Origin of the sequence: Burkholderia sp. HMSC10F09, assembly GCF_001806955.1 — a bacterium.
GTDB lineage: Bacteria > Pseudomonadota > Gammaproteobacteria > Burkholderiales > Burkholderiaceae > Burkholderia > Burkholderia multivorans.
The window spans coordinates 1-51961 of sequence record NZ_KV786583.1 but is presented as its reverse complement, the minus strand read 5'-3'; the positions used below and the strand labels follow the sequence as shown (position 1 = coordinate 51961).

43 protein-coding genes and 1 pseudogene are annotated in these 51961 nt (G+C 68.4%); 29 read left to right on the top strand and 15 right to left on the bottom strand.

The window, feature by feature from the left end:
* The first annotated feature begins 363 nt into the window (after positions 1-363).
* Positions 364-1515, top strand: a complete 1152-nt coding sequence (locus tag HMPREF3115_RS06125; protein ID WP_006404434.1) for a branched-chain amino acid ABC transporter substrate-binding protein — start codon at positions 364-366, stop codon at positions 1513-1515.
* A 133-nt stretch (positions 1516-1648) separates the two neighbouring features.
* Complete coding sequence (locus HMPREF3115_RS06120) at positions 1649-2821, top strand: NAD(P)/FAD-dependent oxidoreductase (RefSeq protein WP_070553733.1); 1173 nt, start codon at positions 1649-1651, stop codon at positions 2819-2821.
* A gap of 152 nt (positions 2822-2973) precedes the next feature.
* Here the strand turns inward: HMPREF3115_RS06120 and HMPREF3115_RS06115 are convergent, their stop codons facing one another.
* Positions 2974-3771, bottom strand: coding sequence for a DinB family protein (locus HMPREF3115_RS06115; protein WP_070553731.1), 798 nt, complete (start codon positions 3769-3771; stop codon positions 2974-2976).
* Between the two features lie 374 nt (positions 3772-4145).
* Between HMPREF3115_RS06115 and acnB the strand changes: the two genes are divergently transcribed.
* From acnB to HMPREF3115_RS06100, 3 genes are all read left to right on the top strand, one after another.
* A complete protein-coding gene (gene acnB, locus HMPREF3115_RS06110) occupies positions 4146-6731 on the top strand; it encodes a bifunctional aconitate hydratase 2/2-methylisocitrate dehydratase (RefSeq protein WP_006397781.1) in 2586 nt (861 codons plus the stop codon).
* 411 nt (positions 6732-7142) lie between these two features.
* Positions 7143-8342 carry an aminotransferase-like domain-containing protein gene (locus HMPREF3115_RS06105; RefSeq protein WP_070553729.1) on the top strand — a complete coding sequence of 400 codons (1200 nt, stop codon included), beginning with the start codon at positions 7143-7145 and terminating at the stop codon, positions 8340-8342.
* A gap of 10 nt (positions 8343-8352) precedes the next feature.
* Positions 8353-8547 (top strand): hypothetical protein, encoded by a 195-nt coding sequence (locus HMPREF3115_RS06100; RefSeq protein WP_006411615.1) that lies wholly within the window; start codon positions 8353-8355, stop codon positions 8545-8547.
* 21 nt (positions 8548-8568) lie between these two features.
* Here HMPREF3115_RS06100 and gcvA read toward each other — a convergent pair whose 3' ends face one another.
* Positions 8569-9462 carry a transcriptional regulator GcvA gene (gene gcvA / locus HMPREF3115_RS06095; protein WP_070553727.1) on the bottom strand — a complete coding sequence of 298 codons (894 nt, stop codon included), beginning with the start codon at positions 9460-9462 and terminating at the stop codon, positions 8569-8571.
* 134 nt (positions 9463-9596) lie between these two features.
* Between gcvA and HMPREF3115_RS06090 the strand changes: the two genes are divergently transcribed.
* From HMPREF3115_RS06090 to HMPREF3115_RS06080, 3 genes are all read left to right on the top strand, one after another.
* On the top strand, positions 9597-10301 hold the full coding sequence (locus HMPREF3115_RS06090) for an SDR family oxidoreductase (protein WP_070553726.1): 705 nt from the start codon (positions 9597-9599) through the stop codon (positions 10299-10301).
* A gap of 271 nt (positions 10302-10572) precedes the next feature.
* A complete protein-coding gene (locus HMPREF3115_RS06085) occupies positions 10573-11616 on the top strand; it encodes an alpha/beta fold hydrolase (RefSeq protein ID WP_070553724.1) in 1044 nt (347 codons plus the stop codon).
* Entirely contained in the window at positions 11616-12155 is a 540-nt protein-coding gene (locus HMPREF3115_RS06080; protein ID WP_053297974.1) for a cytochrome P460 family protein, read from the top strand. The genes HMPREF3115_RS06085 and HMPREF3115_RS06080 overlap by 1 nt, the downstream gene beginning before the upstream one ends.
* Before the next feature lie 161 nt (positions 12156-12316).
* Here the strand turns inward: HMPREF3115_RS06080 and HMPREF3115_RS06075 are convergent, their stop codons facing one another.
* Together HMPREF3115_RS06075 and HMPREF3115_RS06070 are read right to left on the bottom strand one after the other, a co-directional pair.
* A complete protein-coding gene (locus HMPREF3115_RS06075) occupies positions 12317-12931 on the bottom strand; it encodes a LysE family translocator (RefSeq protein ID WP_006411064.1) in 615 nt (204 codons plus the stop codon).
* Positions 12932-12986: 55 nt separating this feature from the next.
* Positions 12987-13940 (bottom strand): LysR substrate-binding domain-containing protein, encoded by a 954-nt coding sequence (locus HMPREF3115_RS06070; protein ID WP_070553722.1) that lies wholly within the window; start codon positions 13938-13940, stop codon positions 12987-12989.
* 143 nt (positions 13941-14083) lie between these two features.
* Here HMPREF3115_RS06070 and HMPREF3115_RS06065 point away from each other — a divergent pair, with 143 nt between their 5' ends.
* The 3 genes from HMPREF3115_RS06065 to HMPREF3115_RS06055 all read left to right on the top strand — a co-directional run bounded on the left by HMPREF3115_RS06065 (position 14084) and on the right by HMPREF3115_RS06055 (position 17414).
* Entirely contained in the window at positions 14084-15253 is a 1170-nt protein-coding gene (locus tag HMPREF3115_RS06065; protein ID WP_006411065.1) for a M20 aminoacylase family protein, read from the top strand.
* 70 nt (positions 15254-15323) lie between these two features.
* Entirely contained in the window at positions 15324-16106 is a 783-nt protein-coding gene (locus HMPREF3115_RS06060) for an ABC transporter substrate-binding protein (protein ID WP_053297973.1), read from the top strand.
* Positions 16107-16223: 117 nt separating this feature from the next.
* On the top strand, positions 16224-17414 hold the full coding sequence (locus HMPREF3115_RS06055) for a porin (RefSeq protein WP_070553721.1): 1191 nt from the start codon (positions 16224-16226) through the stop codon (positions 17412-17414).
* 67 nt (positions 17415-17481) lie between these two features.
* On the opposite strand, the gene HMPREF3115_RS06050 is transcribed toward HMPREF3115_RS06055, so the two are convergent.
* Entirely contained in the window at positions 17482-18501 is a 1020-nt protein-coding gene (locus HMPREF3115_RS06050; RefSeq protein WP_070553719.1) for a zinc-dependent alcohol dehydrogenase family protein, read from the bottom strand.
* A gap of 125 nt (positions 18502-18626) precedes the next feature.
* On the opposite strand from HMPREF3115_RS06050, the gene HMPREF3115_RS06045 reads away from it, so the two are divergent.
* The 3 genes from HMPREF3115_RS06045 to HMPREF3115_RS06035 all read left to right on the top strand — a co-directional run bounded on the left by HMPREF3115_RS06045 (position 18627) and on the right by HMPREF3115_RS06035 (position 22074).
* Positions 18627-19598, top strand: coding sequence for a LysR family transcriptional regulator (locus HMPREF3115_RS06045; protein WP_006411050.1), 972 nt, complete (start codon positions 18627-18629; stop codon positions 19596-19598).
* Between the two features lie 55 nt (positions 19599-19653).
* The gene (locus HMPREF3115_RS06040; RefSeq protein ID WP_070553717.1) at positions 19654-20547 is read left to right on the top strand and encodes a DMT family transporter; all 894 of its coding nucleotides are present in this window, start codon (positions 19654-19656) and stop codon (positions 20545-20547) included.
* A gap of 216 nt (positions 20548-20763) precedes the next feature.
* Positions 20764-22074, top strand: coding sequence for an MFS transporter (locus tag HMPREF3115_RS06035; RefSeq protein ID WP_070553737.1), 1311 nt, complete (start codon positions 20764-20766; stop codon positions 22072-22074).
* A 139-nt stretch (positions 22075-22213) separates the two neighbouring features.
* Here the strand turns inward: HMPREF3115_RS06035 and HMPREF3115_RS06030 are convergent, their stop codons facing one another.
* Both HMPREF3115_RS06030 and HMPREF3115_RS06025 read right to left on the bottom strand, forming a co-directional pair.
* Positions 22214-24145 (bottom strand): filamentous hemagglutinin N-terminal domain-containing protein, encoded by a 1932-nt coding sequence (locus HMPREF3115_RS06030; RefSeq protein ID WP_070553715.1) that lies wholly within the window; start codon positions 24143-24145, stop codon positions 22214-22216.
* A gap of 146 nt (positions 24146-24291) precedes the next feature.
* Complete coding sequence (locus HMPREF3115_RS06025) at positions 24292-25992, bottom strand: ShlB/FhaC/HecB family hemolysin secretion/activation protein (RefSeq protein WP_070553713.1); 1701 nt, start codon at positions 25990-25992, stop codon at positions 24292-24294.
* 452 nt (positions 25993-26444) lie between these two features.
* Between HMPREF3115_RS06025 and HMPREF3115_RS06020 the strand changes: the two genes are divergently transcribed.
* The 4 genes from HMPREF3115_RS06020 to HMPREF3115_RS06005 are packed head-to-tail and all read left to right on the top strand — an operon-like array spanning position 26445 to position 31231.
* Positions 26445-28394 carry an arylsulfatase gene (locus HMPREF3115_RS06020; RefSeq protein WP_070553712.1) on the top strand — a complete coding sequence of 650 codons (1950 nt, stop codon included), beginning with the start codon at positions 26445-26447 and terminating at the stop codon, positions 28392-28394.
* 10 nt (positions 28395-28404) lie between these two features.
* Positions 28405-29448, top strand: coding sequence for a formylglycine-generating enzyme family protein (locus tag HMPREF3115_RS06015; protein WP_006404405.1), 1044 nt, complete (start codon positions 28405-28407; stop codon positions 29446-29448).
* On the top strand, positions 29445-30248 hold the full coding sequence (locus HMPREF3115_RS06010; protein WP_070553710.1) for a MetQ/NlpA family lipoprotein: 804 nt from the start codon (positions 29445-29447) through the stop codon (positions 30246-30248). The genes HMPREF3115_RS06015 and HMPREF3115_RS06010 overlap by 4 nt, the downstream gene beginning before the upstream one ends.
* Positions 30242-31231: a YkgJ family cysteine cluster protein gene (locus HMPREF3115_RS06005; protein WP_070553708.1), complete on the top strand. Its 990-nt coding sequence runs from the start codon at positions 30242-30244 to the stop codon at positions 31229-31231. Before HMPREF3115_RS06010 ends, HMPREF3115_RS06005 begins: the two co-directional genes overlap by 7 nt.
* 69 nt (positions 31232-31300) lie before the next feature.
* Here HMPREF3115_RS06005 and HMPREF3115_RS06000 read toward each other — a convergent pair whose 3' ends face one another.
* The gene (locus HMPREF3115_RS06000; protein ID WP_006397808.1) at positions 31301-32233 is read right to left on the bottom strand and encodes a LysR family transcriptional regulator; all 933 of its coding nucleotides are present in this window, start codon (positions 32231-32233) and stop codon (positions 31301-31303) included.
* 206 nt (positions 32234-32439) lie between these two features.
* On the opposite strand from HMPREF3115_RS06000, the gene HMPREF3115_RS05995 reads away from it, so the two are divergent.
* From HMPREF3115_RS05995 to pdeR, 4 genes are all read left to right on the top strand, one after another.
* Positions 32440-33213 (top strand): putative hydro-lyase, encoded by a 774-nt coding sequence (locus HMPREF3115_RS05995; RefSeq protein WP_035488206.1) that lies wholly within the window; start codon positions 32440-32442, stop codon positions 33211-33213.
* Between the two features lie 141 nt (positions 33214-33354).
* Complete coding sequence (locus tag HMPREF3115_RS05990; RefSeq protein WP_006404401.1) at positions 33355-34653, top strand: MFS transporter; 1299 nt, start codon at positions 33355-33357, stop codon at positions 34651-34653.
* A gap of 119 nt (positions 34654-34772) precedes the next feature.
* Positions 34773-38411 (top strand): hydantoinase B/oxoprolinase family protein, encoded by a 3639-nt coding sequence (locus HMPREF3115_RS05985; RefSeq protein WP_070553707.1) that lies wholly within the window; start codon positions 34773-34775, stop codon positions 38409-38411.
* Positions 38412-39000: 589 nt separating this feature from the next.
* On the top strand, positions 39001-41004 hold the full coding sequence (gene pdeR / locus HMPREF3115_RS05980; RefSeq protein ID WP_053297962.1) for a cyclic di-GMP phosphodiesterase: 2004 nt from the start codon (positions 39001-39003) through the stop codon (positions 41002-41004).
* A 42-nt stretch (positions 41005-41046) separates the two neighbouring features.
* Here the strand turns inward: pdeR and HMPREF3115_RS05975 are convergent, their stop codons facing one another.
* Positions 41047-41910 (bottom strand): crotonase/enoyl-CoA hydratase family protein, encoded by an 864-nt coding sequence (locus HMPREF3115_RS05975; protein ID WP_006397815.1) that lies wholly within the window; start codon positions 41908-41910, stop codon positions 41047-41049.
* Positions 41911-42544: 634 nt separating this feature from the next.
* On the opposite strand from HMPREF3115_RS05975, the gene HMPREF3115_RS05970 reads away from it, so the two are divergent.
* Complete coding sequence (locus tag HMPREF3115_RS05970; RefSeq protein WP_070553705.1) at positions 42545-42865, top strand: DUF1840 domain-containing protein; 321 nt, start codon at positions 42545-42547, stop codon at positions 42863-42865.
* Between the two features lie 104 nt (positions 42866-42969).
* On the opposite strand, the gene HMPREF3115_RS31500 is transcribed toward HMPREF3115_RS05970, so the two are convergent.
* The 3 genes from HMPREF3115_RS31500 to HMPREF3115_RS05960 form a co-directional block, all read right to left on the bottom strand.
* Positions 42970-43119: a hypothetical protein gene (locus tag HMPREF3115_RS31500; protein WP_006397819.1), complete on the bottom strand. Its 150-nt coding sequence runs from the start codon at positions 43117-43119 to the stop codon at positions 42970-42972.
* 44 nt (positions 43120-43163) lie between these two features.
* Positions 43164-43439, bottom strand: a complete 276-nt coding sequence (locus HMPREF3115_RS05965; protein WP_070553735.1) for a hypothetical protein — start codon at positions 43437-43439, stop codon at positions 43164-43166.
* Between the two features lie 105 nt (positions 43440-43544).
* Entirely contained in the window at positions 43545-43730 is a 186-nt protein-coding gene (locus tag HMPREF3115_RS05960) for a hypothetical protein (protein WP_006397821.1), read from the bottom strand.
* A 249-nt stretch (positions 43731-43979) separates the two neighbouring features.
* Between HMPREF3115_RS05960 and HMPREF3115_RS05955 the strand changes: the two genes are divergently transcribed.
* Together HMPREF3115_RS05955 and HMPREF3115_RS31495 are read left to right on the top strand one after the other, a co-directional pair.
* On the top strand, positions 43980-45905 hold the full coding sequence (locus tag HMPREF3115_RS05955) for a DUF3857 domain-containing transglutaminase family protein (RefSeq protein WP_070553703.1): 1926 nt from the start codon (positions 43980-43982) through the stop codon (positions 45903-45905).
* Positions 45906-45994: 89 nt separating this feature from the next.
* Positions 45995-46171 (top strand): hypothetical protein, encoded by a 177-nt coding sequence (locus HMPREF3115_RS31495; protein WP_006404391.1) that lies wholly within the window; start codon positions 45995-45997, stop codon positions 46169-46171.
* 125 nt (positions 46172-46296) lie between these two features.
* On the opposite strand, the gene HMPREF3115_RS05950 is transcribed toward HMPREF3115_RS31495, so the two are convergent.
* Positions 46297-47292: an AraC family transcriptional regulator gene (locus tag HMPREF3115_RS05950; RefSeq protein ID WP_035947575.1), complete on the bottom strand. Its 996-nt coding sequence runs from the start codon at positions 47290-47292 to the stop codon at positions 46297-46299.
* A 108-nt stretch (positions 47293-47400) separates the two neighbouring features.
* Here HMPREF3115_RS05950 and HMPREF3115_RS05945 point away from each other — a divergent pair, with 108 nt between their 5' ends.
* Entirely contained in the window at positions 47401-48600 is a 1200-nt protein-coding gene (locus HMPREF3115_RS05945; protein ID WP_035947573.1) for an MFS transporter, read from the top strand.
* Positions 48601-48785: 185 nt separating this feature from the next.
* Here the strand turns inward: HMPREF3115_RS05945 and HMPREF3115_RS05940 are convergent, their stop codons facing one another.
* On the bottom strand, positions 48786-49547 hold the full coding sequence (locus HMPREF3115_RS05940) for an isocitrate lyase/PEP mutase family protein (RefSeq protein ID WP_070553702.1): 762 nt from the start codon (positions 49545-49547) through the stop codon (positions 48786-48788).
* An 85-nt stretch (positions 49548-49632) separates the two neighbouring features.
* Positions 49633-50100: a MarR family winged helix-turn-helix transcriptional regulator gene (locus tag HMPREF3115_RS05935; RefSeq protein ID WP_070553700.1), complete on the bottom strand. Its 468-nt coding sequence runs from the start codon at positions 50098-50100 to the stop codon at positions 49633-49635.
* Between the two features lie 82 nt (positions 50101-50182).
* Here HMPREF3115_RS05935 and HMPREF3115_RS05930 point away from each other — a divergent pair, with 82 nt between their 5' ends.
* The 3 genes and pseudogenes from HMPREF3115_RS05930 to HMPREF3115_RS30715 form a co-directional block, all read left to right on the top strand.
* Positions 50183-50551, top strand: coding sequence for a YciI family protein (locus tag HMPREF3115_RS05930; RefSeq protein WP_006411044.1), 369 nt, complete (start codon positions 50183-50185; stop codon positions 50549-50551).
* 97 nt (positions 50552-50648) lie between these two features.
* On the top strand, positions 50649-51266 hold the full coding sequence (locus HMPREF3115_RS05925) for a glutathione S-transferase family protein (RefSeq protein WP_053297957.1): 618 nt from the start codon (positions 50649-50651) through the stop codon (positions 51264-51266).
* A 551-nt stretch (positions 51267-51817) separates the two neighbouring features.
* A pseudogene (locus HMPREF3115_RS30715) lies at positions 51818-51961 on the top strand (DUF2760 domain-containing protein); the annotation flags it as partial.

The following is a 51961-nucleotide window of genomic DNA, read 5'->3' as shown; positions in this document are numbered from 1 at the left end:
CGGCTCACGCTCGTGCGCGGCGACGCGGCGCGGCTCGATGCCGCGTTCGCATGACCGGCGCGATTCGGCACCGCTGCGCAGCCCGGCGCCGGCGCGCGGCAGGCGTTTCGTCGATTCGTCGGCAGTCAGCCGACGCGTGCCGCGCGGGCGGTCGCGCCATCGTGACTTGATGACGATTACGCACAACATAGTTCCGATATTTCGTTTGCCGCTCGGGTATTGGCTACCCACAATCCTTTCACCTCCCTCGCGGTGAAAGGTTCCCGGAGACCGGACCGCAGACCGCTCGGTCGACGCGCGGGAGGCGCGCCGACGCGCAGCCGCGCGTCGCATTTCGACGCTCAGAACAAGAGGACTGCCCCGATGACGTTCCGCCTCCGCCTACTTTCCGCCGCCGCGCTGACCGTTGCGAACCTCGCGCTCCCGACGGGCGCGGCCCATGCGCAGGAAGCGATCGTCAAGGTCGGCGTAGCCGTGCCGCTGACAGGCGGCGGCGCCGCATACGGGAAGGACATCGAGAACGGCGTGCGGATGGCCGTGGACGAAGCGAACGCGGCGCGCACGACGATCGGCGGCAAGCCGGTGAAGTTCGTCGTGACGTCGCAGGACGACCAGAGCGATCCGCGCATCGGCGTACAGGCCGCGCAGCAGCTGACGGACGGGCAGGTCGCGGTCGTGATCGGCCACTTCAATTCGGGCACGACGCTGCCCGCCTCGAAGATCTACGCGAAGGCCGGCATTCCGATGATCACGCCGTCGGCGACCAATCCGGACATCACGCGCGCGGGCCTTGGCACCGTCTATCGCGTGATCGCGACCGACACGCAGAACGCCGGCAACGCGGGTGCGTATGCGGCGAGCATCACGAAGGCCAAGCGCATCGCGATCATCGACGATCGCACCGCGTTCGGCCAGGGCGAGGCCGACGAGTTCGAGAAGGCCGTGAAGGCGAACGGCGGCACGATCGTCGCGCGCGAATTCACGAACGACAAGGCCGTCGACTTCAGCGCGCAGCTCACGAAGATCAAGAGCGTGAACGCCGATCTGGTGTTTTTCGGCGGATTGGACGCGCAGTCCGCCATGCTGGTGAAGCGGATGCGCCAGCTCGGCATTCGCGCGCAGTTCCTCGCGGGCGGCGGCGTGATGAACGCGAACTTCATCAAGCTCGCCGGCAGTGCGGCGGAAGGCGCGGCCGTGTGGGAGTACGGACAGCCGCTGTCGCGACTCGCGAAGGGCAAGCTGTTCGAGACGAAATTCAAGCAGAAGTACGGCGTCGACATGCTCGCGTATGCGCCGTTCGCGTACGACGCGACGTGGATCGCGATCAACGCGATGCAGAAGGCGAACTCGACGAAGCCGGCCGATTTCAATGCGGCGCTCAAGCGCACGCAGTACGACGGCATCACCGGCACGATCGCGTTCACCGAGACGGGCGACCTCAAGAATCCGAGCTCGACGCTGTACGAAGTGAAGAACGCCGCGTGGCAGCCCGTCACGACGAAATCGGCGGACTGAACGCGCCGCGCGCCGCTTTCGCGGCGCCGACGGACATGCTGAAATACCGTCGGCGACCGGACGCGGACGCGAGCTCAACCTCTTTCGGGCGCGGCCGGCCGGTCGCGCCTTTTACGTCAAACCGGAGTCAGTCGTGAGTTCTCAAATCGTCATCGTCGGCGGTGGCGTGATCGGCAGCTCGATCGCCTACTTTCTGCGCGCCACCGATCCGACGGTCGCCGTGACCGTCATCGAGCGCGATCCGTCGTACGCGAAGTCGTCGTCGGCACTGTCGGCCGCCTCGATCCGTCAGCAGTTTTCGACGCCGCTGTCGATCGAGATGTCGCTGTTCGGGATCGAGTTTCTGCGCACGCTCGGCGAGCGGCTCGAAGTGGACGGCAACCGGCCGTCGATCGATCTGCACGAAGGCGGCTACCTGTTTCTCGCGACGCCGGCCGGCGACGCGACGCTGCGCGAGAACCATGCGCTGCAGACGCGCCTCGGCGCCGATATCCGGCTGATGGACCGCGACGCGCTGCGCGCGAAGTTCCCCTGGCTGAACGTCGACGATCTCGTGTCGGGCGCGTACGGCGCCAGCGGCGAAGGCTGGTTCGACGGCTACGGGCTCGTCCAGGCGCTGCGCAAGAAGGCGCAGGCGCTCGGCGCGCGCTACGTCGCCTCCGACGTGACGGGCGTCGTGCGCGACGGCCGCAGGATCACGCACGTCGTCACGAACGACGGCGAGCGCTACGCATGCGACACGCTGGTCAATGCGGCCGGCGCGTGGACGCGTGCGCTGTCCGCGATGATGGGGATCGACATCCCCGTGTACGCGCGGCGCCGCAGCATCTTCAACGTATCGTCGCCGGCGAAGCTCGCCGACTGCCCGCTGCTGATCGATCCGACCGGCGTGTATTTCCGGCCGGAAGGGCGGACGTATATCTGCGGCACGTCGCCGAGCGCGGACAACGATCCGGACGATCTGCCGCTCGACGAGGTCGATCATGCGCTGTTCGACGACGTGATCTGGCCGACGCTGGCGCATCGCGTGCCCGGGTTCGAGGCGCTGCGCGTCGAGAACTGCTGGTCCGGCTACTACGAATACAACGTCTTCGATCACAACGCGATCATCGGCTATCACCCCGATCTGGACAATGTCGTGTTCGCGAACGGCTATAGCGGCCACGGCTTGCAGCAGGGCCCGGCGACCGGCCGCGGCGTCAGCGAACTGATTCTCGGCGGCCGCTATGCGACGCTCGACCTGTCGCCGCTCGGCTGGTCGCGCGTGCTCGAAAACCGGCCGATCGTCGAAAAGAACGTCGTGTAGTGCGGCGGGAACGCCCGGTGTGGCGGGCGGGATTCTCCTTGTTTCTACCCATTGGCCCGACTGTGTCGGGCTTTTTTTCTGTGGGTTCGCGGGCAGCGGGAGGGGCGGTTGGCGCGGCGCGGTCGCTGTGCAAACCTGCGACGTCTGTTTCGCTATTCGACGGCCGCTGGCGCGCAGCCGAGCTCGCACGCCAGCTCGTCGAGCTCAAGACAATGCGTGCGATCGTGATCGAGCGGTTCGCGTACGAGCTCTTCGAGCGTCATGCGACGCACGCCGTCGCGCAGCCCGCAGCGCGCGAGTTGTTCGGGCGCGAGTTGGCTCAGTGCGCCGCAAAGCCGCTTGCGCGAGCGCGCGAATGCCGCCTGCGCGTCGCGCAGATCCTGTTCGAGATAGTTGAGCCGTTCCGCGAGCGCCGTGCCGTCTACCGACTCGAGAACCGGTAACGCGGTCGTTCGGACCGCGTCGATTCTTCGCGCGAACACGACGTCCAGATCGCGAAGATGGCACACGTGCTCGACAAGAGAGAAGCCGGTGCCGTCCGGCCGCGTCGTCCATTGCGCGGCCGGGAACCGCGCGACGTATTCGGCGAGCGTGTCCGGCATGCGCGCGAGTGCGTCGACCACCTTGTCGAACGACAACGCGATCGGGCGCGGGCTGAACACCGCGCCGTACGTGAATAACGGCCCGCCGATCCGACCGCGCGCCTGGACGAGGTCGTGACCGTGACGCCGCATCACGTCGGCGACCATCGCGCCGCAGAATTGCCGCGCCGTCGTATCCGCTTCGATTTCGGGAAATTTCTGCGCGACCTCGTCGGCGATCGCCGCGATGGCCGCGACGCCGGCGCGGGACAGCGCTGCGAACTCGATATAACGCGTCGGCGAATCGATCAGTGCCTCCAGTTGCCTGCCGATGGGGGTAGCCCGAAAGCGGTCGAAGCGTGAGTGCATGGCGGTAAGGTATCGGTCAGTAACGTTTCAAAACGATGCGTTACAGTTCGAAAGCCGTCAACCGCGGGCGCGGTTCGCATCGGGCCGTTGCGGCGTTCGCGATAGCCGGTTGTCGTCGGACAGGCGCCGCCTGCGCGAAAGGTCGATTCACGTGCCGCAATACAGGCGCCCCCGCTCCGCCCCCATTCCCCCGAACCCCGCAACGACCCATTGCGCCCGGCGCCGTTTCCGCCGGCTTTCAACTCTTATATAAGACATAAGACATTTGACGCTCCCCGCCATTGCGATTAGAATCGGCGTCGATGCAGTGCCCGGAACAGCCTCGGAGCGCCTGAAAAGCCTTCCCCTGAAACGCAACATCAGCAGGTCCCCCCATGCTTGAAAACTTTCGTGCTCACGTGGCCGCCCGCGCCGCGCTCGGTATTCCCCCCCTGCCGCTGACGGCCCAGCAAACCGCCGAACTGGTGGAACTGCTGACGAACCCGCCGGCCGGCGAAGAGCAGACGCTGCTCGATCTGATCACCCATCGCGTGCCGGCAGGCGTCGACGAAGCGGCGCGCGTGAAGGCCGGCTTCCTCGCGGCCGTCGCGAAGGGCGAGACCGCTTGCCCGCTGATCTCGCGTGCGCGTGCGACCGAACTGCTCGGCACGATGCTCGGCGGCTACAACATTCAGCCGCTGATCGAGCTGCTGTCCGACGCCGAAGTCGGCGCGGTCGCCGCCGATGCCCTGAAGAAAACGCTGCTGATGTTCGACCAGTTCCACGACGTGAAGGAACTCGCCGACAAGGGCAACGCGAACGCGAAGGCCGTGATGCAGAGCTGGGCCGACGCCGAATGGTTCACGAGCCGTCCGGAAGTGCCGGAAAGCCTCACGGTCACCGTGTTCAAGGTGCCGGGCGAAACCAACACCGACGATCTGTCGCCGGCGCCGGATGCGACCACGCGCCCGGACATCCCGCTGCACGCGCTCGCGATGCTGAAGAACGCGCGCCCCGGCATCACGCCGGAAGAAGACGGCAAGCGCGGCCCGGTCAAGTTCATCGAATCGCTGAAGGAAAAGGGCCATCTCGTCGCGTACGTCGGCGACGTGGTCGGCACGGGCTCGTCGCGCAAGTCGGCCACCAATTCGGTGCTGTGGTTCACCGGCCAGGACATTCCGTACGTGCCGAACAAGCGCTTCGGCGGCGTGTGTCTCGGCGGCAAGATCGCGCCGATCTTCTACAACACGATGGAAGACGCCGGCGCGCTGCCGATCGAGCTCGACGTGTCGAAGATGGAAATGGGCGACGTCATCGAGCTGCGTCCGTACGAAGGCAAGGCGCTGAAGAACGGCGAAGTGATCGCCGAATTCCAGGTCAAGTCCGACGTGCTGTTCGATGAAGTGCGCGCAGGCGGCCGCATTCCGCTGATCATCGGCCGCGGGCTCACGGCGAAGGCGCGCGAAGCGCTCGGTCTGCCGCCGTCGACGCTGTTCCGTCTGCCGCATCAGCCGGCCGACAGCGGCAAGGGCTTCACGCTCGCGCAGAAGATGGTCGGCCGCGCATGCGGTCTGCCGGAAGGCAAGGGCGTGCGTCCGGGCACGTACTGCGAACCGAAGATGACCTCGGTCGGCTCGCAGGACACGACGGGCCCGATGACGCGCGACGAGCTGAAGGATCTCGCGTGCCTCGGCTTCTCGGCCGATCTCGTGATGCAGTCGTTCTGCCACACGGCCGCGTATCCGAAGCCGGTCGACGTGAAGACGCACCAGACGCTGCCGAACTTCATCAGCACGCGCGGCGGCATTTCGCTGCGTCCGGGCGACGGCGTGATCCACTCGTGGCTGAACCGCATGCTGCTGCCCGACACCGTCGGCACCGGCGGCGACTCGCACACGCGCTTCCCGATCGGCATCAGCTTCCCGGCAGGTTCGGGCCTCGTCGCGTTCGCGGCGGCCACCGGCACGATGCCGCTCGACATGCCGGAATCGGTGCTGGTCCGCTTCAAGGGCAAGATGCAGCCGGGCGTGACGCTGCGCGATCTGGTCAACGCGATTCCGCTGTACGCGATCAAGCAGGGCATGCTGACGGTCGCGAAGCAGGGCAAGAAGAACATCTTCTCGGGCCGCATTCTCGAGATCGAAGGCCTGCCGGATCTGAAGGTCGAACAGGCGTTCGAGCTGTCGGATGCGTCGGCCGAGCGTTCGGCGGCCGGCTGCACGGTGCGTCTGAACAAGGAACCGATCATCGAGTACCTGAACAGCAACATCACGCTGCTGAAGTGGATGATCGCGCAGGGCTATCAGGACGCGCGCAGCCTGCAGCGCCGGATCGCGGCGATGGAGCAATGGCTCGCCGATCCGAAGCTGCTCGAGCCGGACGCGGACGCAGAATACGCTGCCGTGATCGAGATCGACCTCGCGGACATCCACGAGCCGATCGTCGCCTGCCCGAACGATCCGGACGACGTGAAGACGCTGTCCGACGTCGCCGGCGCGAAGATCGACGAAGTGTTCATCGGTTCGTGCATGACCAACATCGGCCACTTCCGTGCGGCATCGAAGCTGCTCGAAGGCAAGCGCGACATTCCGGTCAAGCTGTGGGTCGCCCCGCCGACCAAGATGGACCAGAAGCAGCTGACCGAGGAAGGTCACTACGGCGTGTTCGGCACGGCCGGCGCGCGTACCGAAATGCCGGGCTGCTCGCTCTGCATGGGTAACCAGGCGCAGGTGCGCGAAGGCGCGACGGTCATGTCGACGTCGACCCGCAACTTCCCGAACCGTCTCGGCAAGAACACGAACGTGTATCTCGGCTCGGCGGAACTGGCGGCGATCTGCTCGCGACTCGGCCGGATCCCGACGAAGGAGGAGTACATGGCCGACATCGGCGTGATCAACGCGAACGGCGACAAGATCTACAAGTACATGAACTTCGACCAGATCGAAGACTTCAAGGAAGTCGCCGACACCGTGCAGGTCTAAGCACGCAGTCCGGCTGCGGCGACGCAGGTTCGCCGCAGCGTCCGCGACAGGGCGCCGCCAGGGAAACCGGGCGGCGCCTTCTTTTTTTTGGACACGTCGACGTTTTGCCGCCGACGTCGCGTGTCGCCGTGCGCCGCGCGGAAGGCGCGGCAGCGCAGGTCCACCGACGCGGATCGCGAAGTGCTTCGACGATCGGCGGCAGCGCCCGCGGCCGCACCGCGTTTCCGAACGCCGCGCCACCGCGACGTGATGACCAAAGCGCAAGACCTAGTGCATAGATATCGTTTGCGGCGGCCTTAATGACTGTCGACAATCGTGGCTCGAATTCGCCGTCCGCGGCGCGCGATGCGCCGCGCCGGCCGGCGCGCGGCGGCCATCCCGGCCGTTCGCCGCCATTGAGCCCACGACGACATGTACGCGTTCACTCCCTCGTTTCAGCATCCCGCCGGCTCGCCGATTCGCGAGCTGTTCAAGTATCTCGCCGAGCCGGGGATGATCTCCTTCGCGGGCGGCTATCCGGCCAGCGACCTGTTCGATACGGACGGCCTCGCCGCGGCCGCCGCACGCGCGTATGAAGAGCCGGTGCGCTGTCTGCAGTACGGGCCGACCGACGGGCTCGCCGAACTCAAGCAGCAGCTGATCGCGCTGATGGCGCGGCGCGGCGTTGCGTGCACGCCGGCCGAATTGCTCGTCACGACCGGCTCGCAGCAGGGGCTCGACCTGCTGCTGCGCGTGCTGGTGTCGCCGGGCGACGTCGTGCTGACCGAACAGCCCGCCTATCCGGCGACGCTGCAGGCCATGCGTCTGCAGCAGGCGCACATCGTCACGATTCCGGTCGACGGTGAAGGCGTCGACGTCGATCGGCTCGCCGCGCGGCTCGCCGACGGCACGATCGCGCAGCCGAAGCTGCTCTACACGGTGCCGACCTTCGCGAATCCGACGGGCGCGACGCTCACGCGCGAGCGTCGCCTGAAGCTGCTGCGCCTTGCCGTGCAGCACCGGTTCCTGATCGTCGAGGACGATCCGTACGGCGACCTGCGTTTTGCCGGCGAAGCGGTGCCGTCGATGCTCGCGCTCGCCGCCGAAGTCGACGGCGCACGCGACTGGATCGTGCATTTCGCGAGCCTGTCGAAGATCGTCGCGCCGGGGCTGCGTGTCGGCTGGACGATTGCGCCGCCCGAAATCGCGCGGCGCTGCGTGATCGCCAAGCAGACGGTCGACCTCTGCAGCACGCCGTGGACGCAGGCGAGCGCCGCCGAGTATCTCGCGGACGGCGCGCTCGAACGTCATCTGCCGCGCATCGCCGCCGCATATCGGCGCAAGTGCGACGCGATGTGCGATGCGCTGCGCGACGGTTTCGGCGACGCGATCGAATTCCACCGGCCCGAAGGCGGGATGTTCGTCTGGGCGCGGCTCGGTGCGGTGTCGTCGGCGGCGCTGCTGCAGCAGGCGATCGCGAACAAGGTCGTGTTCGTGCCGGGCAACGCGTTCTTCGCGGACAACCCGGACGACGCATCGCTGCGCCTGTCGTTCGCCGCGCCGGACGTCGAGGCGATCCGGGAAGGCGTCGCGCGTCTCGCGCGCGCCTATCGCGCGGCGCTGGCCGCTTGAGGAGAACAGCATGAACGTCATCGTCGACGACACCGCCACCGCCAACGCGCGCCATTCGGCCCGCCTGCGCCCTGTCGAGCATCGGTCGTCGCAGATCAGCGCGGGCCCGCAGTACGTCGCCGACGTGCTCGGCCGTTTCGGCGCCGAATCAGCCGACGCGGCCGACGCGGGCGATGCTGCGCCGGCCGTGCTCGGCTACAACTGACGCGACGGCGCGACCGCGCGTTCACTCGCGCGGGTCCGACGCGGCCGCGCCGATCATCCAGTCGCGCATCACTGCGATCGCGTCGTCGTCGCGCCGCTCGGCCGGGTACACGAGATAGAACCCGACCGACAGTGGAAACGCGAAATCGAACGGCTTGCACAGTCGTCCGGCGGCGACGTCGCGTTCGACGAGCGGATCGGTCGCGAGCGCGATACCTTGCCCCGCGACGGCCGCATCGATCGCGAGCGACGTCTGGTTGAAGCGCAGCCCTTTGTGCGGATCGACGTCGACGGGATCGGGCAGCGCCGCGATGAACGCGGGCCACAAGTCGTGCGCATCGTGCAGCAGCACGTGGCCGGCCAGCGCGCGCGGCGACGCAGGCGCCGCGAGCAGCGCGGGGCTGCATACGGCGCATACGTCGAGCGGAAACAGCGCGTGCGCGGCGAGGTGCTTGCCGAACGGCGGCTTTCCATAGCGGATCGCGAGATCGACGCCGTCGTGACGGAACGTCGCGAGCTGCTGATCGGCGATCACGCGCACGTCGATATCCGGATGCGCGTCGGTGAACTGCGCGAGCCGCGGGATCAGCCACTTCGACGCGAACGACGGCGTCGTGCTGATCGTCAGCGTCGCGCGGCGCTTCACGAGCCGGTCGGTCGCGTCGGCGATCGCATGCAGCGCGCGCTGCACGTCCGAGAAATACGCGGCGCCGTCGTGCGTGAGCGCGAGCCCGCGCGGCAGGCGCTCGAATAGCTTCAGCCCCAGCACGTCCTCCAGATGGCGCACTTGCTGCGCGACCGCGCCCTGCGTGACGCCGATCTCGTCGGCGGCTGCGCGGAAATTCAGATGGCGCGCCGCGACTTCGAAGGCGCGAAGCGCATTCAGCGGCGGCAGACGGGAAATGCGGGGCGGCATCGAATGACTGTAGAAAATCTATTGGCGGTGCGCAGAAATACTGGTTCGACAGCGATGCGCGATGCGCCTACATTACCACCGAGGCGCGCCGGCTGGCGGCTGCGCGGCGAAAGCATCGTGACGAGGAGCACATCGTGACTGTAGAAAAAGTGGCGCTGATCACGGCGGCGGGCAAGGGCATGGGCGCGGCGATCGCGCGCGAACTGGCGGCGGGCGGGTATCGCGTCGCGCTGATGTCGCCGTCCGGCAGCGCGGTCGCGCTCGGCGACGAACTCGGCGGCTTCGGAATCCGCGGGTCGGTCACCGAGGAAGCCGATATCGAACGGCTCGTGCGGGACACGCTCGCGCGCTATGGCCGGATCGACGCGGTCGTGAACAACACGGGCCATCCGCCGAAGGGCGATCTGCTGTCGATTACCGACGACAACTGGCATGCGGGGCTCGACTTGATCCTGCTGAACGTCGTGCGCGTCATGCGCCGCGTGACGCCGGTGTTCCAGAAGCAGGGCGGCGGAGCGGTCGTCAATATCTCGAGCTTCGCGGCCGATGCGCCGGAGCAGCCGATGCCGGTGTCGTCGGCATTGCGCGCGGCGCTGAGCGCGTGGACGCGTCTCTATGCGGAGCGCTACGCGGGCGACAACATCCGCATGAATGCCGTGCTGCCCGGCTTCATCGACAGCTGGCCGGAAACGCCGGAGATCGTCGCGCGGATTCCCGCCGGCCGCTTCGGCAAGACGGCCGAGATCGCGAAGACGGTCGCGTTCCTGCTGTCCGACGGCGCCGGCTACATCACCGGCCAGAACATTCGCGTCGACGGCGCGATCGTGAAGGCGCTCTGAGCGCAGCGGCCGCGCCGGCTCGTGCGCGAGCCGGCACCGTGCCGATTCTCCGGAAAGCGTCGTTTCGCCGCGATTTTTGAATCGCTGTGTGTCGTGCGCAAAGCCGGATACGGTGAGATACAAACCGTCCGGATCGTTCGGATATAAAACCGGTGAAGCGTCGTGCACGCCTGCCGCGGTCGCTCGGCGACGTGGCGGCGAACGACGCAGTCGACGCGTTCGCACGACGCCGCCGACCCTTTCCCGACCGATCGACCTTGGAGAACGAGTGATGTCCGACACCGTGAACACCCGCCGCCGCCTGATTCTCGGCACGGCGCTCGCGAGCCTGAGCCTGGCCGACCTTGGATTCGGCGGCTTCGCGCATGCGCAGAGCGCGCCCGACGCAGCGGCGCAGCCGCGTGCAGCGGGCGGCGCCGCGTTCGGCCCGATCCGTCAGGTCGACGCCGGTTTGCTGAACGTCGGCTATGTAGACGTCGGCCCCGCAAACGGCCCTGTCGTGTTCCTGCTGCACGGCTGGCCGTACGACATCCACAGCTACGCGGAAGTCGCGCCGCTGCTCGCGGCCGCCGGGTATCGCGTGATCGTGCCGTACCTGCGCGGTTACGGGTCGACGACGTTCCGCTCGGCGGACACGATGCGCAACGGTCAGCAGGCGGTGACGGCCGTCGACATCGTCGCGCTGATGGATGCGCTGAAGATCGACCGTGCGGTGTTCGGCGGCTACGACTGGGGCGCGCGCACGGCGGACATCATCGCTGCGCTGTGGCCGCAGCGCGTGAAGGCGCTCGTCTCGGTGAGCGGCTACCTGATCGGCAGCCAGGACGCGAACCGCAAACCGTTGCCGCCGCAGGCCGAACTGCAGTGGTGGTATCAGTTCTACTTCGCGACCGAGCGCGGCGCGCAGGGCTACGCGGCGAACTGCGATGCGTTCAACAAGCTGATCTGGCAGCTCGCATCGCCGAAGTGGGCCTTCTCGGACGACACGTTCGCGCGCAGCGCCGCGTCGTTCCGGAATCCCGATCATGTGGCCGTCGTGATTCACAACTATCGCTGGCGGCTCGGCCTCGCGAACGGCGAGGCGCAATACGACGAGATCGAGCGGCGCCTCGCGGCAGGGCCCGCGATTACCGTGCCGACGATCACGATGGAAGGCGACGCGAACGGCGCGCCGCATCCTGCACCGGCCGCCTATGCGAAGAAATTCACCGGCAAGTATCAGCATCGGACGATTACCGGCGGCATCGGCCACAACCTGCCGCAGGAAGCGCCGCAGGCATTCGCCGATGCGATCCTGCACGTGGAGCGTCTGTGATGCGCGCGGCAGCAGGCACGTCGCGGCGCGGCCGCGCGATCGCCGCACGGATGCTGATCGCGGCCGCGTGGGCGGCGAGCGCGTCGGTTGCGTGCGCGGAGCAGACCGTCCCGTCGAAACCGGCCGCGTCGCCGATCTACGGCGTGACGATTCCGCCCGGCTATCGCAAATGGGAAATGGTCGCGCCGGCCGAGGAAGCAGCGCCGCTCGACGAGTTGCGCGTCGTGCTCGGCAATCCGGTCGCGATCCGTGCGCTCGAGCGGGCGACGCTGCCGTTTCCGGACGGCACGATCCTCGTGAAACTCGCCTACAAGCGCAAGCAGTCCGACGAGTTCGCGCCCGCGACGGTGCCCGGTCAGGCGACGACCGTGCAGGTGATGGTGAAGGATTCGCGCCGCTACGCATCGACGGGCGGCTGGGGCTTCGGACGCTTCATCGACGGCGTGCCGGCCGACATTGGCCAGCACCAGACGTGCTTTGCGTGCCATCAGGCGCGCGTGAAGCAGCACGACTACGTGTTCACGCGGCTTGCGCCTTGACGCGATTCGATGCGAGCAGTCTCGCGTAACGGCCCTGCTGCGCGCGGCACGTTGTTTTCATTGCGTTGCGACGGCGCGCCGCGAGCGAACGGCTCGCGAGCTGCCGCCGCATCGCGCAGCGCGCAGCGTCGCGGAACGCGCGCGCTGCACCGCGCCGTGCGTCACCGCCCGGCCAGCATCTTTCCGCCGAGCCCCATCAGCAGCACGCCGGCCGTCGTATCGAGCACGGCCTTGCGCCGGATCAGCAGCCGGCGCACCGTCGGATGCGACGCGAGCAGCGCCATTGCGCCGTACCATGCGCCCGAGATCGCAATCGAGATGCCGACGACGGCCGGCGCGAACCACGCCGGCGCGTGCGCGGGCACCATCAGCGCAAACACGCTCCCGTAGAACGCGACGGCCTTCGGATTGGTCATGCTGACCACGTAGCCGTTGCGCGCGGCGCGCCAGCCCGAGCGGCCGGGCTCGGACGACAGGGCGAGCGGCCGCCGCGCGGTCGCGATCATCTTCGCGCCGAGCCACAGCAGATAAGTTGCGCCCGCGATCCGCAGCGCGGTATGCACCCACGCGACATGCGTGACGAGCAGGCTCAGCCCGGCGATCGCGATGGCCGCCCACGTGCCGGACGCGGCCGCGAGGCCGACGCTCGTCATCACGCCCGCGCGTCGCGATGCGACGGCCGTCGACGTGACGATCACGAAGTTCGGTCCGGGGCTGACGACGCTCAGCAGCAGCACGCCGGCGAGCGGCAGCAACAGGTGGAGATGGGCAGGCATCGGAACTCCTCGGCGGACGCGGGCAAGGCTTCCATCTTAACCGTTCGGTGGCGCGTCAGATCAGCAGCGACACGGTCTTGAACAGCGCGAGGTCTTCCTTGCGCGCCGACCGCGCATGCCGCCGGATCACGTGCAGCAGGCACTCGATGAAGCAGCGCGCGGCCTCGCTGAGCGTACTGCTGCGGCGCGTGACGACACCGAGCTCGCGCGGCTCGAAGGTCTCCTTCAGCGACAGCGCGCACATCCGTTCGCCGAATGACGGCACCGCGGCGAGGATCGTCGGGCACCACGTGCACATGTCGGCCTGCTCGAGCATCGTCTGCAGCATCGACACCGACTGCGCGCGCACGATGCGCCGCTCGTCGATGCGCGCGCCGTGCCGCGTGAACAGATAGTCGACGAGCGCCGTCTGACCGTCGGCCGTCGAATTGAGCACCCAGTCGTCGTCGAGCAGATCGTGGATCGAGCGTGCGCGCTCGCGCGGATGCCCCGCGCGCACCATCACCGCCGTCTCGTAGCGCAGCATCGGCTCGAATGCGAATTCCTGCGCGCCGCTGCCGGGGTGGACGTGGCCCAGTGCGAAATCCATGCTGCCGTCCCGCAGCAGCGGTTGCGCGACGGCCATCAGCGCTTCGTAGAGTTCGAGACGCACGTCCGGCATCCGTTCGCGAAAGCGCAGCACAGTCTCCGCGAGAAACGTCAGCGTGAGCCACGGCGTCACGCCGATGCTCAGCCGCCCGTCGACGCGGCCGCGCATCCGCGCGAGATCGTCGTGCGCCTGCTCGAGCTGTTTCAGTACGAGTTTCGCGTGCGTGAGCAGCGCCTTGCCGTATTCGGTGAAGCCGATCCCTTCCGGCGCGCGCACGAGCAGCGGCAGCCGCTCGGCGGCCTCCAGCTCGCGCAGCGCGCGCGTGACGGCGGCCTGCGACAAGCCGAGCGTGCGCGCCGCGCCGCGGATGCTGCCGGCCTCGGCGCTCGCGACGAGCGCCTGCAACTGATGCAGTTTCATGGTTCGACACCCGATACCCGACAACGAAAGGTTGTCATCATAACGAAACCGCGGCTGTTCGCCGGGATTTTCGCTGCATACGATCGCGCCACGATCCGTCATCCCGGCGATCGGCAACGACACGGCATCGAGGAGTATCCAGGGTGAATCCAGCACGCATTCCACCGGAAATGGCGGCGATCGAGGCGGAGATGATCGCGCTGCGCCGCCGGCTGCACGCACATCCGGAGCTCGGCTTCGAAGAGCATGCGACGAGCGACCTCGTCGCGACGTGCCTGACAACGTGGGGTTATCGCGTGACGCGCGGGCTCGGCGGCACGGGCGTCGTCGGCACGCTCGCGCGCGGCGACGGGAAGCGGCTCGGCCTGCGCGCGGACATGGACGCGCTGCCGATCGTCGAGACGACCGGGCTGCCGCATGCGAGCCGGCACGACGGCGTGATGCACGCGTGCGGTCACGACGGCCATACGGCGATGCTGCTGGCCGCCGCGCGCTGTCTTGCGCAGCGCGCGCGTTTCACCGGCACGCTGAACCTGATCTTTCAACCGGCCGAGGAAGGGCTCGGCGGCGCGAAGCGAATGATCGACGACGGGCTGTTCGAGCAGTTTCCGTGCGATGCGATCTTCGCGATGCATAACGTGCCGGGCCTGCCGACCGGCGTGCTCGGCTTCTGCGACGGCGCCGCGATGGCGTCCGCCGACGAAGTGCGCGTACGCGTGACCGGCCGCGGCGGCCACGGCGCGGCGCCGCATACGACGGTCGATCCGGTCGTCGTCTGCGCGTCGATCGTGATGGCGCTGCAGACGGTCGTATCGCGCAACGTGAATCCGCAGGAGCTGGCGATCGTCACGGCCGGCTCGATCCATGCAGGCACCGCATCGAACGTGATTCCGTCGCACGCGGAGCTGGCGTTGAGCGTGCGTGCGCTGTCGCCGGACGTGCGCGCGCTGCTGGAGCGGCGTATCCACGAGATCGTGCACGGGCAGGCCGCGAGCTACGGCGCGACGGCCGAGATCGATTACCGGCACGGCTATCCGGTGCTCGTCAATCACGCGGAGGAGACGGCGTTCGCGCGCGAAGTCGCGCGCGAATGGGGCGGCGACGGCGCCTTGATTCCGCATCTGCGACCGATCGCGGCGAGCGAGGACTTCGCGTTCATGCTGAATGCGTGCCGCGGCAGCTACCTGTCGATCGGCAACGGCGAGGGCGCGGCCGGCTGCGCGCTGCACAACTCCGGTTACGACTTCAACGACGCAAGCCTCGCGATCGGCGCGAGCTACTGGATCGCCCTCGCCGAGCGCTATCTGGCGTGATGTCGCGCACGCGCGGCAGCCGGGCCACCGATGCGGCCGCACGATTTCGGTTCATACAAGGAGACTGGCAATGAAGAAGTGGACGATGGCGCTCGTGGCGGCGCTGGCGGCGGGCGCCGCGCATGCAGGCGACTGGACGGGCAAGGAAATTCGGCTCGCGGTCGATCCGACCTATCCGCCGCTCGAGTACAAGCTGCCGGACGGCACGTTGACCGGCTTCGGCGTCGACATCACGAATGCGCTGTGCGCCGAGCTGCATGCACGATGCGTCTGGGTCGAGTCGAGCTTCGACGGGATGATTCCGGGGCTGCTCGCACGCAAGTTCGACGTGATCGCCTCGTCGATGACGATCACGCCGAAGCGGATGCAGCAGATCGCGTTCACGAACCGCATCTCGAACGCGCCTGCGCGGCTGATTGCGCGCAAGGGCTCGCCGCTGCTGCCGACGGCCGCAGCGCTGAAGGGCAAGCGCGTCGGCGTCGAACAGGGCTCGGCGCAGGCCGACTACGCGATCGCGAACTGGCAGCCCGCCGGCGCGCAAATCGTGTCGTACCAGAACCAGGATCAGGTGTACGCCGACCTCGTGACCGGGCGGCTCGACGCCGCGTTCCAGGCGTCGATCGCGGCCAGCGACGGCTTCCTGAAAAAGCCGCAGGGCAAGGACTTCGCGTTCGTCGGCGCACCGATCGACGACGCGAAGTACTTCGGCCAGGGCGACGGCCTCGGGCTGCGCAAGCAGGACGCCGAACTGCGCGAAGCGTTCAACCGCGCGCTCGCGACGATTCTCGCGAACGGCACGTATCAGCGGATCAACCGCAAGTACTTCGACTTCGACATCTACGGCGCGAAGTAAACGAACGGGCGCCGCGCGGCCACGACGCGCGGCGCACCGCAACGCCGCAGACGACGCGACGCCTCGCATCGCGCGCTCGCATCGCGTGCGGCATAACCACACCCATAAGGAAAAAAGATGAACTGGAGATCGGCTTTCGTCGCGATTCCGGCGCTGTGCGCCGCACCCGCCTTCACGTTCGCGCAGAGCAGCGTGACGCTGTACGGCCTCGTCGATGCGGGGATCGACTATACGAACAACGTCGGCGGTCATGCCGCATGGCAGATGGCGAGCGGCTTCGCGCAGGGCAGCCGGTGGGGGCTGAAGGGTAGCGAAGAGCTCGGCGGGGGCTACCGCGCGCTGTTCCAGATCGAGAACGGCTTCAACGTGAACAGCGGCACGCTCGCGCAGGGCGGCCGGATGTTCGGCCGGCAGGCATACGTCGGGCTCGCCAGCACGCGCTTCGGCACCGTGACGCTCGGCCGCCAGTACGATTCGCTCGTCGACTATCTCGCGCCGACGACCGCGAACGGGAGCTGGGGCGTGTATCCGTTCTCGCATCCGCTCGACAACGACAACACCGGCAACACGTTCCGCGTGAACAACACCGTGAAATACGCGAGCCCCGAGTTCGCGGGCTTCTCGTTCGGCGGCACGTACAGCTTCAGCAACGAGACGGGCTTTGCGCGGAACCGGCAGTGGAGCGTTGGCGCGCAGTACGAGCAGGGCGGGCTGCTGATCGGCGCGGCGTTCCTGAACGCGAACGACCCCGGCGCGACGTCGGGCGGTGCGATTGCGGGTTCCGGTTCGGTCGGCGCCGATGCGAACTTCGCGTCCACGCGGCTGCGGATCTTCGGCGCGGGCATCAACTACACGGCCGGGCCGGCGACGGTCGGGTTCGCCTACACGAACAGCAACGTCACGCGGCCGGGCGCGAACGTCGGCTACCTGTTCGGCGACGAGACGATCCAGCCGGTGACGGGGCCGCTCGCGGGCGGAACCGTCACGTCGATCAAGTATCAGAACTTCGAAGTCAACGGCAAATACCAGTTCACGCCCGCGTTCTTCGTCGGCGCGCAGTACGTGTACACGACGGTGCGCTACGACGCGACGACGGGCAGTGCAAAGCCGAAGATCCATTCGGTCGGCTTGATGGCGGACTACAACCTGTCGAAACGCACGGACGTCTACGTGATGGGCGCGTACCAGCGCGTGGCCGGCGACGCGACCGGCTCGTCGCTCGATCAGGCCTATATCCCGGGCGCGGCCGATTTGTCGTCGACGTCGAAGCAGGTCATGGTGCACGCGGGGATTCGACACAAGTTCTGACGAGCACACGCGGCAGTCGAGCACGGGGCGGGCGGCGCGAGTCGTCCGCCCCGTTCCGTTTGTTGCTTTATTGCGCGACGCGGATCACGACCTTGCCGAAGTGCTGCCCCGACTGCAGGTGCGCATAGGCGGCCGGCGCCTCGTCGAAGCCGAACACGCGATCGACGATCGGGCGGAGCTGCTTTCTGTCGAACAACTGCACGACTTCGTCGAGCATCGAGCGGCTGCCCACCATGATGCCGTGCAGCCGGCGGATGCCGCCGATCAGCGACAGCAGTCCGAGGTCGGGGCCGCCGAAGCCGCTGACGCCGCCGATCACCGACACGACGCCGCCCAGCCTGGTCGCCGCGACCGAGCGCGGCAAGGTGTCCTTGCCGCCGACTTCGACGACCAGATCGGCGCCCGCGCCGTCCGTGAGCCGCAGCACTTCGTGCTGCCAGTCGGGCGTCGCGCGATAGTTGATCGTCTCGTCGGCGCCGAGCGCGCGGGCGCGCTCGAGCTTCGCGTCGCTCGAGGACGTGATGATCGTGCGCAGCCCCGCCGCGTGCGCGAGCTGCAGCGCGACGATCGATACGCCGCCGGTGCCGAGCAGCACGACGGTCGAACCGGGCGTCAGGCCGCCGTCGGCGAACAGCGCATTCCATGCGGTGATGCCCGCGCATGAAAGCGTCGATGCCTCGTCGTAATCGAGATGCGCAGGGATCGCGACCAGTGCGGCTTCGTCCGTGACGAGGCGCTCGGCGAGCACGCCGTCGAACTGCGCGCCGGGCGAACCGGCGACTTTCGACGGCGTGGGGGGGCCGTCGATCCAGCGCGGGAAATACGTGTTGATCACGCGATCGCCGGGCTTGAAGCGCGTGACGTCGCGGCCGATCTCGACCACTTCGCCGGCGCCGTCCGCGACCGGAATCAACGGTGCGTCGCCGATGCCGACGTAGTCGCCGCGCGCGAACATCAGATCGCGATAGTTCAGCGATACCGAATGGATCTTCACGACGACGTCGGTCGGTCCGACCGGCCGGTGCGTCGCATCGATGCGGCGAAGTCCGGCGAGGCCGTCGCCCGGTGTTTGTTGCCATGCTTGCATGTCGACTCCTTGTTCGTGAGTGTGCGGACTATCATAGTGTTGCTTGACGGGACGCATTGACGAGAATCGGGACACTGACTGTCGCCAATGCGGAAACAAATGCGCATGCAACGGAGTGACATCGCATGGACGAGCGGTTAAGGGGTGTCGCCGAATTCGTCGAGGTCGTGGAATCGGGTAGCTTCGCCGCGGCGGCGTTGCGCATCGGCGTCACGCGCTCGGCGGTGGCGAAGGTCGTCGCGCGGCTCGAACGCCGGCTCGGCGTGCGGCTGTTGCAGCGCACGACGCGGCAGCTCAACCTGACCGACGAAGGACATCTGTACTACGAGCAATGCCGGCGGCTGCTGGCCGAACTCGGCGATACCGAAGCCGCGCTCGACGCGGGCCGCCGCGAGCCGGCCGGGCGGCTGCGCATCAGCGTGCCGGTGCTGTTCGGCAGGCAATGCGTGGCGCCCGTCATGCGGCGGCTCGTCGAGCGTCATCCGCGGCTCGAGGTCGACATGTCGTTCAGCGATCGCGTCGCCGACCTGATCGACGACGGTTTCGACATCGCGGTGCGCATCGGTGTGCTCGCGGACACGACGGCGCTGGTCGGCCGGCGGCTCGGCGTGCAGCGGATGGGCATCTGCGCGTCGCCCGCGTATCTCGACCGGCACGGCTGGCCGTCGGGGCCGGACGCACTCGCGTCGCACGTCGGCATCGCCTATGCGCGCGGCGGCCAGCCCGTGCCGTGGCGGATCATCGGCGCGGACGGCGAGGTGCGCGAGCATCGCGTGGCCGGCCGCCTGCGCTTCGACGACCTGCAGGCGATCGCGGAGGCCGCGGCGGCCGGCGCGGGCCTCGCATGGCTGCCGTGCTGGCTGATGGCGCCGTACCTGCGCGACGGCCGTCTCGCGCTCGTGATGGACAGCAACAGCGTGTCGGGCGCCGACGTGTCGGCGGTGCGGCCGAAGGCGCGGCACGTACCGTCGAAGGTGCGTGTAGCGATCGATGCGCTCGTCGACGAGATTCCGCGCATGCTGGCGTCGGACGGCGTTGCGCCGCCGGCGCCGACACCGCCGCGTTCGCGTGCGCGACGTGCGCGTTCCGCCGCCTGACGTGCGGTTGCGCCGGCGCGTATGATGGCCGCATCGTGAGCGTTTCGGACAACCCATGAGCGTGATCGGCGTGTCGGATCGCGGTGGCAAGCCCGGCTGGCTGCGGGCGGCGCCCGCGCTGTTCCTGCTGCTGTGGTCGAGCGGCTTCGTGTTCCTGAAGCTCGGCTTGCGCGATGCCGATCCGCTGACGTTTCTCGCGCTGCGCTATGCGTGCGTGGTCGCGCTGCTCGCCGGGCCGTTTCTGTGGCTGCGGCCCGCGATGCCGCGTACGCGCCGCGCATGGCTGAATCTGATCGTCGTCGGCCTGTTGCTGCAGGCCGGCTATTTTTCGTTTACGTATCTGAGCCTGAAGCTCGGCATGTCGGCCGGTGCGGTCGCGCTCGTCACGTCGCAGCAGCCGATCCTCGTCGGCCTGCTCGCGCCGGCGCTCGCCGGCGAGCGCGTCGGCGCGCTGCGCTGGGTCGGACTCGCGCTCGGCGCGGCCGGCGCGGTGCTCGTGATCCTCGCGCGCGGTTCGGTCGCGATCGCATCGCCGTGGGCGCTCGCGTTCGCGCTGCTGGCGCTCGCGTGCATCACGGGCGGCACGTTGTGGGAAAAGCGCTTCGGCACCGACGTCCATCCGGTCGGCGCAAATCTCGTGCAATATGCGGTCGGCCTCGCGGTGAGCGCGCCGCTCGCGTTCGCGCTCGAACCGATGCATGTGCACTGGAGCGCCGGGCTCGCCGGCTCGCTCGCGTATCTCGTGATCTGCAATTCGCTGATCGCGATCTCGCTGCTGCTCGCGATGGTTCGGCATGGCGAAGCGTCGCGCGTGTCGGCGCTGTTCTTCCTGATTCCGCCGGCCACCTCGTTGATCGCGCTCGCGGTGCTCGGCGAGACGATCGGTGCGCTTGCCTGCCCCGGCATGGCGCTGGCGGCCGCCGGCCTGTATCTCGTGATGCGTTACTGAGCGCTATGCATGCGGTGTGCGTGCACATAGGCCGGCCTGCACGGCGGCGGGTCGATATCTCACATATCGAGACGGCTTCCCGATAATTGACGCTGTTTTCGCGCGACTGCTACGGTGTATCGGACAGACAGAATCGTCGCGCTCACGCGGCGCAACGATGCCGCGCGCCGTGCAACGCGTGCGCGCGGCAATCGACTCGATGCAGGAGACATGCCGATGACCGCTGCCGCCCCGCCGTTGCACGCCGCGACGATGCGCCGCCTGAACCTGCGGCTGATTCCGTTCCTGATGCTGCTCTATCTCGTCGCGTACATCGACCGCTCGAACATCTCGGTCGCCGCGCTGCAGATGAACGCCGATCTCGGCCTGAGCGCGGAAATGTACGGGCTCGGCGCAGGGCTGTTCTATGTCACGTACATTCTGTTCGAGGTGCCGAGCAACCTGTTCCTCGCGCGGGTCGGCGCCCGCCGCTGGATCGCGCGCATCATGATCACGTGGGGCGTGATCGCGGCGGGGATGAGCGCCGTGCATACGCCCGGACAGCTGTATGCGATGCGTCTGCTGCTCGGTGCGGCCGAGGCCGGCTTTACGCCGGGCATCATCTACTACCTGTCCGCGTGGTATCCGGCGAGCGATCGCGCACGCGCGATGTCGTTCTTCTATATCGGCGCGACGCTCGCGTCGGTGATCGGGCTGCCGCTGTCCGGCGCGCTGCTGAACCTGAACGGCGTGTTCGGCGTCGAAGGCTGGCGCTGGCTGTTCCTGCTCGAAGGCCTGCCCGCACTGCTGCTCGGCATCGTCGTGCTGCGCCGCCTGCCCGATACGCCGGCCGATGCGCGCTGGCTGCCGGCCGGCGAGCGCGCGTGGCTCGAAGCGACGCTGCGCGATACCGCGCCGCGCGAGCATCTATCGCATGGCGCCGCGCTGCGTCGCGCGTTCGGCGATCGCAACGTGTGGGCGCTCGCGACGTTCTGGCTGCTGCAGGCGTTCGGCACGATCGGCCTCACGCTGTTTTTGCCGCTGCTCGTGAAGAGCCTGTCGGGGCAGTCGAGTTTCGCGGTGGGCAGCTTGTCCGCGTTGCCGTTCCTGTTCGCGTGCGTCGCGATGTATGTGAACGGCCGGCATTCGGATCTCGGCGGCGAGCGCGCGCTGCATCTCGGCGTGCCGATGCTGCTCGCGGGCGCGCTGCTCATCGGCGCGATCTATGTGCATGTGCTGCCGGTCGCGTATGCGCTGCTCGTGCTCGCGGTCGGCTTCAACTGGGCCGCGACGCCGGTGTTCTGGGCCGTGACGACCGAGTACGTGTCGGGGCTGACTGCTGCGGCGTCCATTGCGCTGATCAATGCCGTCGCGAATATCGCGGGGCTCGCGTTGCCGCCGGTGATGGGGCGGATCAAGGACGTCACGCATTCGTACGATCTCGCCCTGCTGCTCGTCGCGGTCGCGCTGCTCGTCGGCGGCGTGCTCGGGCTGCGGATCGCGTCGCGTCGGCGGGCGATGCCGATGGCCGCGCGGCGGGCGGGATAGCTCGGCGTGCTTCCGTGCCGCGTGCGGCGGCGCTGCGATGAAGCGCGCGCGACGCGTGTGCGATAAGGCGCATGCGTCGCGCGCGGTGCGTTCGCCGCGAATCGTGGTCGGCGGTGGGCCGACTATCGCATGCGCGTGATCAGACGCGCGATGCCAGCGTGAGCGAGAACGCCGGCATCGGCGCGAACATCGTCGGTCGCGGGATCATGCCGAATGTCGGCAGCGCGGGCGGCGCGATCGGCGAAAACGCAAACGTCGGGAAGCCGATCGGACGAATCGGCGCAATCGTGATCGACGGAATCGTGATCGGCGAAATGAAGATCGGCGCAAAGGCCGCGATCGTCGGCGGGAACGGTTTGGCGGCGATCGGTGCGGTCGGCCGGGCGGGCCGAGGCGGTTTGTTTTCCGCGACGACGGGTGCGGTCGGTGCGACGGGCTTTTCCGTAGCCGGCTTAGGAACGTCGGGCTGAGTCGGCTTGCTTTCTGCGATAACCGGTACTGTCGGTGGGACAGGCTTCTCGGTGATCGGCGTCGGAACGTTCGGCCGAGTCGGTTTGTTCTCAGCGACGACCGGCGCGGTCGGTGCGACGGGCTTTTCCGTGACAGGCGTCCAGACTTCAGGCACAACCGGCTTGTTTTCCACGATGATCGGTGCGGTCGGTGCGACGGGCTTCTCCGTGATCGGCGTCGAAAGTTCAGGCAGAGCCGGCTTGTTTTCCACGACGACCGGCGCGGTCGGCGCGACAGGCTTCTCCACAACCGCCGTCGCCCCTTCCGACGCACCCTCGCCGTTCCCCGCAACACCCGCCGGCGCCGTCGACGCCGGCTTATCCTCCACCGGCGTCACCGTAGGCCGCGGCGCGAACTGAACGAGTTCTCCCGCATTGTTCACGTGTCCCATTTGACTGATCCGTCCGTAGCTGCTGATGCGCGCGCCGCGCTCGTTCGTGAGCGCACCCATCAGCGACATCGTGGCGTCTGCATGCAGCGTGCCTGCATTGCGCACGCTGCCCATCGACGACAGCGTGCCGCCGCTTTCGATCCGGCCGCCCGCGCGGTTGTGCAACGTGCCCATGGCGCTCAGCGCGCGGCCCGCCCGTACGCTGCCCGCGTTGTCGAGGTTGCCGTTGATCGACAGACGGTCGGCCGTCAGGCTGCCGCCGTCCTGCACCTTCACGATCCCGCCCGACGAAATCGCGATGCCGCCGGTGACCGCATCGACCTTGCCCGCAAGATTCACGCCGACACCGGCCGACGACCCGTGCATCGTGATCGCCGACGCGTGCATGCTGCCGAGCTTCGACACGTCGATCGCGACGTCGGGCATCGCGCCGTCGCCTTGACTCGACAACTGATGACTGCCCGGCCGTTCGACGTTCGCGGTACCGCGCTGCGCGACGGCCGTCACGCGGCGCGCGTGCAGCGCGGCATTGACCTGCAGCGTGCGCGACACGAGATCGAGCTGGTCGACGTCGCGCGCATCGAGCCCCGCGCCGTCGATCGCGATGCGGCCGTGCTCGGTGCGGAACTGTCGGATCGCACCCTGCTCGTCGAATTCGACGGCACCGGCGACGAGCGACACGTGATTCGCGTTGATGAAGCTGCCGCCGTTCACGCCGATGCCGTTCGGATTCGCGACGATCACGCGCGCGGCCTGCCCGGCGACTTCCGTCGCGCCGGCCAGCATCGACGCGTTGCCGCCCGTCACCTGGTTGAGGATCACCGACGCGGGCTTGCCGCCGAGCAGCGCGTTGCCGTCGATGCGGCCCGCGAGCTGCGTGTCGACCGCGTGCGCGCTGTTGTTCAGCACGAGGCCCGCGGCATTCACGTTGTACTCGGTGAAGCGGTTGTGCGAGAGGCCCGCGCCGTCGGGCGCCGCGATATTGACGATCGGCGTGCCGTTCGCGCCATTCGCGAGCGTCGGGCGATGGGCGGCCGACGGATCGACGACGAGCGGCGCGTTCTGCGCATGCGCGGCGTACAGCGGCATTGCGCACGCGAGTGCGGCGACGAGCGCGCGACGCACGCTCGGCTGCGCGGAAGGGAGATGTGGTTGACGAGTGTGTTGCATGGTCTTCCCGATAGTGAAGGTTCGAAACGGATGGCGCGGCGCAGGCCGGGCCGGAACGGACCGCGATGCGGCGCGGCCGTGACGGGCGAACGATTTACATGGCGTGATCCTCCATGACGAACGGCGCGTGCGGACGCGCACGCGCATCAGAAACGGGCGGTCAGCGATACGTCGAGCGCGACCGCCGCCGTGTTCAGCAGCGCGGGCTTGTGCAGCGGCGCGCCGAGCGCGACGTCGTAGCCGACGAGCCGATAGCCGCCGCGTACGCCGACCGACGTGCCGACGAGCGTGCGTCCGCCGCGGCCTGCGCCTTCGGCCGCTCCGGCGCCCGACACGCGGCCGGCGTCGAGCGCCGCATAGATTTCGTTCGCGCCGAACGCGCCGGTGGCGAGTTCGTTGCGCCAGATCCAGCCGTTCGCGCCCGCGAGCGTCTGATTGCCGTCGAAGCCGCGCACCGTGTAGCGGCCGCCGATCTGGAGAAACTCGGTGGACGGTGCGGCGCCCGGTGCGTGCTGCACGCGCAACGTGCCGCGATAGCCGAAGCGACGCGCGCCGATACGAAAGCGCGCGTCAGCCGCGAGCGTCGCGGTGAAGAGGCGATAGCGGCCGTCCCACGCGGGCCGATCGTTGACGCGCCCCGGATGCGCGCTGAGCGCGGGGATGCTGCCGCGCATGCCGAAGCCGGCGTCGAGCGCGCTGTCGGCGAGCTTCTCGCGATGCGCGATGCCGAGGTCGTAGCCGACGATGTCGCGCCGATACACGTCGAGTTCGGTCGAACCGAGCCGGCTCCGGTCGTCGCGGCGCGACAGCGTGAAGCGCAGCGTCGTCTTGCCGTGGCTCGTCCGGTACGGCACGACGCGCAGCGCGGCCTCGTAGCGCCGCGTGCGCTGTGCGAGCGACAGCGCGGCTTCGCCGCCGGCAGTGGCGGGCAGTGTCTGCCGCGACGTCCATTCGCTGATGCCGACCGACACCGACGCATAGCCGATCGGCACGTTCCACGCGGCGCTTCTGGCTTGCGAGCCGAGCGTCTTGTTGCCGCGCGCGGCATCGGTGTTGTACGTGACGACGAGCTGATCGTAGAGATGGAGCGGCGAATCGACCGCGACGATCGCGCCGAGCTGGTTGCGTCCCGTTGCATCGAGACCGGCGTTGTCGGCGGTCGCGAGTACGCGCACGCGGCGCGCCTCCGCCGGATGACGGACGACGATGTCGGTGTCGCCGAGCGCCGCGCCCGGTATGAGATCGAACGCGGTCGCGGCCTGGCCCGGCAGACGCCGCACGTTTTCGAGCGCCTGGTCGAGATCGCGCACGTTCAGCAACCCGTGCGCATGCCGCGGGAACAGCGGCGCGGGCCAGCCGATGCGGCCGCCCGCGTCGCGAATCGTGCCGACGCGGCCGGGGACGATCTCGACGACGAGCCGGCCGCCGGACAGATCCTGTTCAGGAATGACGGCGACGGAGGTGATATAGCCGCGTGCGATCAGCCGGCGCGTGGCCCAGTCGCGCAGCGCGCGCAAGCCTTGCGGCCCGACGCACGCGCGCCCGACGGCCGCTTCGCGCGGCAGCCATGGAAACGCTTCGGCGTGCCGCCATTCGATCGTATGGATCGCAAAACAATCGGCTTCGGCCGGCAGCGACAAGCGGTCGGTCGCGCGCGGCGGCCGTGCGGACAGCGCGTCGGTCGGCGGCGCGAGCTGCTCGCGCAGATGATCGATCTGTTCGGCCTGGCGATGGGCGGTGTCGGTAGGCGGCGCATAGGAACGCGTGTCCTGCGCGATGGAGATAACGCAGCGCAACAGCAGGGCGACAGTGCATAGCGTTCGCACTGCATAAATCGGGTTGCGCATGTCCGGATCGATTGAGGCGGTGAAATCGACCGGATTCTATATGCGTAAAGGGAGTTTGAACGGCATCTGCTTTTGTTGATTAAATCGAGATAATTTCGTATGTCGATGAATCGGATGGAATTTGTGCGTGATATAGAGATTGGCGGCGGTCCAGAGTGTTGTATTTATGCGAGTATTTTGGCGAGCGTGTCGATACGCGAAACGCGCCGAGTTTTTATGACAAATTCGAAACAACATCGCGAATATGGCAAATACACCTTCGTTCAATGACGAATTATTGAGGCGATCAAATAAGACAAATACGAATTAACACCGCCCACCGAAAATCCGCCCGCCGCGTCAGCGATCCGTTATCCCGATATTCCGCCTGCCTGTTAGCTTGTGACGATTTCGACTTTGGACCCCGCGTGCCGGACGCTACCATCGCCGCTCCGTCCCTCAGGTGATAAAGCATGAGCATGTCCGCGTCACGTTCGGTCCCGTTCCGTCTTCGCGTCGTATGCGCGATCGCTGCCGGTGCGCTGTCGCTCGCGTCGTGCGGCGGCGTCGACGGCAACCCGCCTCCGCAGGCCGACGCGACGCCATCGGCGAAGCGCCCGAACATCCTCTACATCATGGCCGACGATCTCGGCTATTCCGACATCCACGCGTTCGGCGGCGAGATCAACACGCCGAACCTCGACGCGCTCGTCGCGTCGGGCCGCATCCTGTCGAACCACCATACCGGCACCGTGTGTGCGATCACGCGCGCGATGCTGATTTCGGGCACCGATCATCATCTGGTCGGCGAAGGGACGATGGGCGTGCCGACCGACGAGCGGCGCGGGCTGCCGGGCTACGAGGGCTATCTGAACGATCGCGCGCTGTCGTTCGCGCAGCTGCTGAAGGATGCCGGCTATCACACGTATATCGCGGGCAAGTGGCACATCGGCTCGGGCATCGTCGGCAGCGCGACGGGCAGCGGGCAGACGCCCGATCAATGGGGCTTCGAGCGCAGCTACGTGCTGCTTGGCGGTGCGGCGACGAATCACTTCGCGCACGAGCCGGCCGGCTCGTCGAACTACACGGAGGACGGCCGCTACGTGCAGCCGGGCCAGCCCGGGCAGCCGGGCGGCGCGGGCGGCAATCCGGCGGTGTTCTATTCGACGAATTTTTATACGCAGAAGCTGATCCAGTACATCGATTCGAATCACAGCGACGGCAAGCCGTTCTTCGCATATGCGGCGTACACGTCGCCGCACTGGCCGCTGCAGGTGCCCGATCCGTGGCTGCACAAGTACGCGGGCGTCTACGACGCCGGCTACGACGCGATCCGCAACGCGCGGATCGCGCGGCAGAAGGCGCTCGGCCTGATTCCGGCCGACTTCAAGCCGTTCGACGGATTGCCCGAGACGACGGTCGCGTCGCCCGCGACGGCGAACGACGGCACCGTCAACGCGAAATACGTCAGCGCCGTGCATGCGGCGGCCGACGGCTACCGCGACTACGGCGCGGGCAAGGTCGACAAGCTGTGGTCGAGCCTGAGCCCGGCCGAACGCAAGGCGCAGGCGCGCTACATGGAGATCTACGCGGGGATGGTCGAGAACCTCGACTACAACATCGGCCTGCTGATCCAGCACCTGAAGGACATCGGCGAATACGAGAACACGTTCATCATGTTCCAGTCCGACAACGGCGCCGAAGGCTGGCCGATCGATTCGGGCGCGGACCCGACCGCGACCGATACCGCGAACGCGCAGGAACCGACGTATTCGGCGCTCGGTACCGACAACGGCAAGCAGAACGCGCAGCGGCTGCAGTACGGGCTGCGCTGGGCCGAGGTGAGCGCGACGCCGTTCCGGCTCACGAAGGGCTATTCGGCCGAAGGCGGCGTTTCGACGCCGACGATCGTTCATCTGCCGGGCCAGACGCAGCAGCTGCCGACGCTGCGCGCGTTCACGCACGTGACCGACAACACGGCGACGTTCCTCGCCGTGGCGGGCGTGGCGCCGCCGTCGCAGCCGGCGCCGCCGCTGATCAACACGCTGACGGGCGTCGATCAGAACAAGGGCAAGGTCGTATACGGCAACCGCTACGTCTATCCGGTCACCGGTCAGTCGCTGCTGCCGGTCCTGACCGGCGCGGCGAACGGCGAAGTGCACACCGCGCCGTTCGGCGACGAAGCCTACGGCCGCGCGTATCTGCGCAGCGCCGACGGCCGCTGGAAGGCGCTGTGGACGGAGCCGCCGCTCGGGCCGCTCGACGGTCACTGGCAGCTGTACGACCTCACGACGGACCGCGGCGAGACGACCGACGTGTCCGCGCAGAATCCGTCGGTAGTCAGCACGCTGATCGACCAGTGGAAGGCGTACATGAGCAACGTCGGCGGCGTCGAGCCGCTGCGTCCGCGCGGCTACTACTGAGGATTCGGCGATGCGGTTCTGGACGATCGGCGCGGCGCTCGCCGCCGCACTGTTCGGCGCGGCGTTCGCGGCCGGCTATACGCACGGGCCGGCGGCGCCGGACAGCGCGTTCGACGACGCGAATCGCGACCGACCGCTCGCGGCGCTCGGCTCCGAGCAGCAGTGCGCGCGCTATTCGGGGCTGCCGGCGAACTGGCGCGACGATCCGAAGGCGGGAATGGTGCACCTGCGCGGCGGCACGTTCGTGTTCGGCAGCACGCGCGGCTATCAGGACGAACGTCCGGCCGGCGACGGCCGCACGCGCGTCGGCGGTTTCTGGATCGACCAGACCGACGTGACGGTCGCGCAGTTCGCCGCGTTCGTGCAGGCGACCGGCTACGTGACCGAGGCCGAGCAGCAGGGCGGCGCGGCGGTCTTTCACGTGCCGACGCGCGACGAACTGAACGCGCGCGACCTCGCCTGGTGGTCGTGGGTGAAGGGCGCGTCGTGGCGCCATCCGCGCGGCCCCGGCAGCGACGTCGAAGGACGCGGCAACCTGCCCGTCACGCTCGTCACGCAGCGCGATGCGCTCGCGTATGCGCGCTGGCTCGGCCGCGACCTGCCGACCGAAGCCGAATGGGAATACGCGGGCAAGGCCGGCCGCGACGATGCGTCGCTCGACGCGGCGCCGCGCGATGCGCGCGGCAAGCCGGCCGCCAATTACTGGCAGGGCCCGTTCCCCGTGCTCGACACCGCCGAGGACGGGCACGCGGGGCTCGCGCCGGTCGGCTGCTACGCGGCGAACGGCTTCCGGCTCTACGACATGATCGGCAACGCCTGGCAGTGGACGAAGGACGCGTACACCGGCCCGCACCAGTCGCATACGAACGGCGACACGGCGGCCGTCGCACCGGCCGCGCGCCGTCACGACACGCCGATGGTGATCAAGGGCGGCTCGTTCCTGTGCTCGCGCGACTACTGCGTGCGCTATCGCGCGTCGTCGCGAGAACGGCAGGAAGCCGATCTCGCCGCATCGCACATCGGATTCCGCACGATCCTGAGAGATCCGGCATGATCCGCTTCGCGCGTTTCGTGACGGCCGTCGCGCTCGCGGCGGCCGGCTTCGCCGGCATGCACGGCGCGTGCGCGGCCGAGTGGCCGGCGCTGCGCGTCGGCGTCACGCGCGGCGTGCATGCGCAGATCATGGACGAAGTCCGGCGCGTAGCCGCGTCGCGCGGATTGAACGTCGACGTCGTCGTGTTCGACGACGCATCGCGCATCGATGCGGCGCTGGCCGGCGGACGAATCGATGCGGCCAGTTTCGAGGATGCGCAGCAACTCGCGGCAACGCGCGCCGCGCACCGCTATGCGCTGACCCCTGTCGCGCCGACCGTGACGCTGCCGATGGCGCTCTATTCGCGCAAGCTGACGAATCTCAACGCGCTGCAGCCCGGCGCGACGATCGCGATTCCGGCCGACGCGCGCGGGATGGCGCGTGCGCTCGTGCTGCTGCAGAACGACACGCTGATCACGCTGCGCGAACGGGCCGGGCTTCATGCGACGCTGCGCGACGTGACCGGCAACCGGCTCGGGCTGAAGATCGTCGCGTTGCGCGGCGATCGGCTCTATGCGGCGCTCGATACGGTCGCGTTCGCGGCGATCGACAACGACGATGCGGCGCGCGCGGGCCTGCAGCCGGCACGCGACAGCATCGGCATCGAGGACGCGCGTTCGCCGTATGCGGGCGTGCTGACCGTGCGCGATGCCGATCGCACGAAGCCGTGGGTCGCGCAGCTTGTCGCCGCGTACCACTCCGACGACGTGGCGCGCTTCATTCTGACGCGCTACCAGGACTCGGTGCGACGGCCGTGGTAGACACCTACGCGCTGGCCTGCAACGCATGCGGGCGCTGCTGCAACAGCGCGCCGACGCTAGCGCTGCGCGAACTGTTCCGGCATCGCGAGCGATTCGTCGGTGCGCTGACGATCCATCGCGTGCCGAAGCGGCAGATCGGCGAGCGCTGGCGCGCGGGCGAACGCGAGCACGCGCTCGATGCGGACGACGTCGCGGCATGCGATGCGCTCGCCGACCGGCTGTTTCACCGGTTCGGCGGCGCGAGCGGCGACTGGGCCGCGCTGACGCTGCAGGGCTACGACTATCCGTCGCTCGGCCGCTGTCCGGCGCTCGCGGACGACGGACGGTGCAGCGTGCACGCGGACAAACCGTCGATCTGCGGCGCGGTGCCGCTCGATCCGCTGCTGCCCGACCGCCTGCAGGCGCGCGTGCTGGCCGCGCGGCGCGACGACGCGGTGTGGTTCGGCAGCCGCTGCATCGTCGACGAGACGCAAGCGCGACACGCTGCCGCGCACGCGGTGCCGTCGATCGCGCTCGTGCGCGCGACGGAGGTCATGGACCGCGCCGCGCTCGATGCGTGCCGCGATGCGCTCGCGTTCGAGCGCGCGGTGTGGCGCGATGCGGCGTTCGCGTCGCTGATCGACGGCGGGCAGCCGATGCGCGAAGCATGGTCGCGGCTCGCGCCGGGTGCGTATCTGACGCTGCCGATCGCGCCCGTGCTGCTGATCGTCGCGTCGCTTTCCTCCCATTGCCGCGCACTCTGCCTGAACTTCATCGACGCGCAGCTTGCATTGATCGACGCACGCATCGAAGCGGCGCTCGCGCGCCGGCGTCTCGACGATCGGCCGGCGACGCGCGAGCTGCGCGGTTTCGCGCAAGCACTCGAGCGCGCGCGGCAGGTGCTGCTCGCAACGCCGGCACGGTCGACTCATCCGCACCGTGACGCAGCGGCCATCGAGGCGTGGCTCGACGGCCGGCAGGCAACCGATCCGCAACCTGCCTGACTCGTCGCGCGGCATCGCGTCGCGCGATTCCGCCGCTGACCGCACGAGCCGGCGCGACCGCGCACCGCCTCAAAGCGCCTCGACCAGCCGCCGGTGACTCTTCTCGCAATACTCGTGACACGCGGCACGCGCCGCGATCGACGCACCGTGCACGAAGCGCGGCGCATCGACGCGCCGCGACATCGACACGACGATCGACGGCGGCGACGGCTGCAGCGGTAGCTCGACCACTTCGCCGCTTTCGATCAGCGCATCGACGAACAGGCTCGGAATCGCGGCGACGCCGAAGCCGTCGCGCACGAGCTGCACGATCACCGAGATCGACGGCGAGCCGGTGATCCGCGTCTCCGACAGCGGCACGCCGTGCGCATGCGCGAGCGTGCGCACGATGTCCTCGAGCGCGCGGTGCGGCGCGGTCCCGCGCCCGTACGTGAGGATCGGCTGCCGCAGCACCTGGCGCGCGAGGCCCGTGCGCGTGGCCGGCAGCAGCCCCGCGCGCGCGATCCAGCGCACCGGATAGTTCGCGAGCGCATCGCAGACCACCGCCGGCTCGTCGCTGCCCTCGACGCGAATGATCAGATCGAGTTCGCCCGCCATCAGCCGGCGCTGCAGCACGACGCTGACGTCGACGGTCAGATCGACTTCGAGTTGCGGATAGTCGGCCGCGAGTCGGCGCAGGTAGTGCGGCAGCCAGCTGTGCACGACGGTCTCTATCACGCCGAGCCGCAGCTTGCCGCGCAGCGCGCTTTCGCCGGACGCGGCCGCCTGCAGCTCGTGCGTCGCCTCGACGACTGCCTGCGCATAGGCGAGCAGATATTCGCCGTGCGGCGTGAGCCGGAATTCGCGGCTGTCGCGATCGACGAGCACGGTCTGCAGCTCGTCCTCGAGCGCCTTGATCCGTTGCGAGATCGCGGCCGGCGTCGCGTGCAGCGCGGCGGCCGTCGTGCGGAAATTGCGCAGCTTCGCGAGCGTGACGAAGGTTTCGAGAAATCGCGTGTTCATGGGCGGCGGACGGGGCGGGGCGCGCAAAGCTTGCCCGTTACGAAAACTGAACGGGACCGGGGAAAACCCGATAGTTCGTTAAGAAATTCTATACACCGGCCGTAAAAAAACTCGTTGGCGGCCAAAATTTTTCTTTTCTATTCTTCGGCGTATCCCATCCACGCGACACCGTCGCTCGCCTGCTCCCCGATCCGCCGATGAACCCGATCACGCCTTCCGAATTCCGTCAGTCCGTGCGCCGCGGCGCATTCCGCGGCCCGACCGCCGGCCACTGCGGCCCGTTCGCGCAAGCGAACCTCGCGATCCTGCCCGATGCGTATGCGCACGATTTCCTGCGCTTCTGCCAGGCGAACCCGAAGGCATGCCCGCTGCTCGGCGTCGGCGAGCCCGGCGCGTTCCGGCTCGACGTGCTCGGCGACGATCTCGACATCCGCACCGACGTGCCGAGCTACAACGTCTATCGCGACGGACGCCTGACCGAGCGCGTCGACTCGCTCGAAGCGCTGTGGCGCGACGATTTCGTCGTATTCGCGATCGGCTGCTCGTTCTCGTTCGAGGACATGCTCGCACGCGAAGGGATCGCGCTCCGTCATGTCGAGGAAGGCCGCAACGTGCCGATGTATCGCACGTCGATTCCGAACCGCCGAGCGGGCGTGTTCGGCGGCCAGCTCGTCGTATCGATGCGGCCGATGCGCGGCGCCGACGCGATTCGCGCGGTGCAGATCACGAGCCGGTTTCCGGGCGTGCACGGCGCGCCGATCCATCTCGGCGATCCGCGCGAACTCGGCATCGCCGATCTCGGCGCGCCCGATTTCGGCGACGCCGTGACGATCCGCGAAGGCGAACTGCCGGTGTTCTGGGCGTGCGGCGTGACGCCGCAAACCGCGCTGATGGAAGCGAAGCTGCCGCTCGCGATCGCGCATACGCCGGGCCACATGCTGATGACGGACATCACGAACGCGTCGCTGGCCGTGTTCTGACGCAACGCGGCGGCCCGCCGGCCGCCGGCTCGATACCGTCGCGGCGAACGCCGCGACCGACGGACGATCCGCCCCGGCCGGAGGGCGGCGCGCATCCGCGCGGCACGACTTTGACGGCGCTTAACGACAGGAGCCACCACCATGGAAAGCAAGACCCTCGCGGCGGGAACCGCCGAGCCCGAGCGCCCCGCGCGCAGCGGCCTGTTCTCGTGGTATGCCGACGCGCAGCCGCGCGAGCGCCGCGCGTTCTGGAGCTGCAAGGTCGGCTACATGCTCGACGGGATGGACACGCAGATGCTGTCGTTCGTGATTCCGACGCTCGTCGCGACCTGGGGCATCTCGCTCGCCGATGCAGGCTTCATCGGCACGATCACGCTGCTCGCCTCGGCGGCCGGCGGCTGGCTCGCCGGGCTGCTGTCCGACCGGATCGGCCGCGTGCGCACGCTGCAGCTCACGGTGCTCTGGTTCGCGGTGTTCACCGCGCTGTGCGGGCTCGCGCAGAACTATCATCAGCTGGTCGCCGCGCGCGCGCTGATGGGCTTCGGCTTCGGCGGCGAATGGACGGCCGGCGCCGTGCTGATCGGCGAAGTGATCCGCGCGCGCGATCGCGGCAAGGCGGTCGGCCTCGTGCAGTCGGGCTGGGCAATCGGCTGGGGACTCTGCGCGCTGCTGTATGCACTGCTGTTCTCGGTGCTGCCCGCCGAGCTCGCGTGGCGTGCGCTGTTTCTCGTCGGGCTCGCGCCGGCGCTGCTCGTCGTCGTGATTCGCCGCTACGTGAAGGAGCCCGACGTCTACCAGAAGGAGAAGGCCGCGCAGGCACGCGAAGCCGATGCGCCGCGGTTCACCGAGATCTTCGCGCCGAAGCTGATCACGACGACGCTGCGCGCGGCGCTGCTGACGACGGGCGCACAAGGCGGCTACTACGCGATCACGACCTGGCTGCCGACGTTTCTGAAGACCGAGCGCCATCTGACCGTGATGGGCACGGGCGGCTATCTCGCGATGATCATCCTCGGCTCGTGGGTCGGCTATCTGACGAGCGCGTACCTGACCGACCGCCTCGGCCGCAAGCCGAACTTCATCCTGTTCGCGCTCGGCTCGATGGCGATCGCGTTCGCGTACACGTCGCTGCATCTGACCGATACGTCGATGCTGTTCCTCGGTTTCCCGCTCGGCTTCTTCGCATCGGGCATCTTCTCCGGCATGGGCGCATTTCTCACCGAGCTGTTCCCGACGCGCGTGCGCGGCTCGGGGCAGGGCTTCTGCTACAACGTCGGCCGCGCGATCGGCGCCTTGTTTCCGTTCCTGATCGGCGCGCTCGCGAAACACTACGGGCTCGGCGCGAGCATCGGCATCTTCGCGGTCGCCGCGTACGGCGTGATGATCGTCGCCGCGCTGACGCTGCCCGAGACGCGCGGCCGCGAACTCGACGCCGCGTAAGCGGCACACCGCCCGCCCGTTCGTTCTTTCCCGTTTTCACCGCTTCGTCACACGGCGCGCGATGCGCGCCGTGCGGCGGCGCTCGTCCTCCGATTCAACGACGCATCGAGTTCATCGCCATGACTGACCGACAGACTTTCCCCGTTTCCTCCGACGCCGCGCGCTGGCAATTCTGGATCGACCGCGGCGGCACGTTCACCGACATCGTCGCGCGCCGGCCCGACGGCACGCTCGTCACGCACAAGCTGCTGTCGGAGAACCCCGAGCAGTATCGCGACGCGGCCGTGGCCGGCATCCGCCATCTGCTCGGCCTCGCCGACGGCGAACCGATTACGCCCGAACGCGTCGACATGGTGAAGATGGGCACGACCGTCGCGACCAACGCGCTGCTCGAGCGCAAAGGCGAACGCACGGCGCTCGCAACGACGCGCGGCTTTCGCGACGTGCTGCGCATCGCGTACCAGAACCGGCCGCGGCTGTTCGATCTCGACATCGTGCTGCCCGATGCGCTGTACGAGACCGTCGTCGAGATCGACGAACGCGTCGGCGCGCACGGCGAGGTCGTGTCGCCGCTCGATCTCGCCGGCGCCGAGGCGGCGCTGCGCCGCGTGTTCGACGACGGCGTGCGCGCGCTCGCGATCGTGCTGATCCACGGCTATCGCTACACCGCGCACGAACGCGCGCTCGCGCAACTCGCGCGGCGCATCGGCTTCACGCAGGTGTCGGCGTCGCACGAGGTGTCGCCGCTGATGAAGATGGTGTCGCGCGGCGACACGACGGTCGTCGACGCGTATCTGTCGCCGATCCTGCGCCGCTACGTCGAACAGGTCGCGCACGAGATGCCGGGCGTGAACCTGCAGTTCATGCAGAGCAGCGGCGGTCTCACGCGCGCCGATGCATTCCAGGGCAAGGACGCGATCCTGTCGGGCCCGGCGGGCGGCATCGTCGGCATGGTGCGCGCGGCGCGCGCGGCCGGCTTCGAGCGCGTGATCGGCTTCGACATGGGCGGCACGTCGACCGACGTGTCGCACTACAACGGCGAGTTCGAGCGCGTGTTCGAGACGCAGGTGGCCGGCGTGCGGATGCGCGCGCCGATGATGAGCATCGATACGGTCGCGGCGGGCGGCGGCTCGGTGCTGAGCTTCGACGGCGCGCGGCTGCGGGTCGGTCCCGAATCGGCCGGCGCGAATCCGGGGCCGGCCGCATACCGGCGCGGCGGCCCGCTGACCGTGACCGACTGCAACGTGATGCTCGGCAAGATCCAGCCCGACTATTTCCCGCGCGTGTTCGGCCCGCATGCCGACGAGCCGCTCGATCGCGACGGCGTGGTCGCGAAGTTCCGCGCGCTCGCCGACGAGATCCATGCGGCGACCGGCCGGCGCGAGACGCCCGAGGCGCTCGCGGAAGGCTTCCTCGAGATTGCGATCGGCAGCATGGCGAACGCGATCAAGAAGATTTCGGTGCAGCGCGGCCACGACGTGTCGCGCTATGTGCTGACGACGTTCGGCGGCGCGGGCGGCCAGCATGCGTGCGGCGTTGCCGACGCGCTCGGCATGACGCAGGTGTTCGCGCATCCGCTTGCCGGCGTGCTGTCGGCCTACGGAATGGGGCTCGCGGATCAGACCGCGATGCGCGAGCGCGCGATCGAGGCCGTGCTGTCGGACGACTCGCTGCCGGCGCTGAACGCGGCGCTCGACCGGCTGACCGACGAGGCGGTCGGCGCGCTGCTCGAACAGGGCGTGCCGCCCGAGCGCATTGCGACCGAACCACGCGTGCATCTGCGCTACCAGGGCACCGATTCGGCGCTCGACGTACCGGCCGGCAGCGTCGACGCGATGCAGCGCGCGTTCGAAGCCGCCTATCGGCAGCGCTATGCGTTCCTGATGCCGGGCACGCCGCTCGTCGTCGAACTCGCGTCGGTCGAGGCGATCGGCCGCTCCGACGCACCGGTCGAGATCGCACCGCTCGCGCCGCGCGGCGACGGCGACGCGCCGCGCGCCGATACCGTCGCGCGCTTCTATTCCGGCGGCGCATGGCACGACGCCGCGCTGTACGTGCGCGACACGCTGCTCGCCGGCGACGCGATCGACGGCCCCGCGATCATCGCCGAGCGCAACGGCACGACCGTCGTCGAGCCCGGCTGGCGCGCGCAGATGACGGCGCAGGGCAATCTCGTGCTGACGCGCACGACGCCGCTGCCGACGCGTCGATCGCTCGGCACCGACGCGGACCCGGTGCGGCTCGAGATCTTCAACAACCTGTTCATGTCGATAGCGGAACAGATGGGCCTGCGGCTGCAGAACACCGCGTACTCGGTCAACATCAAGGAGCGGCTCGACTTCTCGTGCGCGATCTTCGACCGCGACGGCAATCTGATCGCGAACGCGCCGCACATGCCCGTGCATCTCGGCTCGATGGGCGAAAGCATCCGCACGGTGATCGAGCGCAACCGCGGCCGCATGCGCGACGGCGACGTGTTCATGCTGAACGATCCGTATCACGGCGGCACGCACCTGCCGGACGTGACCGTCATCACGCCGGTATTCGCGGACGGCGCCGACGAACCGCTGTTCTACGTCGGCTCGCGCGGCCACCATGCGGACATCGGCGGCACGACGCCGGGTTCGATGCCGCCCGATTCGACGCATATCGAAGAGGAAGGCGTGCTGATCGACAACTGGCTGCTCGTGTCGGCCGGCACGCTGCGCGATGCCGAAACGCGCGCGCTGCTGGCGTCCGGGCGCTATCCGGCGCGCAACGTCGACCAGAACATGGCCGACTTGCGTGCGCAGATCGCGGCGAACCAGAAGGGCGTCGACGAACTGCGCCGGATGGTCGCGCAGTTCGGCCGCGAGGTCGTGCTCGCGTTCATGCAGCACGTGCAGGACAACGCCGAGGAAGCCGTGCGGCGCGTGATCGGCGCGCTGCAGGACGGCGCATACCGCTATGCGCTCGACAACGGCGCCGAGATTCGCGTCGCGATTCGCGTGAACCGTGCGGCGCGCTGCGCGCAGATCGATTTCACCGGCACGTCGGCGCAGCTCGACAACAACTTCAACGCGCCGAAGGCGGTGTGCATGGCGGCGGTGCTGTACGTGTTCCGCACGCTCGTCGGCGACGACATTCCGCTGAACGCCGGCTGCCTGAAGCCGCTGACCGTGATCGTGCCCGCGCATTCGATGCTGAATCCCGACTATCCGGCCGCGGTCGTGTCGGGCAACGTCGAGACGTCGTCGGCGATCACGAACGCGCTCTATGGCGCGCTCGGCTGCGTCGCGTCGAGCCAGGGGACGATGAACAACTTCACGTTCGGCAACGCGCAATACCAGTACTACGAGACGATCGCGGGCGGCAGCGGCGCGGGCCCCGGCTTCGCGGGCGTCGGCGCCGTGCAGACGCACATGACGAACTCGCGGCTGACCGACCCCGAAGTGCTCGAATGGCGCTATCCGGTGCGCGTCGATTCGCACCGGATCCGCACCGGCTCGGGCGGACGCGGGCGCTGGCACGGCGGCGATGGTGCGGTGCGGCGAATCCGCTTCCTCGAGCCGATGACCGCGTCGATCCTGTCGAACAACCGGATCCACGCGCCGTTCGGCGCGGCCGGCGGCGAGCCGGGTGCGCTCGGCCGCAATACGATCGAGCGCGCGGACGGCACGATCGAGACGCTCGACCACATCGCCCGCGCGCAGATGGCGCCCGGCGACGTGTTCGTCGTCGAGACGCCGGGCGGCGGCGGCTACGGCGCGGCCGGCTGAGGCCGGCGAAGGCGGGCGGCGCGATGAACGCGCGCGTCCGCCCGATAAAAAAGAAAAAATCCAAAGCGTTATTGCGCGCCGATTGAAAAAGCCGCTTAATGAAAAGCGGTTATTCGACGGAATTCGCAATGAAATCGCGCGTTACGCGACAAATCGAGCCGATTCGATGCGTGCGCACCGGTTTCATGAGTATTCCGTCCCCAAAACACCCAAACCTGCCGCAAACGCCCGCCGGACGGGGCGATGCACCGTTTTAGTCCACGCCGATTCTTGCCGTCGCAACCACTTCGCGACGCGTTGCACGATCAAAAAAGTGCATTCCCCAATCGAGTGCCGGTTCCTTGACACCCCATTTGAAATGTGAGTGCCAATCGTCATCGTCATTTGATAAGATGGGTCCGTCATTCGTGCGGCGTGGCCGCCCGCATGATCGCGAATGCCGGGTCGCATCAGCAGGAACAAGTACCGGATGAGGATCGCTGTCACGACATCACGGCCGCCGGGCCCGCACGCGTCGCGCGTGCGCGCCCGGCGGGCGGCGTGCTCGTCTCCGTCTACACTGTGCGTTTTTTTTGGGTCGGGGCGTGTCATGGATGACGAAAACGATAGCGCAGTGCTCGAGGCGCATGTCGGAACGCGCAGCCCGTGCTGGCGGCTCGGCAGCGACAGCAATGCACTCGAACTCGCCGCCGTGCGCGGGATGACCAACGTCAGCATCGCGCTCACCGGCGAGCAGGCCGCGCGCATTCGCGCGCTGACCGGCGTCACGTCGCACCTCGTGCTCGACATCGTGCTGTTCGGCGAGCGCGTGCCGCTTCACCTCGTCGGCAGGAAGGTCGACACCACGGATTGGGCCGGCACCGCGTCGGCGTACACCGATACCGCGTCCGTGGCCGGCGATCTCGCGCACGGGCTCGCGTTCGCCGAGCAGGTCGTGTCCGAAGTGAATTCGCTCGTCGTGATCCTCGATCGCAACGGCATGGTGCAGCGCTTCAACCGGCTCTGCGAGGAAGTGACGGGCAAGCGCGAGGTCGACGTGATCGGCCGCAGCGTGTTCGAGCTGTTCATGAGCCCCGAGCAGGGCGCGCAGTCGCGCAGCAACATCACGGGCTTTTTTGCGAGCAACCGCGCGTTCTCGGTCGAGCGCTACATCAACACCGTGAACGGGCCGCGGCTGTTCCAGTTCCGCAACAAGTTCGTGCAGAGCGGCAGCGGCGCGGACGAGCAGTATCTGATCTGCTCCGGCATCGACATCACCGAGGAGCGCAACGCGCAACAGCGGCTCACCGAGCTCGCGAACACCGACGTGCTGACGGGGCTGCCGAACCGCCATGCGATCAGCGAGCGCATCCGCACGGTGATCGCCCAGCAGACCGGCGACACGCCGGGCCAGGTCGGCATCCTGTTCCTCGATCTCGACAACTTCAAGCGCGTCAACGATCACTACGGCCATATCACCGGCGACCGGCTGCTGCAGGACGTATCGGCGATCATCAACGGCTGTCTGCCGTCCGGCGCGACGCTCGCGCGGCTCGGCGGCGACGAGTTCCTCGTGCTGTTCGAGCAGGGCACGCGCGCGCTGCTCGAGGCGACCGCGCAGATCATTCTCGAACGGCTGCGCACACCGATCCATCTCGGGTTGATGGAGGTCTACACGAGCTGTTCGATCGGCATCGCGATGCATCCGCAGCACGGCGACTCGCTCGAAACGCTGATCCGCAATGCCGATACGGCGATGTATGTCGCGAAGGAAGCGGGCAAGCATACGTATCGCGTGTTCTCGCTCGAGATGAACCAGCGCGTCGCGAAGTACATGTGGCTCGACACGAACCTGCGCAAGGCGCTCGAGGAAGAGCAGTTCGTGCTGCACTACCAGCCGGTCGTCGATATCGCCACCGGCGACGTGCATGCGGTCGAAGCGCTGATCCGCTGGCAGTCGCCCGATCGCGGGCTCGTCGCGCCGGTCGAGTTCATTCGTTTCGCGGAGGAGTCGGGGCTGATCGCGCCGCTCGGGCGCTGGGTGATGCGCACGGCCGCCGCGCAGGCCGCCGCGTGGAAGGCGAAGGGGCTCGGCGTGCGGATCGCGGTGAACGTGTCGGCGCGTCAGCTGCAGGACATGAACATCGTTCATCAGTTCGCATCGATCGTCGATGCGGCGGGCCTGAAGCCGGGTCTGCTCGACATCGAGCTGACCGAGAGCTGCTTCATCGACGACGAGCATGGCGCGCACGGGCTGATGAAGCAGTTTCGCCAGCTCGGCGCGAAGATTCATCTCGACGATTTCGGCACCGGCTATTCGTCGCTGTCGCAACTGTCGCGGCTGCCGCTCGATGCGATCAAGCTCGACCGCAGCTTCATCACCGGCATCGATCGCAATCCGCGTTCGCAGGCGCTCGTGCGCTCGGTCGTGTCGCTCGCGAATGCGCTGAACTTCTCGGTGATCGCGGAAGGCGTCGAGACGCACGCGGAAGCCGAGTTCCTGAAGCAGATCGATGTCGGCCACGCGCAGGGCTACTACTTCGCGCGGCCGATGCCCGCCCACGCGTTCGAGGCGTGGCTCGCGGAGACGAGAAAGCTCAGGCTGATCGCCTGAGCGTTCCGAACCGGCTGTCGCCGAATGGCGACAGCCGTTCCATCACACCGTGCGCAGCTTCGACACGCGGCGGTTCTGCAGCATCACGAGGCGTTCCATGTAGGCGAGATCCTTCGGCTCGATCGTGAACGCCGAATGCACCCAGTCCTCGGTGATGTCCATCAGCTCGGAACGCGTGAGCTGGAACACGCGCTCGCGCGCGCGCAGCATCGCGCGGATCCCGTTCAGCTTCGGCTTCATCACGTCGATGAACGTGCGCGTCGCGAGATACGCGTCGCCGGGCTCGAACGTGTGATCGATCAGCCCGCGATCCTCGTACCACTCGGCCGCGTGCGCTTCGCCGGTCGCGATCAGCGCTTCGGCGAGACTGCGGTCCGCCTTGCGCGCGACGAGCGAATAGCCGCCCATCCCCGGAAACAGGTTGAACGCGATTTCCGGGAAGCCGAGCTTCACGCCCTTCTGCGCGAGCACGTAGTGATGGGCGAGCGCGGCCTCGAAACCGCCGCCGAGCGCGCTGCCTTCGACCATCGCGATCGAGATCGCGCCCGTGCCGAAGCCGGTGTAGATCTCGTACACGCCGTCGATGCACGAGCGCGCGTACGCCATCAGCAGATCGCGCCGGCCGCTGCGGATCGCGTCGACGAAGAAGCTCAGATCGCCGCCGACGTTGAACAGCTCGGGCACGAGCGAGCCGGTGACCCAGAAGTCGAATCGCAGGCCCGAGTCGCGGGCGACGCGTGCGAGATGGATGATGTCGGTGACGAGTTGCTGGTTGAAGCACGGCCGCGGTTCGGATCGGAGCATCATCCACATGATGTTTCTGCCTTCCTCATAAAAAGCGGTGAGCTGCGTGAGTTCGCCGGCTTCATAGAACGGGCGGCAGGCGGGATGTGATTGGAGCTGCATGGCAATCCTCGTTGAATGTGGTTTTTGAAAGACCACGCGTGCGGCGCCGTGCGTGGCGGAGCGGCCGCGCCGGGCGCCGCACGCGAGGCATCGCCATTGTTGCGCGCGCACAAAAGTCGAAATGCGGGGAATAACGCACGAATCGGACGTCGATCGCGATTCGGCGGTCGCGGTTGTAAGGAATGACGGCGGCCGGCGTCGCGGGTGAGTGCCGGACCGCGAAAACGGGCGTCCGCTTACGCGGCGAAAGCGGTGTCGGGCCGGCAGACGGCGATGACGCGGTGCGCTTCGTGCGGTGCGTCGCTGCGGTGCGACATGTGTGTGGGCGAGGTGACCATACGGATACGTCAGCCGGCGTATCCGGTGTTCCTTCTTTTATGAGTAAACGTTTCAACCGGCGCCTGCATGCTTGAATACATCACGTCGTGATATAAAATCGAAGCAGGCTTCGCGTCATCGGGCACAGATGCCGCGGACCGAACCCGACCGCGTGTTGCGCGCGTTCTCGCCGGATGACCGCCCGGTTGACGAGAACCGGGCGGCGATCACGCGCGTGCGACAGGGCGAGTGGAGCCGCGCGCAAACGTATGCGCGCGCGCCGGGCCGGCTTGCGGCGGCGTAAGGGGAAACGACGATGCTGGTGACTTTTCGATCATCCGCGGCGCCCGACATCGTGATGCTGTGCGATCTGGCGCAGTATCTGCTGGGGCTCATCGGCAAGGGGCTCGACGTGCGCGGCGTGATCTCGACGGACGAATTGCCGGGCGCGATTGCGCGGCTCGAGCAGGCGATCGGTGACGATGCGGCGCAGGCGCGCGCACACGCGCATTCGACGCCGGCGCTGCACGCGGAGGCATCGCCGCACGCCGGCGGGCTCGCGCAGCGCGCCTGGCCGCTGCTCGACATGATGCGCGCGGCGCGCGATCAGGGGCGACATGTGATGTGGGGCGTGTAGACGCGCGGCGCGCGTCTTCCGCCGCAGGGCCGGACCTCCGCTGCAAGGCCGACGGTCGCGCGTCGAACGACGCGGCGGCCGTCGGCCGATTTTTTGCATGCGCGTTACGGGTGGCGATGCCGCGATGTGCGTCGCGACGATCGGTGCAGCAGCCTGTCGCGCGTGCGGTCGCGGCTGCGCCGTTCGGCAAAGAACAGCACCGCGAACACGAGGATTGCAAGCAGGATGACGATCCTGACGATACCGTGGTCCATATCGCCTCCGGCAGTGAGTGGGCCGATGCGCGTGGCGGCGAACCTCAGCCTGCCGGCATGAAGGTGCCGACGAGCTTCGTGTCGATGAAGCGCTTGGCCAGCGCAATCGAGATCCTGAGCGCGTCCGTGTCGTCGCGGAACACGTGATGCTTCGGATCGAGCAGGTGCGCTTCGTGGCGCCCTTGCGCATCGCGCCAGCACACGACCGCGAGCGGTCGATACAGCGGGCCGGGTTCGAGGCCTTCTCCGGCCACCGCGTCGACGAGCGCGCACGCGCGGATCTCACATTGACGATAGCGCAGGCAGAGCGGGGATTCCATCGTGTTCTCCTCGGACGGCGCACGTTCCGGCCCCGCGCTCACCCGCACGCGCGGAGAGGCATTTGATCGGACGAATCCGTGGCGTGGCGCGTGTGCCGGCCGCGATCACGTCAGCATCGGCATCGCTTCGATCAGCGCGATGCCGATCAACGCGCCGATCGCTGCGCCGACCAGCTTCGGATGACACCGTTCGAGATGCAGGGCCGTCAGCAATGCGCCGACCAGGATCACGCCCAGCAGCGCAAATGCGACGACGAGGTAACCGATTTCGAAATCGTTGTTGATCACCATGATGCCTCCTTCTCCATGTGCGGCGCGTCGCCTCCGGCGAGGCGGCGCACGCGTACCCGCACGACTGCGCGTTTGGCGGGATGTCTGAATTATATATCACAACGTGATATATATGGCATGCTGCGCGCGGTCCGAAGCGGCAACGGCGCGATCGTGCGCGCGGCCGCGCATCGACGTGCCGCACGCCGTTCGCGCTCGGCTTGACGCTCGCGAACGCGGCGCCCACACTGGGCCGCATCACGGTCACGGATGATGCGCAAAGTGTTCGACGTGCTGCTTTTTTCTTCCCGATTCGCCGGCTGCGCGGCGCTCGCCGCCTGCGCGGTTTCGCTCGGCATCGGCGCCGCGGCGCACGCGCAGCCGGCCGACGCCGCGAGCGGCAACGAAGCGCCGGTGACGCTGGAACGCGACGTGCACGAGTTCGTGCTGCAGCACGACGGCGCGCTCGTCGAGTACGACGATTCGACGTTGCGCGCGAACGATGCGAACGGCATCGACGCGATCGCGCAGCGCTACGTGTGGTTCGACAAGCAGCTGGAGAAGGTCGAGCTGCTCGCGGCGGAGACGATCGATCGCGACGGCGTCGCGCATCCGGTCGGCCCGGACGGCATCCGCGACGTGCAGGAGCCGCGCTCCGCCGGCGCGCCGACGTTTCAGGACGGCGTGCTGCGCACCGTCGTGTTCCCGGCGGTCGCAGCCGGTACGCGCACGCGCATCGTGTTTCGCAAGACGCGCACGAAACCGGTCAACCCGGGCTACTTCGGCTACACCGTCGAGCCGTCGCGCGAGCCGGTCGACGAGCAGCGGCTGATCTTCGACGTGCCGGCCGACATGCCGCTCGTCGCCGATGCGCGCGGCTACGTCGCGCTGCCGCCCGTCACCGAGAACGGCCGCACGCGCTACACGTTTACGTATCGTCACGGGCCATACGCGCGCATCGAAAAGGGTTCGGTCGGCTATCCCGACTACGGCGACCACCTCGTCGTGTCGACGCTGCCCGACTACGCGGCGTTCGCCGCGCGTTACCGGAACGCTGCCGCCGATCCGGGCGCGAACGATCCGGCCGTCGTGCAGTTCGCACGGTCGTTGACGGCCGACGCACCCGACCCGCGCGAGAAGGCGCGCATTCTCTACGACTGGGTGCAGACGAACGTGCGCTACGTCGCGCTGTTTCTCGGCGAAACGGCGGCCGCGCCGCATCGCGTGACCGACATCCTGCGCAACCGCTACGGCGACTGCAAGGACCACGTCGCGCTGTTCGGCGCGCTGCTCCGCGCGGTCGGCATCCGCAGCGAACCGGTGCTGCTGAACCTCGGCGCGGTCTATACGCTGCCGTCCGTGCCCGGCTATGGCGCCGGCGCGATCAATCATGCGATCACGTGGCTGCCCGACTTAGGGTTGTACGCGGACACGACGACCACCGGCATCGCGTTCGGCTATCTGCCGCCGATCGTGATGGATCGCCCCGCGCTGCTCGTCGATTCGGGCGTGCTGTCGCGTACGCCTGCCACGCAGCCGCGGCGGCGCACCGCGCGGCTCGACATCGATGCCGCCGTGCGCGGCGACGCGCGTTTTCATGCGTACGTCGAGGACGACGGCTGGACCGCCGAGCTCGAGCGCTCGGTGTTCCGTCGTGCGACGCCGGATCGCATCGGGCAGCTCGCGAACGAGCGTCTGATGCAGACCGGCCTGCGCGGGCGCGCGCAGTTGACGACGAGCGATCGGCGCACGCACGCGGGGCCGTTCGACGTGACGATGTCCGGCACGCTCGATCATCCGGTCTGGCCGGACGGCACGACCGCGGTGCCTGCGCTGTCGAGCGTCGCGGGCGGCATCGCGACGCAGGTCCAGGCGTGGTTGCAGGAGCCGGTGCGCACGCAGCCGTGGGTCTGCATCGGCGGCACGTTCGACGAGACCGCGCAAATCGCGCTGCCGCCCGACGTCGCGGTGATCGACGTGCCGGCCGACAAGGCGGTGCGCGACCGCTTCGTCGATTTCACGTCGCACTACGTATTCGATCCGGTCGCGCGCGTCGTGCAGATCACGCGACGGCTGAATGCGACCTTCGATAGCCAGGTGTGTTTGCCCGAAACGTTCGCGACGCTGCGCGCATCGCTCGAGCGGATCGAGCGCGACACGCAGGCACAGATCGTCGTGCGCGCACGGCCACGTTGAGCGCCGCGCGCGATCCGCGAACGCGGACGCGGCGGCAACCGCAATCGCGTGCGCCGGCGGGGCGCCGGTACACGCGCAGGAGAGAGACGATGACGGAACGAGACTACGAAATCGCCGATTTGTCGAAGGAACTGCTCGTCAGGATCGTGCAGGGTACTGTGACGAACGGTGCGACGGTCGATCCGCAGCAGTGCGCGACGCTCGCGGTGCAGTGCGCGACCGTGCTGATCGACACGCTGGAGGCGCGCACCGGCGCGGGCGGCTGAACGGCGGCGCGCGTTCACGCAGCCGCGCGAGCCGCGCTGCGTGAAGACGGTCGACGTGCCGCACGACCGCGACTCGATCGCCGACGACGACGTGATCCGGCGGCGACCGCGGCCTGCCGACCCGGTCATGCCGCGGCGTCTGCGTCGGCGCGCACCGCGCCCGGCGGCCGCCCGACGACGCGCTTGAACGCGCGGCTGAACGCGGCGAGCGACCCGTAGCCGAGCCGATACGCGACCGTCTCGATCGCCTCGCGATCGCGCGCGATCCAGCGTGCGGCGAGCCGCATCCGCAGTTCGGTCAGGTAGCGCACGGGCGTCATCCCGGTCGCGGCAAGAAAACGTTCGGCGAACACCGAACGCGACACGCCGGCCTCGGCGGCGAGTTCGGCAACGCTCCAGTTGCGGCCGGGATCGCGATGCAGCGCGACGATCGCGCGGCCGAGCTTCGGCTCGCGCAGCGCCTGCACCCAGCCCGACGCGTCGCCGCATCCGCATTCGACCCAGCCGCGCACGATGAACGCGGCGACGACGTCCGCGAGCCGCGCGAGAATGCCCGCGAAGCCCGCGCGCTCGGCGCAGGATTCGCGCTCCATCGCGTCGAGCATCGGCCGGATCTCCGGATAGCGTGCGAGCAGCGTGCCGACGTGCATGAACTCGGGCATCGTGCCGACGAGCGGCTGCATCCCGCCGAGATCGAGTTCCATGCACGCGCTGAAGATCAGCGCATCGCCGCCAGCGGAATCGGCCGCGGCGCCGTCGGCCGCCGCGCCCGCCGATGCGACCGACGCGACCGAATCGCAAATGCGTGCGACTTCGAAGCCGCCGATCTCGCGGCACGGCACGTCGGGGTCGGACATGAGCGTATGCATGTTGCCGTGCGGCAGCAGGATCGCATCGCCGGCCTCGAGCTGCATCGTCGCGCCGGCCGCGTCGCGCAGCAGCACGGGCCCGCGCCCCACGAAATGAAACTGCGCGCGGCCGGGCACCTGCCCGAAGCTCAGGCCGAACGGCCGCGCGACCTGGATGCGGCGGTACTGGACGCCGCTCAGGCGCATCCCGAGCAGCAGCTCGCTGACGAGATCGTGCGCATCGGGCATGACGGGAGGCAGCGTGTCGGGCATCGCATTCTCGGACGTTTGATCAACAAAGGCGGATTGTATGTCATAGACCGTCCTGCCGTCGCTCCTTACGATACGCCGTCATCGACCTTTTACGATACGGAACGACGGATGAATCCCGGCATTTCCTCCACCGCCTCGCAGGCGGCTCCCCGCGAACCGGCCTGGGGCGCGGTGTTCGCGATGGCGCTCGGCGTGTTCGGCCTCGTCACGGCCGAATTCCTGCCCGCGAGCCTGCTCACGCCGATGGCCGACAGTCTCGGCGTCACCGAAGGCGTCGCCGGTCAGGCGGTCACCGCGACCGCGACGGTCGCGCTCGTGACGAGCCTGCTGATCGCCGCCGCGACGCGCACGATCGACCGCCGACGCGTGCTGCTCGCGTTCTCGCTGCTGCTGATCGCCTCGAATCTCGCGGTCGCGTTCGCGACGAACCTGACGACGGTGCTGATCGGCCGCGTCGTGCTCGGCATCGCGCTCGGCGGCTTCTGGACGATGGCGACCGCGACCGCGATGCGGCTCGTGCCGGCCGCGATGGTGCCGCGCGCGCTGTCGATCATCTTCAGCGGCGTCGCCGTCGCGACGATCGCGGCCGCGCCGCTCGGCAGCTACTTCGGTCACCTGATCGGCTGGCGCAACGTGTTCCTGATCGCGGCCGCGCTCGGCGGCGTCGCGTTCCTGTCGCAGGTCGCGACGCTGCCCTCGATGCCGCCGAGCGGCACGACGCGGCTGCGCACGCTGATCGACGTCCTGCGCCGGCCGGGCGTCGGCCTCGGGATGTTCGCGACGACGCTCGTCTTCACGGGTCACTTCGCCTTCTTCACGTATCTGCGGCCGTTCCTCGAGCAGGTCGCGGGCGTCGGCGTGAACGGGCTGTCGGCGATCCTGCTCGGCTACGGCGTCGCGAACTTCGTCGGCACGTCGCTCGCGGGCCGCGTGCTCGAACACCGGCTGCGGCCGATGCTGATCGCGATGCCCGCGCTGATGGTCGTGCTCGGCGTGCTGCTGGTCGTGCTCGGCCGCGCACCGGCGATCGATGCGATCCTCGTCGCGTTGTGGGGGATGGCGTTCGGCGGCGTGCCGGTCGCATGGTCGACGTGGGTCACGCGCACGGTGCCGGACGAAGCCGAGAGCGCGGGCGGCCTCATCGTCGCGGCCGTGCAGCTCGCGATCGCGACGGGCGCGGCGGCGGGCGGCGTCGTGTTCGATGCGACCGGCGCCGGCGGCGTGTTCGTCGGCGCGGCGGTGGTGCTGGCCGTCGCGGTCGCGACGATCGTCACCGCGGTGCCGAAGCGCGTCGAAGCCGTGTCGTAACGGGTGCGGTGTGCGGTGCCGGTTCGGGCACCGCGCCGATTCGTCGACGAGTATGTCTCGTTGCGCGCGCGCCGGCCGGCGCAACGGTGGCGGTGCGCAGCAACACGCGCGCGCCGCGTGGTTCCGCTTCGATGCGATCGCGCCGACGCGCGGCGCCGGCGTCAACCTTAGCCTCAGCCTCAGCCTCAGCCGCGTGGCGGCACGAGCGCCGCAAGCGCCTTCATCGCCTGAATGTACGGATACGGCCCGTGGCTGATGCGCGACACGCCGCATGCGGCGAGTTCCGCGATCGTCGGCGTTTCGGCCACGCGCATCACGTTCACCGGCAGCGGCGATGCCGCCGTCAGCTTGCGGATCAGCGCGGGCGACTTCAGGCCCGGCACGAACAGCCCGTCCGCACCCGCTTCCGCGTAGGCGCGTGCGCGCGCGAGAACCGCGTCGATCAACGCCTCGTCGTGCGTGTCGGCGGGGACGACGAAACAGACGTCCGTGCGCGCATTGATGAAATATCCGCTGCCGTTCTTGTCGGCGGCGCGGCGCGCTGCGGCGATGCGCGCAACCGCTTCGTCCACGCTGCGCACTTCGCCGGTCGCGGGGACGCTGTCCTCGAGATTGCAGCCGATCGCGCCGGCTTCGATGCTGAGCGCGATCGTATCGGCGACGTCGTCGGGCCGCTCGCCGTAGCCGCTTTCGAGATCGGCGCTGACCGGCAGGTCGGTCGCGGCGACGATGCGGGCAAGCACCTCGATGGCCAGCGCGCGCGGCATGTCTTCGCCGTCCGCGTAACCGTTGGCTTTCGCGATCGACCAGCTTCCGGTCGCGAGGGCGGGCGCGCCGGTGTCGGCGACGGCGCGCGCGCTGCCCGCATCCCAGACGTTGAACAGCACCAGCGGATCGCCGGCGCGATGCAGTGCGCGAAAGCGGGCATGCTTGTCAGCAGTTGTCATATGCGTGTCTCCTGGTTGGCGGATCGAGTGCCGCGATGAAGGATACGCTTTCGCGCCGCGCGCGCACACACAATCGCGCGGTGGCTCAGTCGCGCGGTGGCGGTGCCTCGGACAGCAGGCGCAACTGGCCGCGCAACGCGTCCATATCGCCCGGCGCGAACGGCTTTTCGATCTCCGCATGCGTCTGCTGCCACAGCGGAAATGCCTCGGCGAGCAGGCGCTCGCCGGCCGGCGTGAGTGTCAGCAGGCGACTGCGCTTGTCGTGCGGATCCTGCTCGATCGCGACGAGGCCGCGTCGCTCGAGCGGCTTCAGCGCGGCCGTCAGCGTCGTGCGATCCATCGCGAGCAGCGACGCGACCGCTTTCATCGGCGCCGGCTCCGGCCGGTTCAGCGACATCAGCAGCGAGAACTGCCCGTTCGTCAGATCGAGCGGACGCAGCGCGTCGTCGAACACGCGCGCAAGATGACGCGCCGCGCGCTGCATGTGCAGGCACAGGCAGCAGTCGCGCACCATCAGCGTCGTCTCGAAAGGAAGCTTTTCTTTTCGTGCCATGTTGCAATTGTGTTGATACCAACCTATTGTGTCAAGGGCGATCTGCGGCACGGTGCCGCGCGCGCACTCGGACGGAGGACACATGAGCAGTCGACAGCAGTTGTATCTCGCGGTTTTCCTCGGCAGCAAGGATAGCCCGCGCATGCAGGCGTGGATCGCGCAGCCGGAACAGGCGCGGCGCGCGAAGGAGCAGGAAGGGATCGCCGCGTGGCGTGCGTGGGCCGATCGGCATCGCGACGCGATCGTCGAGATGGGCGGCCCGCTCGGCAAGACGAAGACCGTCAGCGCGCGCGGCATCGACGATACGTCGAACGCGCTCGGCGGCTTCACCATCGTGCGCGCCGCGTCTCACGACGACGCCGCGCGGATGTTCGAAGGCCATCCGCATTTCACGATCTTTCCGGGCGAGACGATCGACGTGATGCCCGTACTGGAGATTCCGCGCGGATGATCGCCGTCGCGGCGGCGGGCGGGCGTCGCGACGGCGCTGCGTCGCCGTCCGCGGTCGGCGGTTGTTTACGCGTTTCCGAACCGAAAGGAGCGTAACGATGAAGCTTTACGGATTTGCCGGCACGCGAACGCAGCGCGCGCTGTGGGGACTCAAGGAACTCGGCGTGGATTTCGAATTCGTGCCCGTCAACCTGCTCGAGGGCGAGCACCGCCGCCCCGATTTTCTGCGCATCAATCCGGCCGGCAAGGTGCCGGTGCTGATCGACGGCGACCTCGTGATTCCGGAGTCGGCGGCGATCGTGCTGTATCTGGCGGACAAGTATCCCGACAAGCACCTGCTGCCCGTCGATCTCGCGCAGCGTGCGCACGCGTATCGCTGGATCATGTTCGCGGTGACCGAGCTCGAGCAGCCGTTGTGGCGCATCGCGCGCCACACGATGCTGTATCCGCCCGACAAGCGGCTGCCGGCCGACATCGCGCTCGCGCGCGACGATTTCGCGTCGATGGCCGTCATTCTCGAGCGGCATCTCGACGGGCGCGCGTTCATCGTCGGCGATACGCTGACGGTGGCCGATTGCGTGACGGCCTATCTGATCGACTGGGCGGGCGAGTACGGGTTGATCGACACGTTCCCGAATCTGCGCGCGTATCTCGAGCGGATGTATGCGCGGCCGACCGCGCCGCAACGGATCGCGCAGGCGATGAAGGCCGCGTGATCGGCTTATCGCGCGAGCGTTCGGACGCCGGGTAGCCGGCCGTGTGTGCGGTCATCGCGGTCATCGCGGTCATCGCGATCGGCGCGATCGGCGCGATCGGCGCATGGCGCGGCGAGGGCGCCCCGTCATCGGCGGCGCGGTCGCGCTCGGTTGTCGGGCGCGACATGCCGATCGCCGATCTGCGTGCCGACGCTCGATGCTGTCTCGAGGTCGCGAGTACGCGGCCGAGGCGGCGCCGCGCCGCGTCGCGCCGCGGGCGCGAGTGCGCATCGCGCGCGCATGCACGGCCTATCCGCGAATCCACCCCGGCGCGCCGTCGCCCGAGCCGTACCGCCTGTTCCCGAGACGACCGCCGCGCCGCGCCCGGCATGGTCTGTCCCTCGACTTCTGTCCCGGTTCGCCCGCCACAGGGCAAAATACGGGTTTTCCGCACCCCGCGAGGGGGCCAGAATCGCGCTCCGGGCGACGGGCGCGCGCGTCGTGACGCGCGCCGCCGGCCGGGGCCAGGCAAGACGCTCGCCGTGCGGCGAGCCCACAGGAGTCCAGACCCCATGCCCGAATCCAACCTGTCCTTCTTCGGCCGGCTGTCGCTCGCCGTCGGGACCTTCTTCTCCGTGCTCGGCAATCGCGAGTTCGCCGCGAACGTGCTGCGCCTGCGCGACGGCGCCGCGGCACCGCTCGCGCCGACGCCCGCC

Coding starts and splice junctions, on each gene's coding strand:
- HMPREF3115_RS06125 (WP_006404434.1), top strand. CDS start 364: ATGACGTTCCGCCTCCGCCTACTTTCCGCCGCCGCGCTGACCGTTGCG.
- HMPREF3115_RS06115 (WP_070553731.1), bottom strand. CDS start 3,771: ATGCACTCACGCTTCGACCGCTTTCGGGCTACCCCCATCGGCAGGCAA.
- acnB (WP_006397781.1), top strand. CDS start 4,146: ATGCTTGAAAACTTTCGTGCTCACGTGGCCGCCCGCGCCGCGCTCGGT.
- HMPREF3115_RS06105 (WP_070553729.1), top strand. CDS start 7,143: ATGTACGCGTTCACTCCCTCGTTTCAGCATCCCGCCGGCTCGCCGATT.
- HMPREF3115_RS06100 (WP_006411615.1), top strand. CDS start 8,353: ATGAACGTCATCGTCGACGACACCGCCACCGCCAACGCGCGCCATTCG.
- gcvA (WP_070553727.1), bottom strand. CDS start 9,462: ATGCCGCCCCGCATTTCCCGTCTGCCGCCGCTGAATGCGCTTCGCGCC.
- HMPREF3115_RS06085 (WP_070553724.1), top strand. CDS start 10,573: ATGTCCGACACCGTGAACACCCGCCGCCGCCTGATTCTCGGCACGGCG.
- HMPREF3115_RS06080 (WP_053297974.1), top strand. CDS start 11,616: ATGCGCGCGGCAGCAGGCACGTCGCGGCGCGGCCGCGCGATCGCCGCA.
- HMPREF3115_RS06075 (WP_006411064.1), bottom strand. CDS start 12,931: ATGCCTGCCCATCTCCACCTGTTGCTGCCGCTCGCCGGCGTGCTGCTG.
- HMPREF3115_RS06070 (WP_070553722.1), bottom strand. CDS start 13,940: ATGAAACTGCATCAGTTGCAGGCGCTCGTCGCGAGCGCCGAGGCCGGC.
- HMPREF3115_RS06060 (WP_053297973.1), top strand. CDS start 15,324: ATGAAGAAGTGGACGATGGCGCTCGTGGCGGCGCTGGCGGCGGGCGCC.
- HMPREF3115_RS06055 (WP_070553721.1), top strand. CDS start 16,224: ATGAACTGGAGATCGGCTTTCGTCGCGATTCCGGCGCTGTGCGCCGCA.
- HMPREF3115_RS06050 (WP_070553719.1), bottom strand. CDS start 18,501: ATGCAAGCATGGCAACAAACACCGGGCGACGGCCTCGCCGGACTTCGC.
- HMPREF3115_RS06045 (WP_006411050.1), top strand. CDS start 18,627: ATGGACGAGCGGTTAAGGGGTGTCGCCGAATTCGTCGAGGTCGTGGAA.
- HMPREF3115_RS06040 (WP_070553717.1), top strand. CDS start 19,654: ATGAGCGTGATCGGCGTGTCGGATCGCGGTGGCAAGCCCGGCTGGCTG.
- HMPREF3115_RS06035 (WP_070553737.1), top strand. CDS start 20,764: ATGACCGCTGCCGCCCCGCCGTTGCACGCCGCGACGATGCGCCGCCTG.
- HMPREF3115_RS06030 (WP_070553715.1), bottom strand. CDS start 24,145: ATGCAACACACTCGTCAACCACATCTCCCTTCCGCGCAGCCGAGCGTG.
- HMPREF3115_RS06025 (WP_070553713.1), bottom strand. CDS start 25,992: ATGCGCAACCCGATTTATGCAGTGCGAACGCTATGCACTGTCGCCCTG.
- HMPREF3115_RS06020 (WP_070553712.1), top strand. CDS start 26,445: ATGAGCATGTCCGCGTCACGTTCGGTCCCGTTCCGTCTTCGCGTCGTA.
- HMPREF3115_RS06015 (WP_006404405.1), top strand. CDS start 28,405: ATGCGGTTCTGGACGATCGGCGCGGCGCTCGCCGCCGCACTGTTCGGC.
- HMPREF3115_RS06010 (WP_070553710.1), top strand. CDS start 29,445: ATGATCCGCTTCGCGCGTTTCGTGACGGCCGTCGCGCTCGCGGCGGCC.
- HMPREF3115_RS06000 (WP_006397808.1), bottom strand. CDS start 32,233: ATGAACACGCGATTTCTCGAAACCTTCGTCACGCTCGCGAAGCTGCGC.
- HMPREF3115_RS05990 (WP_006404401.1), top strand. CDS start 33,355: ATGGAAAGCAAGACCCTCGCGGCGGGAACCGCCGAGCCCGAGCGCCCC.
- HMPREF3115_RS05985 (WP_070553707.1), top strand. CDS start 34,773: ATGACTGACCGACAGACTTTCCCCGTTTCCTCCGACGCCGCGCGCTGG.
- pdeR (WP_053297962.1), top strand. CDS start 39,001: ATGGATGACGAAAACGATAGCGCAGTGCTCGAGGCGCATGTCGGAACG.
- HMPREF3115_RS05975 (WP_006397815.1), bottom strand. CDS start 41,910: ATGCAGCTCCAATCACATCCCGCCTGCCGCCCGTTCTATGAAGCCGGC.
- HMPREF3115_RS05970 (WP_070553705.1), top strand. CDS start 42,545: ATGCTGGTGACTTTTCGATCATCCGCGGCGCCCGACATCGTGATGCTG.
- HMPREF3115_RS31500 (WP_006397819.1), bottom strand. CDS start 43,119: ATGGACCACGGTATCGTCAGGATCGTCATCCTGCTTGCAATCCTCGTG.
- HMPREF3115_RS05965 (WP_070553735.1), bottom strand. CDS start 43,439: ATGGAATCCCCGCTCTGCCTGCGCTATCGTCAATGTGAGATCCGCGCG.
- HMPREF3115_RS05960 (WP_006397821.1), bottom strand. CDS start 43,730: ATGGTGATCAACAACGATTTCGAAATCGGTTACCTCGTCGTCGCATTT.
- HMPREF3115_RS05955 (WP_070553703.1), top strand. CDS start 43,980: ATGATGCGCAAAGTGTTCGACGTGCTGCTTTTTTCTTCCCGATTCGCC.
- HMPREF3115_RS31495 (WP_006404391.1), top strand. CDS start 45,995: ATGACGGAACGAGACTACGAAATCGCCGATTTGTCGAAGGAACTGCTC.
- HMPREF3115_RS05950 (WP_035947575.1), bottom strand. CDS start 47,292: ATGCCCGACACGCTGCCTCCCGTCATGCCCGATGCGCACGATCTCGTC.
- HMPREF3115_RS05945 (WP_035947573.1), top strand. CDS start 47,401: ATGAATCCCGGCATTTCCTCCACCGCCTCGCAGGCGGCTCCCCGCGAA.
- HMPREF3115_RS05940 (WP_070553702.1), bottom strand. CDS start 49,547: ATGACAACTGCTGACAAGCATGCCCGCTTTCGCGCACTGCATCGCGCC.
- HMPREF3115_RS05935 (WP_070553700.1), bottom strand. CDS start 50,100: ATGGCACGAAAAGAAAAGCTTCCTTTCGAGACGACGCTGATGGTGCGC.
- HMPREF3115_RS05930 (WP_006411044.1), top strand. CDS start 50,183: ATGAGCAGTCGACAGCAGTTGTATCTCGCGGTTTTCCTCGGCAGCAAG.
- HMPREF3115_RS05925 (WP_053297957.1), top strand. CDS start 50,649: ATGAAGCTTTACGGATTTGCCGGCACGCGAACGCAGCGCGCGCTGTGG.